General features: G+C 43.3%; 43 protein-coding genes and 3 tRNA genes (1 of these 46 running past the window's edge). 22 read left to right on the top strand and 24 right to left on the bottom strand.

Going from position 1 to position 57,671, the window contains the following annotated elements:
• The 9 genes from DW036_RS21825 to DW036_RS21790 all read right to left on the bottom strand — a co-directional run.
• Positions 1 to 2,288, bottom strand: partial view of a tetratricopeptide repeat protein gene (locus DW036_RS21825; RefSeq protein ID WP_118466174.1) — the 5' portion only. 745 nt of this gene lie to the left of the window's left edge; the window shows 2,288 of its 3,033 coding nt (coding positions 1-2,288); its start codon is at positions 2,286 to 2,288; its stop codon lies beyond the left edge, outside the window.
• Between the two features lie 93 nt (positions 2,289 to 2,381).
• The gene (locus tag DW036_RS21820; RefSeq protein WP_118466173.1) at positions 2,382 to 2,909 is read right to left on the bottom strand and encodes an NUDIX domain-containing protein; all 528 of its coding nucleotides are present in this window, start codon (positions 2,907 to 2,909) and stop codon (positions 2,382 to 2,384) included.
• Between the two features lie 636 nt (positions 2,910 to 3,545).
• On the bottom strand, positions 3,546 to 4,688 hold the full coding sequence (locus DW036_RS25815) for a hypothetical protein (protein ID WP_187374660.1): 1,143 nt from the start codon (positions 4,686 to 4,688) through the stop codon (positions 3,546 to 3,548).
• A 17-nt stretch (positions 4,689 to 4,705) separates the two neighbouring features.
• Positions 4,706 to 5,434 carry a hypothetical protein gene (locus tag DW036_RS21810; protein WP_118466172.1) on the bottom strand — a complete coding sequence of 243 codons (729 nt, stop codon included), beginning with the start codon at positions 5,432 to 5,434 and terminating at the stop codon, positions 4,706 to 4,708.
• Positions 5,431 to 6,309, bottom strand: a complete 879-nt coding sequence (locus tag DW036_RS26095; RefSeq protein ID WP_233560508.1) for an RHS repeat-associated core domain-containing protein — start codon at positions 6,307 to 6,309, stop codon at positions 5,431 to 5,433. The genes DW036_RS21810 and DW036_RS26095 overlap by 4 nt, the downstream gene beginning before the upstream one ends.
• Positions 6,310 to 10,230, bottom strand: a complete 3,921-nt coding sequence (locus DW036_RS26090) for a DUF6443 domain-containing protein (protein WP_233560507.1) — start codon at positions 10,228 to 10,230, stop codon at positions 6,310 to 6,312. It abuts the gene before it with no gap.
• 75 nt (positions 10,231 to 10,305) lie between these two features.
• Entirely contained in the window at positions 10,306 to 11,691 is a 1,386-nt protein-coding gene (locus tag DW036_RS21800; protein WP_147401529.1) for a hypothetical protein, read from the bottom strand.
• Between the two features lie 25 nt (positions 11,692 to 11,716).
• The gene (locus tag DW036_RS21795; RefSeq protein WP_255421324.1) at positions 11,717 to 11,947 is read right to left on the bottom strand and encodes a T9SS type A sorting domain-containing protein; all 231 of its coding nucleotides are present in this window, start codon (positions 11,945 to 11,947) and stop codon (positions 11,717 to 11,719) included.
• A gap of 215 nt (positions 11,948 to 12,162) precedes the next feature.
• The gene (locus DW036_RS21790) at positions 12,163 to 12,888 is read right to left on the bottom strand and encodes a toxin-antitoxin system YwqK family antitoxin (protein WP_004293712.1); all 726 of its coding nucleotides are present in this window, start codon (positions 12,886 to 12,888) and stop codon (positions 12,163 to 12,165) included.
• Positions 12,889 to 13,133: 245 nt separating this feature from the next.
• On the opposite strand from DW036_RS21790, the gene erm(F) reads away from it, so the two are divergent.
• Positions 13,134 to 13,934, top strand: a complete 801-nt coding sequence (gene erm(F) / locus DW036_RS21785; RefSeq protein ID WP_004295323.1) for a 23S rRNA (adenine(2058)-N(6))-methyltransferase Erm(F) — start codon at positions 13,134 to 13,136, stop codon at positions 13,932 to 13,934.
• Positions 13,935 to 14,131: 197 nt separating this feature from the next.
• On the opposite strand, the gene mobV is transcribed toward erm(F), so the two are convergent.
• A complete protein-coding gene (gene mobV / locus DW036_RS21780) occupies positions 14,132 to 15,499 on the bottom strand; it encodes a MobV family relaxase (protein ID WP_008999098.1) in 1,368 nt (455 codons plus the stop codon).
• Between the two features lie 107 nt (positions 15,500 to 15,606).
• Here mobV and DW036_RS25640 point away from each other — a divergent pair, with 107 nt between their 5' ends.
• The gene (locus tag DW036_RS25640) at positions 15,607 to 15,924 is read left to right on the top strand and encodes a hypothetical protein (RefSeq protein WP_155272781.1); all 318 of its coding nucleotides are present in this window, start codon (positions 15,607 to 15,609) and stop codon (positions 15,922 to 15,924) included.
• A 167-nt stretch (positions 15,925 to 16,091) separates the two neighbouring features.
• On the opposite strand, the gene DW036_RS21770 is transcribed toward DW036_RS25640, so the two are convergent.
• The 3 genes from DW036_RS21770 to DW036_RS21760 form a co-directional block, all read right to left on the bottom strand.
• Positions 16,092 to 16,484 carry a hypothetical protein gene (locus tag DW036_RS21770; RefSeq protein ID WP_004293707.1) on the bottom strand — a complete coding sequence of 131 codons (393 nt, stop codon included), beginning with the start codon at positions 16,482 to 16,484 and terminating at the stop codon, positions 16,092 to 16,094.
• A gap of 17 nt (positions 16,485 to 16,501) precedes the next feature.
• On the bottom strand, positions 16,502 to 17,734 hold the full coding sequence (locus DW036_RS21765; protein WP_004293706.1) for a site-specific integrase: 1,233 nt from the start codon (positions 17,732 to 17,734) through the stop codon (positions 16,502 to 16,504).
• 255 nt (positions 17,735 to 17,989) lie between these two features.
• Entirely contained in the window at positions 17,990 to 18,928 is a 939-nt protein-coding gene (locus DW036_RS21760; protein WP_187374659.1) for a T9SS C-terminal target domain-containing protein, read from the bottom strand.
• Between the two features lie 522 nt (positions 18,929 to 19,450).
• On the opposite strand from DW036_RS21760, the gene DW036_RS21755 reads away from it, so the two are divergent.
• From DW036_RS21755 to DW036_RS21740, 4 genes are read left to right on the top strand one after another with little or no spacing between them, the layout of a single operon-like run.
• Positions 19,451 to 19,897: a hypothetical protein gene (locus DW036_RS21755; protein WP_118466169.1), complete on the top strand. Its 447-nt coding sequence runs from the start codon at positions 19,451 to 19,453 to the stop codon at positions 19,895 to 19,897.
• Between the two features lie 14 nt (positions 19,898 to 19,911).
• Positions 19,912 to 20,406, top strand: coding sequence for a 3'-5' exonuclease (locus tag DW036_RS21750; protein WP_118466168.1), 495 nt, complete (start codon positions 19,912 to 19,914; stop codon positions 20,404 to 20,406).
• A 19-nt stretch (positions 20,407 to 20,425) separates the two neighbouring features.
• Entirely contained in the window at positions 20,426 to 21,226 is an 801-nt protein-coding gene (locus tag DW036_RS21745; protein ID WP_118466167.1) for an inositol monophosphatase family protein, read from the top strand.
• A gap of 17 nt (positions 21,227 to 21,243) precedes the next feature.
• Positions 21,244 to 21,948 carry a ComF family protein gene (locus DW036_RS21740; protein WP_118466166.1) on the top strand — a complete coding sequence of 235 codons (705 nt, stop codon included), beginning with the start codon at positions 21,244 to 21,246 and terminating at the stop codon, positions 21,946 to 21,948.
• A gap of 117 nt (positions 21,949 to 22,065) precedes the next feature.
• Here DW036_RS21740 and DW036_RS21735 read toward each other — a convergent pair.
• From DW036_RS21735 to DW036_RS21725, 3 genes are all read right to left on the bottom strand, one after another.
• A tRNA-Asn gene (locus tag DW036_RS21735) sits at positions 22,066 to 22,139 on the bottom strand.
• 24 nt (positions 22,140 to 22,163) lie between these two features.
• A tRNA-Asn gene (locus DW036_RS21730) sits at positions 22,164 to 22,237 on the bottom strand.
• A 24-nt stretch (positions 22,238 to 22,261) separates the two neighbouring features.
• Positions 22,262 to 22,335 (bottom strand) — tRNA-Asn (locus DW036_RS21725).
• A gap of 80 nt (positions 22,336 to 22,415) precedes the next feature.
• On the opposite strand from DW036_RS21725, the gene DW036_RS21720 reads away from it, so the two are divergent.
• The 13 genes from DW036_RS21720 (at position 22,416) to DW036_RS21660 (ending at position 44,169) form a co-directional block, all read left to right on the top strand.
• On the top strand, positions 22,416 to 23,396 hold the full coding sequence (locus DW036_RS21720) for an adenosine kinase (protein WP_021967584.1): 981 nt from the start codon (positions 22,416 to 22,418) through the stop codon (positions 23,394 to 23,396).
• Between the two features lie 10 nt (positions 23,397 to 23,406).
• A complete protein-coding gene (locus DW036_RS21715; protein ID WP_118466251.1) occupies positions 23,407 to 25,164 on the top strand; it encodes a S41 family peptidase in 1,758 nt (585 codons plus the stop codon).
• Positions 25,165 to 25,311: 147 nt separating this feature from the next.
• Positions 25,312 to 28,149: a triple tyrosine motif-containing protein gene (locus DW036_RS21710; RefSeq protein ID WP_187374658.1), complete on the top strand. Its 2,838-nt coding sequence runs from the start codon at positions 25,312 to 25,314 to the stop codon at positions 28,147 to 28,149.
• A 170-nt stretch (positions 28,150 to 28,319) separates the two neighbouring features.
• Entirely contained in the window at positions 28,320 to 30,611 is a 2,292-nt protein-coding gene (bglX, locus tag DW036_RS21705; RefSeq protein ID WP_118466165.1) for a beta-glucosidase BglX, read from the top strand.
• Positions 30,612 to 30,813: 202 nt separating this feature from the next.
• The gene (locus tag DW036_RS21700; RefSeq protein WP_118466164.1) at positions 30,814 to 33,819 is read left to right on the top strand and encodes a TonB-dependent receptor; all 3,006 of its coding nucleotides are present in this window, start codon (positions 30,814 to 30,816) and stop codon (positions 33,817 to 33,819) included.
• 32 nt (positions 33,820 to 33,851) lie between these two features.
• Entirely contained in the window at positions 33,852 to 35,369 is a 1,518-nt protein-coding gene (locus tag DW036_RS21695) for a RagB/SusD family nutrient uptake outer membrane protein (RefSeq protein WP_044154828.1), read from the top strand.
• Positions 35,370 to 35,386: 17 nt separating this feature from the next.
• Entirely contained in the window at positions 35,387 to 36,220 is an 834-nt protein-coding gene (locus DW036_RS21690) for a LamG domain-containing protein (RefSeq protein ID WP_026367155.1), read from the top strand.
• The gene (locus DW036_RS21685) at positions 36,217 to 37,884 is read left to right on the top strand and encodes a glucoamylase family protein (RefSeq protein ID WP_118466163.1); all 1,668 of its coding nucleotides are present in this window, start codon (positions 36,217 to 36,219) and stop codon (positions 37,882 to 37,884) included. Before DW036_RS21690 ends, DW036_RS21685 begins: the two co-directional genes overlap by 4 nt.
• A gap of 12 nt (positions 37,885 to 37,896) precedes the next feature.
• Positions 37,897 to 39,210, top strand: a complete 1,314-nt coding sequence (locus DW036_RS21680; protein ID WP_369906844.1) for a glucoamylase family protein — start codon at positions 37,897 to 37,899, stop codon at positions 39,208 to 39,210.
• Positions 39,211 to 39,225: 15 nt separating this feature from the next.
• Positions 39,226 to 40,080: an endonuclease/exonuclease/phosphatase family protein gene (locus tag DW036_RS21675; protein ID WP_118466162.1), complete on the top strand. Its 855-nt coding sequence runs from the start codon at positions 39,226 to 39,228 to the stop codon at positions 40,078 to 40,080.
• Between the two features lie 4 nt (positions 40,081 to 40,084).
• A complete protein-coding gene (locus tag DW036_RS21670) occupies positions 40,085 to 41,653 on the top strand; it encodes a sulfatase (RefSeq protein ID WP_118466161.1) in 1,569 nt (522 codons plus the stop codon).
• 16 nt (positions 41,654 to 41,669) lie between these two features.
• Positions 41,670 to 43,394 carry a family 43 glycosylhydrolase gene (locus tag DW036_RS21665; RefSeq protein WP_118466248.1) on the top strand — a complete coding sequence of 575 codons (1,725 nt, stop codon included), beginning with the start codon at positions 41,670 to 41,672 and terminating at the stop codon, positions 43,392 to 43,394.
• A gap of 7 nt (positions 43,395 to 43,401) precedes the next feature.
• Positions 43,402 to 44,169: a prolyl oligopeptidase family serine peptidase gene (locus tag DW036_RS21660; protein WP_118466160.1), complete on the top strand. Its 768-nt coding sequence runs from the start codon at positions 43,402 to 43,404 to the stop codon at positions 44,167 to 44,169.
• 51 nt (positions 44,170 to 44,220) lie between these two features.
• Here DW036_RS21660 and DW036_RS21655 read toward each other — a convergent pair whose 3' ends face one another.
• The 5 genes from DW036_RS21655 to rpoN form a co-directional block, all read right to left on the bottom strand.
• Entirely contained in the window at positions 44,221 to 46,062 is a 1,842-nt protein-coding gene (locus DW036_RS21655; RefSeq protein ID WP_118466159.1) for a 4-hydroxy-3-methylbut-2-en-1-yl diphosphate synthase, read from the bottom strand.
• 110 nt (positions 46,063 to 46,172) lie between these two features.
• Complete coding sequence (gene purE / locus DW036_RS21650) at positions 46,173 to 46,682, bottom strand: 5-(carboxyamino)imidazole ribonucleotide mutase (RefSeq protein WP_118216376.1); 510 nt, start codon at positions 46,680 to 46,682, stop codon at positions 46,173 to 46,175.
• A gap of 81 nt (positions 46,683 to 46,763) precedes the next feature.
• Entirely contained in the window at positions 46,764 to 47,144 is a 381-nt protein-coding gene (gene gcvH, locus DW036_RS21645; protein ID WP_118466247.1) for a glycine cleavage system protein GcvH, read from the bottom strand.
• An 85-nt stretch (positions 47,145 to 47,229) separates the two neighbouring features.
• A complete protein-coding gene (locus DW036_RS21640) occupies positions 47,230 to 47,898 on the bottom strand; it encodes a hypothetical protein (RefSeq protein ID WP_118466158.1) in 669 nt (222 codons plus the stop codon).
• 60 nt (positions 47,899 to 47,958) lie between these two features.
• Positions 47,959 to 49,449, bottom strand: coding sequence for an RNA polymerase factor sigma-54 (gene rpoN / locus DW036_RS21635; protein ID WP_118466157.1), 1,491 nt, complete (start codon positions 49,447 to 49,449; stop codon positions 47,959 to 47,961).
• Between the two features lie 312 nt (positions 49,450 to 49,761).
• Between rpoN and DW036_RS21630 the strand changes: the two genes are divergently transcribed.
• Together DW036_RS21630 and DW036_RS21625 are read left to right on the top strand one after the other, a co-directional pair.
• A complete protein-coding gene (locus tag DW036_RS21630) occupies positions 49,762 to 51,135 on the top strand; it encodes an aminopeptidase P family protein (RefSeq protein ID WP_118466156.1) in 1,374 nt (457 codons plus the stop codon).
• Positions 51,136 to 51,157: 22 nt separating this feature from the next.
• Positions 51,158 to 53,236, top strand: coding sequence for a TlpA disulfide reductase family protein (locus DW036_RS21625; protein ID WP_233560506.1), 2,079 nt, complete (start codon positions 51,158 to 51,160; stop codon positions 53,234 to 53,236).
• A 70-nt stretch (positions 53,237 to 53,306) separates the two neighbouring features.
• Here the strand turns inward: DW036_RS21625 and DW036_RS21620 are convergent, their stop codons facing one another.
• Positions 53,307 to 54,185, bottom strand: a complete 879-nt coding sequence (locus DW036_RS21620; RefSeq protein ID WP_118466154.1) for a PepSY-like domain-containing protein — start codon at positions 54,183 to 54,185, stop codon at positions 53,307 to 53,309.
• Positions 54,186 to 54,367: 182 nt separating this feature from the next.
• Between DW036_RS21620 and DW036_RS21615 the strand changes: the two genes are divergently transcribed.
• Positions 54,368 to 55,537 (top strand): DUF418 domain-containing protein, encoded by a 1,170-nt coding sequence (locus tag DW036_RS21615; protein WP_118466153.1) that lies wholly within the window; start codon positions 54,368 to 54,370, stop codon positions 55,535 to 55,537.
• Positions 55,538 to 55,545: 8 nt separating this feature from the next.
• Here the strand turns inward: DW036_RS21615 and DW036_RS21610 are convergent, their stop codons facing one another.
• Complete coding sequence (locus DW036_RS21610) at positions 55,546 to 56,841, bottom strand: HlyD family secretion protein (protein ID WP_118466152.1); 1,296 nt, start codon at positions 56,839 to 56,841, stop codon at positions 55,546 to 55,548.
• On the bottom strand, positions 56,838 to 57,671 hold an 834-nt coding region (locus DW036_RS21605; protein ID WP_118466151.1), incomplete at its 5' end, for a peptidase domain-containing ABC transporter. The genes DW036_RS21610 and DW036_RS21605, both read right to left, overlap by 4 nt.

Genomic DNA, 57,671 nt, shown 5'->3' with positions numbered 1-57,671 from the left:
AAGCTTGACTTGGCTGGTGCAATCTCTCCTTTCATGTATACCTTTTCAGCAGCGATGTAAGTCAGTGAGTCTTGTTCGCTGGCGTCGAAACGAATTTCCCCCGGCACTTTAGCCGCTAACTCGGCAAATTCATCTACGCGGTTGGCGTCCACATAAATGGATTTCAGGTCTCGCATGGCAAGACGTGCTTCCTCGCTACCCGGATATTGTGTTACAACATGTTTGTATGCTTCTATCGCACGATCATAGTCATCGTTCTGATAGTACAGCAAGCCAATCTCAGCGGCAGCTTTACGGCTGACCGGACTTTCCGGATATTTATCCAGTAACTCTTTGAAGGCTGCGATGGCCTGGCGGCTATTGTTGGTCTGTACATACGAACGTCCTTTTTCATAAAGGGCATTTATGGCGTAAGGTGAACTCGGATATTTGCTGGACAGACGGTTGAGTAATGCCACTTTGCCGTCATAATCCTTTTGTAGACCGGCTACTAAAGCCAACTGATAGAATGAGTAGTCTCCTGCGGGAGTTCCCATATTCTCAGCTTTATTATAGTATTGTTTGGCTTCATCGAAACGGCGAACATGCAGGTGGCAGTCGCCTATACGGTTATAGGCGTCGGCAAGCGCGGTGGCATTTTCTCCTTTTTCCAGTTGTGTAAACTTCAGGAAGCGGTTTTGTGCAAGCGTATAATCTTTTTCGTGGAAAGCAATATAAGCCAGATTATAATATGCCAATGCATAAGTCTCCGTATTCCTGTCCGGTGTCAGATTCAGATATTCATTAAAGTTACGGGCAGCTTCCTGCATCCGGTTCAAGCGATAATAAGATTCGCCTCTCCAATAGATGGCATCCGCTTTGGTTTGCAGGTTGTATTGCCCCAAAGCAATAGACTGGTTGAAATAACCGATAGCTTCCTGGAATTGTGTATTTGCAAAAGACTGGGTGCCGAGGTGGAACAGGATTTTCTGTTTAGCCTCCAGAATGGCAGCACCCGGATGAGTGATACGCTCGATGGATTTCAGGGCAGCTTCATAACTGCGGGTATTCATATACACCTCTACCAGATAGCTGCTGACTTTATCTACATACTGAGAATTGGGGAATTCATTGAGGAACTTCTCGAAAACGGTGACAGATTCACCGAAAGCGGAATAAGAAGTTTCGTGAATACAGAGGGCATAGTTGTATGCGGCCTGCTCCTTGATCTGCATGTTTGCATTAGAGGCGGAAGCCTGTTCAAATGCCATACGCGCTTTGTTCTTGTCTCCCATTTGCAGGTACGACAAGCCCATGTGCAGATAGGCATTCTGTGAAAGCGCATCATTTCCAGTAGCTACTTCTCCGAGGGTGTTGGCTGCTTTGGTATATACGCCGGAGTGATAATATGAAAGTCCCAGCATGTAGAGCGCATCCCGGCGGGGAGCTTCCTCTTGGTTGTTTGCCAGGTACTTTTCAAATGCTCCCATTGCTTCGTGGTATTTCCCGAAGTGGTAGTCCGCATCACCCAGAACACGATATATTTCTGCGGTATATTCATTGTTGGGGTAGGTGGACAGGTAATTCTGTGCAACGATTTCCGCCTTATCATAATTCTTCTTTATCAGATAAATTTCTGCTATATAATAGGGTGCCAATGCTTTATACTTTTCATTATCCTGCAAAGACAGGAAACCGGTCAGGGCGTCATCGTAGCGCTGCTGGGTGTAGCGGATGTATGAAAGGTAATAAGTGCAATCCGCAACATATTTCTTGCTGGTGCTACGAAGTGTCTCGAACCAGATGGCGGCTTCTTTCACATTTCCTGTTTTCAGGTAGCAGGTGGCGAGGCGATAGGTCATGTCATCCCGTTCTTCATTTCCAAGCAGGTCGAGGCGGGAAGCATTGAACATAGCCATAGCCGCATCATAGTTTCCTTCGAAGAAGTATACGGAAGCCATGAGTGCATAAATGCGATTGGCGTATGGAGTATCGGGATACTCATCCAGATAGGCACGCAATTTATCTATACTTTTCGTATCTTTCAGTTCATAAGCGGCGCATACCAGCATATATTCGGCTTCCATCCGTTCGCCTTCGGCAGGCAACGGTTTGCCTTCAGCGTCTACCTGGCGCACAAAAGCCTGAAGTGGCGGGATGGCGGCAGCGTAAGCTTTTTGTTGGAACAATGATTGTCCTTCCTGATAAAGTCGTTGGGGGGAAGTGATTTTCTCGCTGGTCTGTGCCGTAGCGAGCAGGGGTGCACAGCAGAGGGCCGTGCACAGTATTCGGGAGAGTTTATTCTTCATAATACAACGCGTTTTTACAAAAGTACGGGTTTTAAGTCGAATTTGTTACACTTATTTGGCTTTTTTAGGATATAGAGTTGTGAACGTGAATCATTATTGGGCCATTTCCTTCAGAAATATTCCTAATCCTTTCCGGATAGATCCCAGTCCGAAATCTTCTGTGCGTATATCTTTCAGTGGAATGAAGAACAGGTCTGCAGCGTCATCCATTGCTTTGTAATGCAGCGTATCAGCTACTGTGCAACGGAAAAACAGATCCAGCGTGTGGACAGGAAAACCGGAATATACATATATGTTAGGCAAGGAAAACAGATATTCCGCCTTATTCACTTCCATGCCTGTTTCTTCTTTCACCTCACGGCGCACTCCTTCTTCTCCGGTTTCAGCCATGTCGATAAAGCCGCCCGGCAAATCCAATGTCCCTTTGGCCGGGTCTTTGGCGCGGCGGCATACCAATAGCTCATTTTGTTCATTCATAATCAAGGCTACGGTGGCGGCGGAGGGGTTGAAGTAATATACAAATCTGCAGTCGGTACAGCGTTTTGATTTTTCGTTGTTGATTTCAAAGTGTATGGAGCCACACTTGGGGCAGTACTTGAATTGGGAAAGAGGATGTTCCATGAGATTTTATGAGTTTATTAAACCTTTTTATTTTCTACCTAATAACAAAAGAACTTGCCTTCCGGTTTTTGAAATGTCTGTTGTCTGAGTTTTTTTTAGTCCCATCATTTCAAAAAGCTCTGTTCGCGGAATTCTCTTTTATAAAAGTGTTAGCATTTCTTTCGCTCTATTGTATATTTCTGCAAATGTACTGAATGTTGTCGGTATAACAATAGGACAGATCAGACTTTTGTAACATAATTAAATAGTTCGCGGTCTCCTTAGATAATTTTTCAGTTGAATGTTTTCCAATGCTGCGGTTCAATGCCCGTGATGCCACACTTCGCGGGTGCCGATGCCGCACTTGGACGAGCGTGAAGTGTGGCGTTTGCCTCGCTTAGGTGTGGCATTTGCCTTGCTCAGGTGTGGCATTTGTTCTGCTTAGCTGTGGCGTTTTGCGCAGCTTGTACTTCTCCTTCGTCACCGTTCTTTTCAACGACGGAGTCGTTGTTTCTATTCTACTCTTATCTACTCTACTCTTCTCTTACGCGCGCGAGGGACGGTTTTCTGTGCTAATTGCTGATACTCCGATTGTTACTATTGTTTTGCTCTTCTTTGTTTTTGCTGAGAGTTTCCAAGTTGTTTGGTAGTTCTCTATCAGTTTCTTGCGAATTGTCCGGCAAATCCGGTACAGTTTCCGTGCCATTTTTTGCGGATGAGTTGTAGTTCTATTGATGATATACAGCTACGTTCCGTTCCGAAAGGATAGTAATGATTCACCTGTTCTGTGTTCCATGACGTTCCGTTCAAACGTACCACCATCCGATTATTTCCCTGATGATCTTTCAGGTAATAGTAAAATGTTGGAGTTGTCCCGCTCAGAGTGACATATCCTTCTTCTGTGAGCACCTTGCTCAGACTTCCGTTTTCATAGATCACATTTCCGCAATAATCTACCGTATGGGTTTGTGAAACCTGATTTTCCGCCAGTTCTTTTATCTGCCCCATGGGGACAGATATATTGGCTATCGCCGTCTTGTGTACGACTTTCAGTTTCTTCCCGTCCGCACTATAGATATAATCCTTCCGGTGCCCATTGGTAAATTGCAGTGTTGCAGGCAAATTTAAAAGATTATATTGGATTTTACTAATTTTCTTATTATAATCCTGCTGCATATTTCCGTTGGAATCATAGATATATTCCGTTCCGCTTCCCTTGTTCTCGTCTACAAAGTTGAACGCACCGTTGTATAAAGGATCTGTTGCGGCATCGGTAACATTTTTCAGTTGGTTTCCATCGTAAGTCAGAGTCAGGTTATCAATCATCCCATAGGCGGAAGACGAACTCTTCCCATTACGTTTCAGTCCTAGAATATTCCCATTCCTGTCATATCCGGTAATGAGTTCGGAGAAGCGTTCTGAGTTAGCCGACAAATCATCCCCTTCGCCATAGCCGGCATTCGTCATGCGGTTCAGATGATCATAGGTGAATTTATATCCTCTTATGGCTTCGGCATCTGCTTTCCAGGTCATACTGCTGATATTACCGTTGTAGCATGGCGTGCTGTTTCCATCCGTATAGTATAACTTCTGAGTGAATTTCGGACTTTCTATCTTCTTCGTCCATCCACGTATGTTGTAGTCATACGTGAGGATATTGGCATTGGAACCGTGATGTGACTTGCTTTTCAATCTCCCAAGTTCGTCATAGGTGTTTGTTGCCAGTGTTATGGTATTGTTGCCTAACGTATAATTTACCGATGTGATGCGCTCGGCGTGGTCATAATTAAAACCGATCAACTTGATTAAAGTTGTTGTTATTGATAGTCAAGACTTGAAAAAATGATTCTTGTAATCTTATTATTACTACAAAATTTGTTACATAAGCTATCTAATGGTTGATAATAGGTCTTGTTTAGATTTTTTTTCTTGTCACAAAAATCACGAAGCCCTTTTCCAAGCTCATATTCTAGAAACAGAAATACAGGTATTGTATCTTTTCCATTCATATAATGGCGAAAAGGAATGCCGTTGATCCTTGTTTGCTGTTCTGTAAATTTGATTAAGTCATTCTGAAAATCAATGTCTTTTTCAGATGGAATAATAGCATGGCCTACTTCGTCGAAGAAACGAGGCTTGGAAAATTTACTATAAAATGCATAGTATTCCTGAACCGAATCTCCAATAAATAAATCTATTTCACAAGGTGAAAAGAGATACTTTTTAAAGTAAAATAACGTATCATTGTTTTGTAGTATCCCAAAATTGTCATTGTTTATTATTTGAATATTACGATTGTTTAGTCTAGGCAATATTTTTGATTGAATTGTTTTTTTTTCGGGAGAAGGGAAATAGTTGGTGTCTACTGTTAGACAATATTCCGTGAATTGGATTATTTCAGATACAGAGTTAGGATATTCATAATAATGGAGGTAATAATTTTCTATAATATCCCTAAAGGGATAATAATCATCTTCGACTGGGGCTTGTATGTTAACACACAACAATCCACATATTATAGCAATAATAATTGGTGTATTTTTCATTTTCTTTTTAGTATTAATGAATATTTCTGGTAAAAAGAATCAGCAGCTTTTTGTGTTGGAAATATGATTTGTGCGGAACGTTGAACAATATTTCCTGGTGTATTTTGCCTTTCAAAATATATAGGTATTCCATCTTTTAAGTTTCCAATGCCTCTATTCCCTTGTCCTCTTACTTGCCCTTTTGTAACATACCCAAATCCTCCAAACTTAGCTTTATTATCAACGCCTTTAGATACTTTAAAGTATGTCACAAGACCGCCTTCTGCCTGAAATGTAAAATAAGTATCCTCACTTAGATTTAAAGAACTGTTTTGTGGATATTCTCCTATGTTAAAGTCTGTTACATTCTCACCTCCTGATATTAGATTTCCATAATAATCATATTGTGGAGAAGCTTGGCTATAATTGATCAAGGCCTCATCTATTTTTTGCATGGTTTTACCCTCCTTTGAATCTATAGAATATTTATTACCAAATAAACTATAATAAGTATCGTCATCAGAATGAATATATCCAATATAAGTAGCATTTTTTCTTATTTTATCCAAGTCTTCTTGGGAACGAATATCTATATTCCATTCATAAATAGTCTTCCCGTCTTGATTATAAGAATACCAACTTCTTCCATCAGGATCAACATGCTTAAGAGGATTATTTGCACAGTACGCATATGGACTCCACTCATAATACTTTTCTGCCATTGGATCCATCACATGCCATCTCCCCAATGCCGCATCCATCATCCTCGCCCCATAATCATACCAATCCAGCCCATGCATCCTGTCCAACTCTTTCCCGTTATACTTATAGGACTGTTTCCCCGAAGTTTCAGTATTCACTTCAAATACTCCTCCGAAAGGATAGTAATGATTCACCTATTCTGTGTTCCACGACGCTCCGTTCAAACGTACCACCATCCGATTATTTCCCTGATGATCTTTCAGGTAATAGTAAAATGTTGGAGTTGTCCCGCTCAGAGTGACATATCCTTCTTCTGTGAGCACCTTGCTCAGACTTCCGTTTTCATAGATCACATTTCCGCAATAATCCACCGTATGGGTTTGTGAAACCTGATTTGCCGCCAGCTCTTTTATCTGCCCCATGGGGACAGATATGTTGGCTATCGCCGTCTTGTGTACGACTTTCAGTTTCTTCCCGTCCGCACTATAGGTATAATCCTTCCGGTTCCCATTGGTAAATTGCAGTGCTGCAGGCAAATTTAAAAGATTATATTGGATTTTACTAATTTTCTTGTTATAATCCTGCTGCATATTTCCGTTGGAATCATAGATATATTCCGTTCCGCTTCCCTTGCTTTCGTCTACAAAGTTGAACACACCGTTGTAGAGAGGATCTGTTGCGGCATCGGTAACGTTTTTCAGTTGGTTTCCATCGTAAGTCAGAGTCAGGTTATCAATCGCATCGTAGGCAGAAGACGAACCCTTCCCATTACGTTTTAGTCCTAGAATATTTCCATTCCTGTCATATCCGGTGATAATCTCAGAGAAGCGTTCTGAGTTAGCCGACAAATCATCCCCTTCGCCATATCCGGCATTCGTCATGCGGTTCAGATGATCATAGGTGAATTTATATCCTCTTATGGCTTCGGCATCTGCTTTCCAGGTCATACTGCTGATATTACCGTTGTAGCATGGCGTGCTGTTTCCATCCGTATAGTATAACTTCTGAGTGAATTTCGGACTTTCTATCTTCTTCGTCCATCCACGTATGTTGTAGTCATACGTGAGGATATTGGCATTGGAACCGTGATGTGACTTGCTTTTCAATCTCCCAAGTTCGTCATAGGTGTTTGTTGCCAGTGTTATGGTATTGTTGCCTAACGTATAATTTACCGATGTGATGCGCTCGGCGTGGTCATAATTATAAGTATAGTTCTCTTCTATTGTATTTTTATTGGCTTTACTCTCATTAGTGGTATGAACATGCTTCACAGTCTTGGGCTTTCCTGTAAAAGTATAAGTGTTCTCCACTGTTTCGTATCCATCCAAGTGATTGCTGGACAGGCTTTGAATAATCTGCCCTTTTATGTCATAGAAATTAACAGAATAAAGTTTGGTACTGCTTCCCGGTACCTTTGTGATGCTACCTGCCGGATATCCCTTGACGTAGTTTGGGTTTACAGTTGAGAAGGCAGTGGTGAACTTGCTGTTATTGAATCCGGGCAGTGTCTTGAATTCGTAGTCATCGTAGTAGTTTACTATGTGTACCTCAGGTGAGATTAGTGAGAAAGTGGAGCTGTATCCGCTGCCTTCCAAGCCTGTGTTGCTGTTGCTACGTTCACAATTGATGATGACTGAAGCTGCCGAGGCGGTATTGGTGTTTTTGCATACGCCTTGTACCGTCGGCCGTTGAAATTTGTCGTAAAGATAGAATGTCCATTCTCCGGCGGTACGCTGGTTTCCATCTTGTGAGAACATGAGACGTCTTGTCTTGTCGTATACGTAATAGACCGGTTCTGCTCCGGAAAGTTTCTTCTCTACGCATAAACGGCGGGCATCGTAACGATAATAGTAAGCGTACTTTTGCAGGATGTCGTTGTTTCGGATGCTCCACGTGCCACTGCTGCCAAGTGAGGCGGAAGCCATTGGCGGAAGCACCAGCAGAGGATTTCCGAGGGCGTCATGTATGGTATAAGTATCATGAAATTCTCCATTGTTGACTTGCCGTATCAAGACAGTGTTTCCCCTGAAGTCGGTGAATGTGTATTGTTTGTGGCCGTCTTCATCCGTTGTTAATATAACTTCCAGTTCTCCTGCCGGGTAAGTGCCGGTACAACGGAATTGCTCATTGTTTATAGCTTCATAATGATTACAGTTTAAGGCTGCTGTCTGTGGGCTGTTAGCCAGATATTCGTAAGTAATCGGGTGGGACCTGAAATCATTTCCGGGGGGAGCTTTTTTTAGCAACTGTTCTATAGGTGCTGCTTCATATGTACTTTCTGTGTAGGCGTATGAGTCGCCGTAATAATTGGCAGAGAGATTGGCATAGTTGGTGGCACGTCCGTTTGTTGCGGTTGGGATAGGTAACCAATTGCGTGTCTCGCATCCCAGGCAATCATATTCAAGAACATGGAGCAAGTTATTCTGGAAGGGGGTAATTTGTTTCTCCAATAGTTGTATAGGTTGTCCTAATCCGTCATAGTATTGGGTTTGTTCCAAGTAATTCACCGTTCCGTATAGATAGTTTCTTGTCGTAATACTATTCTCTGTCGCACCCTCTCCGCGCAGGGTGTAAGTGTATTCTGCAATGGTCTTTTGGGAGTGATCTGTTATTTTATTGAGTTTGCCTCCCAGATATTGATAATTTATTTCTTCTCCATTAGGTTCTGTCACTTTTGTACAGCCAATGAGTGGTTCATAGTCATAGCATGTGGTTAAGGAACCGGCGGGCTTTTTCCATACTTCGACAACTGGCAGCCCTCCGTAAATACCCTTGTCCGGAGTATCTATAGCGGATGGATTTACTGCCACTTGTACCCGTGTGTCCGAATAAGAAGCGCCTCGTACTACTGCAATAGGGTAATTCCAGGATAAATTCCAAATGTAGGCGGTGGGAGAAAGCCGGTTGAGGATTGTCTCCAGTGGATATTCTTTTTCATAGAGAGTGAAGACCTGTGAGGCTGTTTCCTGTCTGTTCCATGAAAGTACTTTGCGGGAAGGCCGTATATTTCCTCTCCCGAAATCAGCGTATTGCCAGTTCAGCAGGATTGTATCTTTGGTATTTATAACCCATTTTTCCATAACCGGAAGACTGATGTTTCCGTTATTGGCAATTCTTTGGAGGAAACCACCCGTTATATTGGATGAATAGCAATAATAATGTTCAAATGTTTGGTTTCCGCAAACTGTTTTAATGGATTGAAGTATGCCATGGTCGGCCAATTGTGTACTGTCTTCCGTAAAACCGGGGAGTATGATCCTTAACGGTGGGGGAAATACATTTGTCAGGCTGGAATACACTTGGGAACGGTTGTAGGTATATGAAGTTACTTCACGGTGTGAAACGGAATTAGGGTAATGTATGATGGTGATTGTTGTATCTTTGAATAAACGTCCGCAAGCGGTTTCTGTTTCAAAAAAATTAAAGTCGGATGTATTCTGAAAATCTTCTTTGCTTATTCCTGACGCGTCTATGGTACGCAGAATACTTTCTACATAGAATCCCGTTCGTACGACTCCTGTGCGGTCAAGAGAATATCTGTTGATTTCTTCTTCTACGGGTTCATAGCCTGAAGGTGTATATTTATAGATGGTACGGTGGATGAGTGGGGCCTTTTCCCAACAGGTTTCTTGAAAATAGCCGCCTACGAACTGCGGGCCATAAATGCGCTTGCATTCTTCGTAGGTTTCCGGACTTAAATTAGGATAATATATTTTGGTGCCCAAATAACGGGCATTGTCAGGGTCGAGCGATGGATTGGAAGATATACCTGCACCCTTGAAAGGATGCAGGCAATTGGATGTGTCATATTCATATACCGTTTTCATTTTTTGCGGGACACCACTCCCGGATACAGTTTCGGTCACTTTCCCATAATATATAATAGCGTTTTCGGCACGATAGCCCGGGATGCGGCAAGAAGTGGTACGGACACTTCCGGTGCTAATGCTGGTAGGAGATCCTATGTAAGAGGCACGGACCCCGGACAGGGAGATGAAGGCTGTTGTTCCGATATCGTCAAAGTTGATGGTACAGGCCTCATTCTCGTATGTGAATTCGGCTGTTTTGCTTTTTCCGGTCACCGGATCGGTCACGGATATACTTTGGATACGCAAACCTATGTTTACCGGAGAACGGAAAAGGTTACAGCGATTAGCCTCATATGTATATGTAGTGATGGCACCTGTTGGTTACTGGATACTCTCTAAGGCAAAGGCACGGGCACTTGCAAAGTGATAGCTCCGGTTGCCGGAAAGTTTTCCGGAATAGTCAAGGATACTGTTGTGCTTTAAAGTTGTGGTAATTCCGGAGTTGCTGTATCCGAAGAAGTCTTTTTTGTCATCGCTGTAGCTGCCATATTCATTGTAATAGGTAAAGGTGCGCTTGTCAAGTAGTTTGGTGCCAGATGTAACGCTGACACTCTCTAAACGTAAGCGTTTGTCTCCGAATAATTTGTCATTATCGAATGTGATGCTACGTACAGTATTGCCAAGCGTGTTTTTTATGTCAATCTTCGCCATACGTATATTGGGAGTTCCGTATTTGCGGGTACCGGAAATGGTAGAAGAGGTAAAGTTTATAGTGGTAGTCCTGCTTTTTATCTGGGATAATACCCGTTGATTAGAAAACGTAGTGCGGTGTATGGCCGAAATTGCATTTGACTGTTGGCTGTTAGTTCCGGTTGCTCCGTTGGTGGTGGTTACAAAAGAGGAAGAGAGGCTATTGGCTGACTCTTCACGTCGCCACGAAGGAATGGCAGTGTAGGTTAGTGAAATACTATCTGTGCGATATGGAGATACTATTTTTGAGAGATGCCAGCATGATACTGTACTATAATTAGGACTACGGTAGAGATTGTCCAGAATGGTTGGAAAATATTCATAACTCATCTGCTCACGCTCTGTGAAATAGTAGGCACAGCCTGAAGGAGTTGTTATCAGAAAATCATAAATGCCATTAGAGGTCTTATTTATGCTTTGTATTTTTAAGTTAGTGGGTGGTAATTGTGTGATTGTTCCGTTGGGATTGCATATAAAACTTCCTGAATAACCCTCGAAATTATAATAATACCGGTCAGGACTGGCTTCTTTCTGCAAGTGAACGATGTCCTTTAAATAATCTAAATCAGCACTACTTTCTATTTGCTGGCGGGTCTTCAACTGATATGGAAGCGACTCGTCCGGTTGTCCGTGAATTACTCTGGAGATGCATCCGCCTGCATTTAGGGTCCATCCCAGTCCAAGCACTCCGGGGATATCGTCTACTTTACATCCGGAAGTATGATATGACATGGATATAGAGAAAGGTATGTCTTTTAGAGATAAATTATATAAAGGGATATGTACGTCGGCAGTTCCGGTATTACGTGACACCGGGTAGTCTACATAACGGTTCATCTGGGCTGCTTCGGGAGACGGGAGTACAGTTTCGTCCGAAATGGTACGGGGTACAATATAAGGGGAATTGTCCAGACTGTTCAGGGAAGGACTGTTTGGAGTTGGTATGCTATCTTGATTTTGAGCATAAACCGACAGGATTGATGCCGACACTAATATAGCAAATAAGATGTTTTTCATAATGATGATAAATAATTCGTTTGACTTATTTCTTAAATAGCTTTTTAGCATAAACTTTTTCCCCGGTTGTTATCCTAAGCAGGTATTCTCCTGTTGGATAGCTGTCCATTGAAATAGTTTCATTGTAGAGTCCGGCCGAAAGGCTTGTATGTTGTATTGTCGCCAGTTGTTGTCCTTGCAGGTTGAAGAGAGAAACTGTGACGTTGCCGGATTGTTTCAGTTCGTAGTTAATGTATAAGTCACTGTTATTTTCTATTTTAGATTTTTCTCGGTTTGACTTAACCGATTGAGAAATAAACTTTTAGCGAATTATTTGAGAAATAGAAGTAACGATTTAGCAACTGTGCGAATTTCAGCGTTTTGCGTTGCTATGCTGTCAAATAACTCTTTCATTTGCAAATATAACATCTTTTTCCGAAAGTACGAACTTTCGGTGGCAATTTTATAAAATCAACTTGCGAAAAAAGAAAATCATTCATCCCATTCATGGGTTGTGTCATCGGTGGCGTTGTACTGTTTCCAACGTCCCGATTTCTCGCCGTCGGTGTATTGCCCCTCGATGGTTATATAGGGTTTTCCGTCCCGTGTCGATTCCACACGATAAAAGCCGTCAAGTTTTCCGTTACGGTAGTGTCGTGTAGTCCTGCTGCGAAGCGTGCGCCCATCCTCGAATATTTCCCATTCCTCACCCTCTTTTTTGCCGTCTATATAATGAGATTCAAAAATCTGCTCACCCGTCTTGCTGTCAAAGCGGCGTTCCCGTCCGCTCTCCACACTCTGCCTATACTCCTTTTCGATTTCTATTTTGCCGTTACGAAAATAGGTCTTTACAGTTCCGTCTATCTTGCCTTGCTGCATGGGTGTTTCTTTTCGGGGAGTAACGCCATCTTGGTAATACTCCGTGAATATGCCGTTGCGCTTTCCTTTGGCATATATGCCCGATTCACGCAGTACCCCATCACGATAGCGGAGATAATCACCGTTTATTATGCCGTCGGAAAGTTTAACACGCTCCTCGTCAAGCCCTCGTATAATGCGATATTCTCCCTGCAACGGCTGTTTACTGCCTTTTTCATAATAGACCGTGCGCCGTGCGTTATCCGTTATAGTCTGTAAATCGTCCCATTTTACTATTTGTTGTGCGGAAGCCGTGCCACACAATAGCAAAAAGAGGTATAGTGTTAATATTCTATTCATTGTATTTTTGCTTTTCGAGGTTGATAACGGTTCTCAGCTATACGCAGGCAGGGATTTTAACCACTGAACTTCCTACGAAGAACTGAACTTTAAATTTACCACTTAACTGTCCTACGAAGCACGAAACCCCTGCTTGCGTATAGGTGATGTTATGCGGTCGGTTTTCATTTTCTCTTCTTTCTCGTTAATTTCTGCTGCAAAGTTACTAAATTTGCAGTCAAGTATTCACCTGTAAGAAGTTACTAATGACAAAAAAGAAATTGCCCGTTCGTTTTACGGGTCAGCACTTTACTATTGATAAAGTGCTAATAAAAGATGCAATAAGACAAGCAAATATAAGTAATCAGGATACGGTTTTAGATATTGGGGCAGGCAAGGGGTTTCTTACTGTTCATTTATTAAAAATCGCCAACAATGTTGTTGCTATTGAAAACGACACAGCTTTGGTTGAACATTTACGAAAATTATTTTCTGATGCCCGAAATGTTCAAGTTGTCGGTTGTGATTTTAGGAATTTTGCAGTTCCGAAATTTCCTTTCAAAGTGGTGTCAAATATTCCTTATGGCATTACTTCCGATATTTTCAAAATCCTGATGTTTGAGAGTCTTGGAAATTTTCTGGGAGGTTCCATTGTCCTTCAGTTAGAACCTACACAAAAGTTATTTTCGAGGAAGCTTTACAATCCATATACCGTTTTCTATCATACTTTTTTTGATTTGAAACTTGTCTATGAGGTAGGTCCTGAAAGTTTCTTTCCACCGCCAACTGTCAAATCAGCCCTGTTAAACATTAAAAGAAAACAGTTATTTTTTGATTTTAAGTTTAAAGCCAAATACTTAGCATTTATTTCCTGTCTGTTAGAGAAACCTGATTTATCTGTAAAAACAGCTTTAAAGTCGATTTTCAGGAAAAGTCAGGTCAGGTCAATTTCGGAAAAATTCGGTTTAAACCTTAATGCTCAAATTGTTTGTTTGTCTCCAAGTCAATGGGTAAACTGTTTTTTGGAAATGCTGGAAGTTGTCCCTGAAAAATTTCATCCTTCGTAGTTCAAAGTCGGGTGGTTGTCAAGATGATTTTTCTGGTTTGGTGTCGTCTTTTAAGCTGCCGCATAACATTGTGCTAACAGCGAAATCGGCTGTTATTTTCTTCAAGTATATCACCTTGCGAACAAATATAAAAAAAGTGCAGTACACCACGAACAGCGTACCGCACTTTTTTCGGCAAATCGGGCAGGATTTAACATTTATAGCTTGAATCCCTTGCCTTTCCTTTGCGGTTGTATAGGTCGGCGTATGTTCTGCCTTAACTTCTCGAACTGTTCCTTGAACCACTCGGCAATGGGCTTTCGGTCGATGGCAAGAACCAATTTAGTCCCGTCCGTGGGGTCTTTCAGCACTTGGAAACCTGCCCTTTCGGTCGTGAATTTCCGTCCGTGTTCCTCCGAGTAGAGTTCCCCTGCATACTCCAACGGCTTTCCCTTGACGAGCGTTGCGGTCTGCCTTTCATCGAACCCGACAAGGCGGCAGAGGTTTTCGATACGGAGCATTTCACGGAAATAGGGAAACCATGCTGCCGCCCTTGCGATTACCGTTTTCAGAAACGATATTTCCTGCTTGTGCCTTGTGTCCTTGTCGGCTATCTCCCTGCCGTGCTTTTGCTGCATTTCCCGTATCTCCCTGCTGTGGTCTGCCTGCATGGTCTGTATCCTATCTTGCAGGGCTTCGATGGTTTCCTCGTGGTCGGCTACCTCCTTATGCAGGGCGGTGTTCTCCCTTTCCAGCGTCTTGACCTTGTTACTGCCGAAAAGAGAACCGACGCTCTCGGCGATGTTGGCGGCTGCGGTGGTTGCCGCCCCTTTCAGCTTCTCGGTCTGTATTTCTTTTTTCGCCCGTCTTAGTTCCTCCTGTGCCGTTTCTTTCTGCTGCTGCAAATCCACCACTTCCGCTTTGAGGTCGTCGGAGAGTTTCTGTATATCCCGATAATACTGCTGCGTGGACTTGTGGCGAGCTTTCGAGCCGTCTATGCCCCTTTGCAGCCCGTATTTCGCCATCGCCACGGCATAGGTATCTTGGTAGGACTTCAATTTCAGCCGTGTCATAATATCGTCTGCGCACAGCCTCACGGTGTCGGTCGGCTTCTTGCGGTATCGCTTCTTCGTCTGTTCCTCCCTTTTCCTGCGCTTGCGCTCTCCCTTGACGATGGGGACGAGTGTAACGTGTATGTGCGGCGTTTCCTCGTCCCTGTGCAGGTGAGCCGCCACGATGTTCTCCTTTCCGAACGTGTCGGCGAAGTATTTCAGATTGTCGGCGCACCACTCGTCCAAACGCCCCTCTTCCTCTATCCGCTTCATGTCCTCGTGCGTTCCCGATACGTTGATGCGGATTGCCCGTACTTGGTTGCTTCCGATTTTGCGTGTCAGCCCCGCTTCTTCTAATCTCTGCTGTATAGCCGCCGAACGGTCTTTTATCCCGTCGGGGTATTCGATAAGCCTGCGGTTTAGGTGCGTGCGTGTGGGGTCGGCGTTCTTCGGTATGATGAAACGCTCGATATGTGCGGTCGTTCCGCTGTCGCTGCCGTGCGCCTTTTCCATGTGTAAAACTACGAAACCCATATATTTTTCCTTTCTTCCTTGACTTGTGAAACAATGATTTTTCGTATCTTCGGGGCGGCAAATGCCGTCCCCGATGGGGTGTGCAGAGGGGCTTACCCCTTGCCTTATTGGGGAATTTTCAGCGATACGTAGTATTGCGGCTCGGAAAATTCCCTAATAAGCTACGGTATTTTCTCCGTAAATACCCTGCGGCGTGCCGTCTGCCTGCCCGTCTGCCTTTCGGCTATGGCTGTCCCTGCCGCCTGCTTGCCCGTAACCCCACCTTATTTTTTTCCTTTCGGTCGGTGGGTGGCGGGGCGGTCGTTTCCGTTTTCAAAGGCTCTTTTGCACGGGGCGGTCGGATACAAGGTTTTCCCGATAAATACGCTCGCAGCGAAGCGAGAGGAAGATTTATTGGGAAACGGCGCAGCCGCCTGACCTTTTAGCCGACGTAAAGCCCCGTGCTTGCTTTGCCTTTGTAAACGAAAACGATTGCTCCGCTTTCCTCTGAAAAGAGAAATAGACCCTGCAATATATATCACCATAGTGATAGGTTTGCATGTTTGCATGCTGGTATGCTGGTACGTTTGCATGTTGGTATGTTGGTATATCATCATGCTTTCCAACGGCTGTTGGGCTTGCCGTCCGAAACAACCGACACGAATACCGTCGTTTTCTCTTTTCGCCCGTGTATAATCCTCTCTAATAATGCCCTGCGGACTTTCGCCGCCCCGAACGATTCGACACGGAAAGCGAGGGCGGCTATCGTTTCGAGGTTGTAAACCTCCGCGCTGTATTTGTCCGATAGGCGGATAATGTGCTTTATGTCATATATAGATAAAACTCCGCTTTTGCAGAGTGCCTTTATCCCTGCCCTAACCGTCGGGGCGATAACCCCGAACAGTTCGCAGATTTCCCGCTCGGTCATGGCGGTTGCGCCTATATCGCTCGGCAGGGAGATATTGCCCTGCCCGTCCATCGTGATAATGTTCCTTTCTTCTTTCATCGGTATTCTGTTCTTAATTAGATGGCTCGGCAGATATTCTTCTCCATATCTTCCAACTTGTGCGACAAGGTTTCCATGTCTTGGCTTATCTTCTGGGCGGTGATTTTGGCGTAAATTTGGGTGGTCTTTATGTTCGTGTGCCCCAAAAGGCGGCTCACCGTTTCGATGGGTACGCCGTGCGACAGAAGTACGGTCGTGGCGTTCGTGTGGCGTGCGACATGGTAGGTCAAGCGTACCTTGAAGCCGCATTGTCTGCCTATATCTTTGAGTATCTTGTTACAACTGCCGTTGTTCGGAACGGGGAAAACATGACCGTCCCTTGCCAGCCCCTTGTACTTCTCGATGATACGCTTGGGAACGTCCAAAAGGCGGATGTTCGATTCGGTGTTGGTCTTCTTTCTTCGGGTGATTATCCACAGGTTGCCGTCGAAGAATGTTTGCAGGCGGTCGGCGGTGAGGTTCTTCACGTCCGAATACGCCAAACCCGTGAAAACAGAAAAGACGAACAAGTCCCGTACAAGCTCGTGGGTGGCGTTCTTCATCGGTGCGTTCATGAGCGTCTGTATCTCCGTTTGGGTGAGGTAGCCCCTGTCCACGCTTTCGGGAGAGTTGATATATCCCGCAAAGGGATTAAAGGGCAAACGCCCGTCGTTCCTCGCTATGGAAACGATGTGTTTCAACACAATCATGTAGCCCCACACGGTATTGGTGCGGCATTTCTTCTCCGTGCGCAGAAAATACTCGAAGTCGTTGATGAACGTGAGGTTGAGTTCCTTTAATGGAATATCCTCACGCTTGTAGGTATGGGGCAGGAACTCCCGAATATGGTTGCAGACCGTCCGATAACGGGTAAATGTACCCTGCGCCCTGCTGTGCCCGACTTTCTTCTCGAACTCGGCGTTGTGCTGCTCGAACAGCTTCAGCAAAGTTTCCTGCTTGACGCCGATACCGAGATAGGCGTCTTTGAGTTTGGCGGCGGTAACATAACCGTCCGTCTGCATTAACTCTTGATAGCGGCGGTTTACTTCCACACGGATTTTATCTACCGCAAGGTTGATTCTCTGCGCTTCGACGCTCTTGCCCGAAGCACGGTTGTTCTTCACGTCCCACAGCCGTGGGGGAACGTCCATCTTGCAACTGAACTGTTTAATCTCGCCGTCCACCGTGATACGGCACATTAAAGGCAGGTTGCCGTTCGGCTTCTCGCTGCCTTTCTTCACGTAAAATAATACCTTGAATGTACTACGCATAACTCACTCCTTTTTTTGGTTACAAAATTAGTTATTAGTGAGTTACCGACTGCTATGCAAAATTACGCAAATCGCAGAAACAGAACCATTTAGCAAGAAATTCACACCCGTTACGGGGGTAATGAGGTGGTAACTGAACTTCTGCGCTGTTTGGCTTCGAGGTGGTATTTCGTTGGCTCTGTCCCATAGAAAAACAAAGCGTAACGAACGCTGTATCAGCTAATTCGCTACGTTTTACCCAAATTTACTTTTTCGCTATGTGTTTATTTTATAATTGTAGTTGATAGTGTCGTCATTTGTCCCTTTTTCCGGAGATTTATCCATATTTTTCCATTTGCGTTCGAGTTGTTCTTCTGTTGCCATATCGCGTTTTTTTTGATTGTTGGTGTCATAAGGTAAATCGTAATATTGTTCTTCGGGTAAATAGATAAAAGAAGTGGAGAAATGCTCGTATGGTTTGCCGTATTGATAAACCGTACTTTTGATAGTTTCTACTACTGGATAGCGGTAGCCGTAGGCATACCAACGCCATATCTCTATTTCCTGATGAATAGAGTCGTTGGTTAGTAGATATTCTATGCTATCGCAATTTAGGGTATATGGGAGAGTATCCACTTTTAATAAGGCTGATACATTATCTTTCAGAATTATACTCTGATGAATCTGTTTATGAGTGTGGATGCGAAGGACTTTATGTAAGGTATCTCCCTCAGGTAATATTAAATCACCGGAGGCATCGGCTGTGATGATACTTTTACCACGTTGCCGGATATACATATGTTCGCAATAGCGCCCCTCTCCATCGAAGTAATCACTGATTTTCTGGTTTTGTAAAATAGGGAAGGTTAGAAGTAGTTCAGGCTTCTGATAAGTGATAAGAGTTGTAGGATTTTCATATCCCAGGCAAAAAAGGCTGTCTCCGGATATAGAATGATAATACATCGTACGATGTTCAATGGCAACAAGACTGTCAGAACCTTGCATTGTGTACTTCAGCTGATAGCTCGCATTCTTGAGTTTCAGGTTGCTGAAATCCCAAATTTGTTCGGAACCCATATCTCCGGGTTCACAAGTAGTAACTACATGTTTTATGAGTTGGTCACCACTTCTGGGCATATTGGAAGTAGTGCTTAATGTCTGTGCATGGAGAGACAGAGTAAGAATACTGCCTGCCAAGAATAAGAGAGCTCTCATGTTTTTTCGTATTATTGGGTTAACATTAATCTTTTGCCTAATAAATATAGTGCTTGTGTGTTGGTAAATTTGCGAGTCAGAATATGCACTGACTATTTATTTGATGATAATATGATGGATGTTATTATGTAACTGCAATATTATAGAAAAAGAATGAAATATCCAATAGTTTGTTTGTATTTAAGTATATAAAATTCGGCATATTACTCTGACTGATATTAAAAGTTATTCAGACTTCCGGAGATAGTGATGTTATCGTTGTTCGATACCAAGTCCATACCTGCTCCACACCAACTCCACACCTGCTCCACTCTTCCAATCTCCGTATAGAAGTGGAGAAAACGCGGAGTTGGTAAGGAGCAGAAGTGTTTCTGACCAGAATCAGGTCTGTCTTTTTAGCTTTTTGATGTTATTAATTTGTTCTTATTGAGCTATTCTTTCAGAAATAGATTTTGGTTTATCTTATCCCTTGCATCATATTTATTTGTATTTTTGACCCGTAAAACTTTAACTGGAAATTTTATGAAAACTGGAAAAATCTATTTCATGCTCCTTATAGGTGTGGGCATGGCATTGGCGGGTTGTGGTAACTCTCAAAACAAGAAAAATGAATCTCCTGCAGTAGGTAGCGATAAAGATGAACATGGCTGTATTGCTTCCGCCGGATATATATGGAGTGAGGTGCAGAAAGACTGTATCCGTCTTTGGGAAAAAGGTGTCCGCATGGAAAGTGTGGCAGATAAGGAAAATACAGCGTATATTGTTTTTGCTCCCGACTCATTGCAAGTAGAATTATTCTTCTCCGGTGACCAATCCAATGAAATATTGGATCGTCGTTCGCTGCCGGGCGGAGACTATGCCTGGAATGTAGAAGACGATGATACAAAGAATGTCCGCCAGGAGAATGGAAAATGGACAATCAGCCAACGAGGAAACCTGATCTATCAGCAGGCGGATGAGGCTAAGTGATTGTTTGAGCTGTTATGGATAACTTTGCTGCCATAGACTTTGAAACTGCCAATGAACAACGCACCAGTGTGTGCAGTGTCGGGGTAGTGATTGTACGGGATGGGGAGATTGTAGATAATTACTATAGTCTTATTCGTCCTGAACCGGAGTATTACTCCTATTGGAATACCCGGGTACATGGGCTGACATTGGCAGATACAGCGGAAGCACCGGTATTTCCGGTAGTATGGCAAGAGATTGCACCGCTTATAGAGGGGCTTCCGCTTGTGGCGCATAACAAAGGTTTTGATGAAAGTTGTTTGAAAGCGGTTTTCAAGACTTACTGTTTGGATTATCCCGATTATGAATTTCATTGTACCTTGAGTACGGCACGAAGGCGAATCAAAGGTTTGCCCAATTATCAGTTGCATACGGTAGCGGCCTATGTTGGATACGAGTTGGAACAGCATCACCATGCATTGGCTGATGCCGAGGCTTGTGCTTGGATTGCCCGGGAAATAATAGAATAACGAAGAAAAAAGTACGAATATGGATTTAGCATTACTTACTGCGGAAGTTTGCCGCATTGCTATGGATGCAGGAAGTTTTTTGAAAGAAGAAAGAAAAACATTCCGTAGCGAGAGCGTGGAAAAGAAACATGCGCATGACTACGTGTCCTACGTAGATAAAGAATCGGAGAAGCAGATTGTTGCTGAACTCTCCGCATTGTTGCCTGAAGCCGGTTTTATTACGGAAGAAGGTTCGGCTGTGTATCAGGATGAACCCTATTGCTGGGTTGTAGACCCGCTGGACGGAACTACGAATTATATCCATGATAATGCACCTTACTGTGTATGTATAGCCCTTCGCTCCAGGGAGGAACTCTTGTTGGGTGTGGTGTATGATCCTTGCCGGGATGAGTGTTTCTATGGTTGGAAAGACGGTGGTGCTTACGTAGATGGCCAGCGGATACAGGTTTCCAATGTACAACAGATGGAAGATGCCTTTCTGGTAGTCGAACTGCCTTATAACTCATGCCAATATGCCCGTACGGGAGAACATCTGATACATAACCTGTATGGTAAAGTAGGTGGCATTCGTATGACCGGTTCTGCTGCCTTAGCGATATGTTATGTTGCTGCCGGACGTTTTGATGCCTGGGCGGAGGCGTTCATTGGCAAATGGGATTATTCGGCGGCTGCATTGCTTGTATTGGAGGCAGGTGGCCGGGTGACCGACTTCTATGGCAATGAAAGTTTTATAGAAGGGCATCATATTATTGCTACGAACGGACATCTGCATTCTACGTTGCAACAACTGATACAAGAAGTCCCTCCATTGGGGATGTAACATAAATAAACTACTTAATGAAAAATACTGTGAAAATCTGGTTAGGCCCTCTGTTTCATCTCTTTTTCCCACGTTGTTGTGTGGTTTGTGGAGCTCCGCTTGTAGAAGGTGAAGAGGCTATTTGCACACATTGTAACATTAACATGCCCCGTACCAATTACCATAAGGTAAAAGACAACCTTGTGGAGCGTATGTTCTGGGGAAAGATTCCTTTGGAACGTGCCACTTCTTATTTTTTCTATCGCAAAGGGAGTGACTTTCGCAAGGTACTGCATCAGTTCAAGTATGGGGGACGAAAAGAACTGGGTGCAATAATGGGGCGTTTTATGGCTGCAGAGTTGGCTACAACAGATTTCTTTGAAGGTATAGATGTCATTATCCCTGTGCCTCTGCATCCCCGTAAAAGGAGGGCGCGCGGGTACAATCAAAGTGAATGGATTGCCCGTGGTGTGTCTCAGGTAATAGGATTATCTGTGGATGTATCTTCGGTGATACGTGAGAAGCATACGGATACGCAAACCCGTAAATCGACTTATGAACGTTGGGAGAATGTGGATGGCATCTTTCGGCTTCGTCATCCGGAGAATTTTGTGGGAAAGCATGTGCTGATCATTGATGATGTGTTGACTACCGGCTCTACTACTACGGCTTGTGCCGATGTTTTTCATGAAGTAGAAGGAGTACGCATTAGTGTGCTGACATTGGCGGTAGCCGAAGGATAGTATAAATAATGTTAATATAAAAAATAAAGCTCTGTATTCAGCAGATTCTGTATCATTGATGCAGTTGTTTGCAGGACAGGAAACAAAAAAGGTTCGCCGTAATGACGAACCTTTTTGCTCTTCCTCTTGGACTTGAACCAAGGACCCTCTGATTAACAGTCAGATGCTCTAACCGACTGAGCTAAGGAAGAATATGCATTCAAGTTTCTCTTTCGCTCTTCCTCTTGGACTTGAACCAAGGACCCTCTGATTAACAGTCAGATGCTCTAACCGACTGAGCTAAGGAAGAATATGCATTCAAGTTTCTCTTTCGCTCTTCCTCTTGGACTTGAACCAAGGACCCTCTGATTAACAGTCAGATGCTCTAACCGACTGAGCTAAGGAAGAATGTTGTTTTTTCTCAAATGCGGTGCAAAAGTAATAGGATATTTTGAAATATGCAATATCTTTGCAAAAAAAATATCGAAATGGACAAAATAATTGGAATGGGCAACGCCCTTGTTGATGTTCTTGCTACTCTCAACGACGACCAAATTCTAAACGAAATGGAATTGCCCAAGGGGAGCATGACTCTGATTGATGAAACGAAACTGCTGATAATCAATGAGTGTTTCAGTGAAATGGAAACAGAACTGGCCACCGGGGGCTCTGCAGGAAATGCAATTCGTGGTATGGCATGCCTCGGAGCAGGAACAGGATTCATTGGCAAGGTTGGCAATGATGCATATGGAAAGTTTTATCGGCAAAGTTTGTTGGAACGGGGAACGGAAGCAAATTTATTGGTATCTTCCGAGCTACCTTCGGGGGTAGCTTCCACTTTTATATCACCTGACGGGGAACGTACTTTCGGTACTTACTTGGGTGCTGCTGCTACATTAAAGGCAGAAGATCTTTCACGGGAGATGTTTAAGGGCTATACTTATTTGTTCATTGAAGGTTATCTGGTACAGGATCACGATATGATACTTCGCGCCATTGAACTGGCAAAAGAAGCTGGATTGCAAATCTGCCTGGATATGGCAAGCTATAATATTGTAGAGCAAGACCATGATTTCTTCTCTTTATTGATAAACAAGTATGTGGATATTGTGTTTGCCAATGAGGAGGAGGCCAAGGCATTTACGGGTAAGGAGCCTGAAGAGGCACTGGATGTGATTGCCAAAATGTGCAGCATCGCTATTGTGAAGTTGGGTGCCAGAGGATCACTCATCCGTAAAGGTACGGAAGAAGTGCATGTGCATGCTGTCACTGTGGACAGGGTAATAGATACGACCGGTGCAGGTGATTATTTCGCTGCCGGTTTCTTATATGGACTGACTTGCGGATATTCGCTGGAGAAATGTGGTAAGATAGGTTCTATCCTTTCAGGAAGCATCATCCGGGTGATTGGTGCAGAAATGCCTGCCGAATGGTGGGAAGATATCAAAACGAGAATCAGTGAACTATAATAAACAGGATATGAAGAAAATACTGAAAGTACGCTGGATAACTACCTTACTGTTAGTAGTAGGTGCAGTTGTCTTTTTTAGTTTCAAGAGTGGTGATAGCCGCACTTTCCAGATTGCAAAGAACTTGGATATATTCAATTCCATCGTGAAGGAACTGGATATGTTCTATGTAGATACGTTGGATCCGAATAAGACGATACGTGAGGGTATCGATGCGATGCTGTATTCGCTGGACCCCTATACGGAATTTTATCCGGAGGAGGATCGTAGTGAACTGGAACAAATGCTTAAGGCTTCTTATGGAGGTATAGGTTCTATCATTCGATATGAGCCGAAACTGAAGCGTACGGTGATTGTAGAACCTTACGAAAATATGCCTGCTGCGGAAGTGGGATTGAAAGCTGGTGATATCTTGCTTGAAATAGATGGAAAGGATTTGACCGGAAATACGGATGTGAGCAAAATGCTTCGTGGGCAGGTGGGGACAAGTTTCCAACTGAAGGTTGAGCGTCCCGGTGAGGCAAAGCCATTGGATTTTACAATTGTCCGTAAGAACATCCAGTTGCCGTTTATTCCTTATTACAGCAAACTGGACAACAATATCGGTTATATCAACCTGAGTACTTTCTCCGGAAATCCTTCCAAAGAGTTTAAGAAAGCTTTCCTTGATTTAAAGAAACAAGGTATCACTTCATTGGTAATTGATTTGCGTAACAATGGGGGTGGTTTGTTGGAAGAAGCTGTAGAGATAGCCAATTACTTTTTGCCCCGTGGCAAGACGATTGTCACCACGAAAGGTAAGATAAAACAAGCCAGCAATACGTATAAGACCTTGCGCGAACCGTTGGATACGGACATTCCTATTGCTGTATTGGTAAATAGCGGTACGGCTTCCGCTTCGGAAATTCTGGCGGGTGCATTGCAGGATTATGACCGTGCAGTAATTGTAGGTAATCGCACGTTTGGAAAAGGTTTGGTGCAGGTTCCGCGTACTCTGCCTTATGGCGGTACGATGAAGGTGACTACTTCCAAGTATTATATTCCCAGCGGCCGTTGCGTACAGGCGATTGATTACAAGCATCGTAATCCGGATGGCAGTGTAGGACGTATTCCTGATAGTTTGACTACCGTATTCCATACGGCTATCGGACGTGAAGTGCGTGATGGCGGTGGTGTGACACCGGACGTTGCAGTGGAACAGGAAAAATTGCCTAATATTTTGTTCTATCTGGTGAATGATAATCTGATCTTTAATTATGCTACGCAATACTGCCTGAAGCATCCTACAATCGCTTCTCCCGAGAATTTCGAAGTGACGGATGCTGATTATGCAGAGTTTAAGGAAATGGTGAAGAAAGCGGACTTTAAATATGACCAGCAGAGTGAGAAGATTCTGAAGAATCTGAAAGAAATGGCAGAATTTGAAGGCTATATGAAGGATGCTTCCGAAGAATTTAAGGCACTTGAACAGAAACTTAGCCATAATCTGGACCGTGACCTGGATTACTTTGCAAAAGATATCAAGAACATGATAGCACAAGATATCATCAAACGATATTATTTCCAGCGTGGTGGCATCATCCAGCAACTGAAGGATGACAATGACCTGAACGAAGCAACGAAGGTGTTGGGTAACTCGGAGGAGTATAAGAAAATGTTGAGCGTACCGGAAACTACGGTCATAAAAGAGAAGGGGAAAGAAACAAGCTTGGTGAATTTTAATTCATACCGAAAAAACAGTCTGATGATTTTTGACTATGTAGTGTAGGCTATAGCTTGTAGCTTCTTAAAATAAGTAACCGGATAATTTTACGGCCTATCTTCACCTTCCCGGAAAAGATAATCCATAAAGTTATCCGGTTTTTTGGTGGAAAACAATTACCTTTGCTGGCAGGTTACTTGTAAATCAATATATATGAGAATATCTCTGTTGCTATTTTGTATATTTTCTCTTTTTAGTAGCTTATCACGTGGTTCCTCTATTCCTTTCTCTCCCATCGTGAGGAGCTATTCCGTATCAGATTATAATGCAGGTATTCAGAACTGGTCTATCGCTCAAGATGATAGGGGAGTTATGTATATTGGCAATAACAAAGGTCTGCTGGAGTTTGATGGAAATAGCTGGGAACTTCATGAATTACCTTCCAGGAACATAGTACGATCTGTATATATCGGTAAAGACGGCAAGATATTTGTGGGCTCTTTCGAAGAGTTCGGATATTTCGAACGTAATTCATTGGATAGCCTTGTGTACCACTCTTTAAAAGATGAAGCGAAAGATTTCCGGTTTCATAATGATGAAATCTGGACGATTACGTCGGCACATGGGGAGATTGTATTTCAATCTTTCGGTTCTCTGTTCTTTTATGACGGGCATACCGTGAAGGGGATTCGTACAAAAACTCTTCCTTTGAATTTATTTCGGGTAGGTGATACGGTTTATTCTCAACAGATAAACGGAGGGCTTTTTATTCTTGCAAAGAATAGACTGGAAAATTTGATTGAACGAAAATCATTGGGCAACAGTGATGTGGTGGCAGGACTTCCGTATAATGATGGCGTTTTATTCCTGACACAAAAGAGTGGCGGTTTTGTTTACCAGAGTGGAAAGATACTGAAGTGGCATACAGAATGTGATGCTGAACTTGAAAAGTACTCTGTGAACCGGGCTGTAATGACAAAAGACAGTTGCTATATTATCGGTACGCTTTCTAATGGGATTTATGCAATAGATAAAGAAGGACGTTTACTTTGGAAGGAGAATACGGACAGTCGCTTACAGAATAATACCGTATTAGGGCTGTATTGTGATGCCGATAACAATGTCTGGGCAGCTTTGGATGAAGGTATAGCCTATATACAAAATAACTCCCTGGTGTATTATTATGAGCCTCCTTATCGGAAAATAGGAATGGTCTATGATGTGCTGGTGAAAGAAGATGAGGCTTATATCGCTTCCAATCAAGGACTTTACAGGGTTAAGAACAGAGTTCCCGAACTGGTTCCGGGACTGGAAGAGCAGGCATGGTTTGTTGGTGAATGGGGAAAGCAGGTTTTATGCGGACATAATAAAGGAACTTTTCTGATATCGGGCTCGCAGGCATCGCTGATTTCGGATGTGAGAGGAGCGATGTGCATGAAAGAAATAAATCTGGAAGGACGTTCGTTTTTATTGCAAGGTACCTATACGTTTCTGAATTTATACAATGAGGAGTCTTCGGGCATCTGGAGGTTTCTGCGGTCGTTAGGCGGGTTCACCCACATGGTGCGGGAGATCGAGATGGATCCCCAGGGGAATATCTGGGTGAAGCATTTGCGGAAAGGATTATTCCGTTTCCGGATTAATCCGGATTTGAAACGGGTAGAAGATGTCAGAACCTATATGGAACTGGGTGATGTGAAAGATGGTGACTTCTCTTTGTTTAAGATCAACGGACGGGTTGTTTTTTCAAATGGGGAAACGTTTTACACTTACGAAGATATGAATGATTCTATTATTCCTTATGAATCGATGAATGAGCAATTGGCGGATTTGAAAGGAATACATAGTGTGAGTCATGCAAAAGGCAATCTGTACTGGTTTGTCAGCAGTAAGATGGCATATTTGGTGAAATGTGAAATGAATGTTTTCCGGATTGAACATAGAATTCCGTTTTCTTTGTTTGATGGTTTGTCTATAGAGGAGAGAGCGGCGATGGTTTATGACAAGGCGAGTGGCAGTTCTTATCTCTGTTTGAATAATGCTGTTGCCCGGATTGATTCAGATAGTTCTCTTTTGTACAAGTCCTCTATTAGGCGCTCTTTGTGGATTTCGGCTATAACGACTGAGTCGGAGTGGACGGGAAAGATAAAACGATTGTCGGTGCAAGAAGAGAATAAGATTGATGCAGATTTGAATACTGTATGTTTCTCTTTATGTTATCCGGTTTATAATGACTATACTTACAAAGTAAGGTATAAATTGGAAGGACTATCCGATCAGTGGGTGGAAGGTGACCGCAGCCTGCAGAAGAAATATACCCGTTTGCCATTTGGAGCGTATGTTTTCAAGGCTGAGATTTATAATGAGAATGAAGTATTAGCATCGGTAACGCTACCTTTTGAAGTCCTGAGACCTTGGTATTTATCATATTGGGCTATCACCGGTTATGTTCTGATGGGTCTGTTGTTGTTATTGTTGTTGCAATACATCGTTTATCAGTCTGTGAAGAAGAAGAAAGACCGGGTGATTGAACAGCAACGCATTGCCCATCAAGCTGAGATAGAAATACAGGAAAAGAAGATTATCGAATTGGAGAAAGAGCAACTGGAAGCTGATTTACGCTTTAAGAGTAAAGAGCTGTCCGGAGTTGTGATGACCAATATTGCCCATCAGGAGTTTTTGAATTCGTTGAAAGAAGAAATACAACAGCAGAAGTTATCAGGGCAGTATACGCGGAAGAATTTGGATAAGCTCTTAGTATTGATTAATCAAAGTATCGTTTCAGATGAGGAAAACTGGAATATGTTCCAAGCTAATTTTGACCGGATACATGAGAACTTCTTCCGAAACCTGAAACAACAATATCCGGATCTGACGGCAGGTGATTTACGTTTCTGTGCTTTACTCCGCCTGAATATGCCGACAAAAGAGATTGCCAAGCTGCTGAATATATCGGTGAGAGGCGTAGATGCAGCAAGGTATCGCTTGCGTAAGAAATTTAATCTATCTCAAGAAGATAGTCTGACGGATTTTATGATTAATTTTAAATAACTGATTCTTAACGTAATAATGTGAAAGGAAGTACTAAAATAGTACCTCCTTTTTTTGTGTTTTGCACCAAAGGTACTTTTGTTGTAGCTCTGTATTGTGGCGGTTTAAGGTGCTTTCTCTTTATTTGCATCGAAATCATTTTTCTCCAAAAATAATAAAGAATGAAAAGCATGAGACAATTAATCCTTAAGGTACAATCGTTTTTAATTTTATTGGTGCTGGTATCTGCCAATGTGCAAGCACAAAAATCTCCTGTCGATATGGATCGTTTTATTGATGATCTGATGAAGAAGATGACTCTGGAAGAGAAAATCGGCCAGTTGAACTTACCTGTTACAGGTGAAATAACCACCGGACAAGCCAAGAGTAGTAATGTGGCTAAGCGTATCCGTGCCGGTGAAGTGGGCGGACTCTTTAACTTGAAAGGCGTGGAACGTATTCGTGACGTTCAGAAGCAGGCAGTAGAAGAAAGTCGTCTGGGGATTCCTCTTTTATTTGGTATGGATGTAATTCATGGATACGAAACGGTATTCCCTATTCCTCTGGGATTATCCTGTACCTGGAATATGAAAGCTATTGAAGAATCTGCACGTATTGCTGCTATCGAAGCCAGTGCTGATGGTATTTGCTGGACATTCAGTCCGATGGTGGATGTTTCCCGTGATCCCCGTTGGGGACGTGTGTCCGAAGGGAATGGTGAAGATCCCTTCTTGGGAGCGGAGATTGCGCGTGCTATGGTACGTGGTTATCAAGGGAAAGATATGAGTAGTAATGATGAGATTATGGCTTGCGTGAAGCACTTTGCGTTATATGGGGCATCAGAAGCCGGACGCGACTATAATACAGTGGATATGAGCCATCAACGTATGTTCAACGAATATATGTTACCTTATCAGGCTGCCGTGGAAGAAGGTGTGGGTAGTGTGATGGCTTCATTCAATGAAGTGGATGGTGTACCGGCTACCGGAAATAAGTGGCTGATGACCGATGTACTTCGTAAGCAGTGGAACTTTGATGGGTTTGTTGTGACGGACTATACCGGTATCACTGAAATGACCGATCATGGTATGGGGGATACACAAACAGTTGCAGCCCTGGCTCTGAATGCAGGTGTCGATATGGATATGGTGAGCGATGCTTTTACAAGCACACTTAAGAAATCTCTGGAAGAAGGAAAAGTTTCAGTAAAGGCTGTTGATGCTGCCTGCCGCCGTATTCTGGAAGCTAAGTATAAGCTGGGTCTTTTTGATAACCCCTATAAATATTGTGATATAACCCGTCCTAAAAAACAAATCTTTACGAAAGAACACCGTGCCATAGCCCGTAAGACAGCTTCGGAAAGCTTTGTTCTCTTGAAGAATGAGAATGGTGTACTTCCTCTGGTAAAGAAAGGTACTATTGCCGTAGTAGGTCCTTTGGCTGATAGCCGTAGCAATATGCCGGGCACGTGGAGTGTGGCTGCTGTGATGAACAAATATCCTTCTTTGATTGAAGGTCTGAAAGAAGTAGTGGGAGGCAAGGCTAAAATCCTTACGGCTAAAGGAAGTAATCTGATGAGTGATGCCGAATACGAAGAACGTGCTACTATGTTTGGCCGTACCCTGCATCGTGACAACCGTACAGATAAGGAACTGCTGGATGAGGCACTTGCTGTAGCTGCCAAGTCTGACGTGATTGTTGCTGCTTTGGGTGAGTCTTCCGAGATGAGCGGTGAAAGTAGTTGCCGTACAGACCTCGAAATGCCGGATACGCAACGTGCACTTTTGCAGGAATTGTTGAAAATCGGCAAGCCGGTGGTATTGGTGTTGTTTACCGGTCGTCCGTTAGTATTGAATTGGGAGCAGGAAAATGTACCTGCTATTCTGAATGTGTGGTTTGGTGGTAGTGAAGCTGCTCTTGCCATTGGTGATGTACTGTTTGGAAATGTAAATCCGAGTGGTAAACTTACTGCTACTTTCCCGAAGAGTGTAGGACAGATTCCTTTGTTCTATAACCATAAGAATACCGGTCGTCCTTTGCCTCAAGGGGCCTGGTTCCAGAAGTTCCGTAGCAATTATCTGGATGTAGATAACGAACCGCTTTATCCGTTTGGATATGGCTTGAGCTATACTACTTTCTCTTATAGTGATATTACATTGGATAAATCGTCCATGAATATCAATGGAGAGATTACGGCAACTGTAACGGTGACCAATACAGGTAAGTATGACGGTTCGGAAGTGGTGCAGCTATATATCCGCGATCTTATAGGCAGTGTAACACGTCCGGTGAAAGAACTGAAAGGCTTTGAAAAAATCTTCCTGAAAGCCGGTGAATCTAAACAAGTGTCTTTCAAGCTAACAGCTGATATGTTGAAGTTCTACAATTACAATCTGGATTTTGTGTGCGAACCGGGCGACTTTGAAGTAATGATAGGTGGTGATAGCCGTGATGTGAATAAGGCCTTATTTTCGCTTCAATAAGTACCTGTTTGGTAGTAGATAGATAAAGAACGAATACAGAAACTTTATTGAAAATAAATATCTGATAACTAATTAGTTCTGCGAGTATGTAGTAGTTATAAAGTAGTGCCATGTTTAGGCATGGTACTCTTGTGGTAGCCTGTTTTTTGACTTAAATCAATTATTGCTATACGTTTGCAGAGTAATTTTAAATCAATACAAAATGAAAAGAAATCTATTAATTACATGTGTGATGTTGCTGTTTGCTGTCGTTTCGATGGCGCAGAACAAGATTACAGTTTCGGGTGTCGTTACAGATAAGACAGGCGAAACTGTTATAGGTGCTTCTGTTCGGGTAAAAGGACAGGAGAATATGGGAACTATTACGGATATCGACGGAAAATACCAGATTTCTGGCGTACCGGCGAATGCCACTTTGATATTCAGCTATATTGGTATGAAGGAACAGGAAGTGGCGCTTAATGGACGTTCTACAGTGAATCTTATGATGGAAGAGGATAGTCAGCTCATTGAAGAAGTTGTAGTAGTAGGTTATGGTAGCGCCAAAAAGCGTGATTTGACCGGTTCTATTGTAACAGTGAAAGCTGCCGAGATTGCTTCAAAACCATCTACCAATCCTTTGGCTTCTATTCAAGGTAAGGTTGCCGGTGTGCAGGTTATCAATACAGGACGTGCCGGGCAGGATCCGGAAATTCGTGTTCGCGGTACAAACTCTATCAATGGTTATACTCCGTTATATGTAGTGGACGGACTGTTTACGGATAACATCAACTATCTGAATACAGCAGATATTGAATCTATGGAAATCCTGAAAGACCCTTCTTCCTTGGCTATTTTTGGTGTGCGTGGTGCTAATGGTGTTATTATCATTACTACTAAGAAGGCAAAAGAAGGTAAGACTCAGGTCAGTATTAATGGTTCGGTGGGTTGGAAAAAGGTTACAGACCGCGTTAGCCTGACTAATGCAGAGCAGTTCAAAATGCTTTATAATGAGCAACGCATGAATCAGGGTGGCGATCCGTACGATTATACCGTATGGAATGCAGATACTGACTGGCAGGATGAGATGTTCCAAACAGGTTTCCTAACTAACAATACGGTTAGCATTACAGCTTCGGGAGATAGAAGTAAGTTTTATCTGGGCTTGGGATATGTAATGGAAGAGGGTTCCATCAAGAGTGAAAAGCTGAATAAGTTTACTGTGAATTTGCATAGTGAACATAAAGTAACCGACTTCTTACGTTTTGGTTTCCAGGTGAACGGTGTACGTGCATTATATCCTGATGCAAAAGGTGTAGGCTCTGCTTTGAAAGCAGCTCCGATTGCTCCTGTTTATGATGCAGAAAGCGGTCTTTTACATACTCTTCCTGATTTTCAGCGTGCTCAGGTCTGGAATCCTATGATTGAACCTGTGTTGAGAGGTGCTCATAATAAATCTGCAAACTATCGTATGGCAGGAAATATCTACGGAGAACTTGATTTGATGAAGAATCTAACCTTTAAGGCTACTTTCTCCCTGGATTATGCCTCCAGTCAGTCACGTTCTTATTCTCCGCTTATTTATGTGTATAACCCGGATGTAGAAGGTGGTAAAGAAAGATTAACGGATAAAGAAAGTATCAGTCAGTCGAAGTCTACATCAATGGCTGCACAGTCCGATTATGTATTGACTTATATTAATCAGTTTGGTGATCATGGTTTAACTCTGACTGCCGGTCTTACTACGAATTATAATGAATATTCTGATTTATCGGGTGGCCGCAGTCAATTGCCGGGCTATGGTGTTCCCATTGGCGAAGATATAGATAAGTGGTGGATTACTATGATTGATGATGCTACATCAGCTACTAATGGCGGATCCCAATACAAACGTTTTACAATGTCCTATCTGTTCCGTGCATTGTATAACTATAAAAATCGTTATTTGCTGAATGCTTCTTATCGTCGTGACGGTTCTTCCGTATTTAAGAGAACAGGAAATACATGGGATAATTTCTATTCATTCGGTGCCGGTTGGGTTATGAGTGAAGAAGCATTCATGAAGAAACAGAATGTAATTGATTATCTGAAGCTGAAAGGCTCATGGGGTGTTTTGGGAAGCCAGAATACAGGAGGTTCCCGCTATCCGGCCTATCCTAATATTACAAGTTCGGGTTCTGCAGTCTTTGGTGATAATGTTATTGCAGGTAAGGGACCGGATAAACTGATTTCACAGACATTGGGTTGGGAGCGTAACTATTCATGGGAAGTTGGTTTTGATATGCATCTGTTGGATGGTCGCATGCAGATTTCTCCTGTTTATTACAATAAGACAACCAAAGACTTGCTGACGAGCGTTCCCGGTCTTTCAGGTACGGTTCCTGCATTGCAGAATACAGGAGAAATTCGTAACCGTGGTTTTGAGTTGGCAGCATCCTATAGCGATAAAATCGGTGAAAACTGGCGTTATGGTGTTTCAGCCAATCTAACGACTATTGATAATGAAGTTGTATCATTGATAAGCAAGGATTATTCAATAATCAATGGCGTTTCCCGTGTATCTGAAGGATATCCTATCGGCTACTTCTATGGCTACAAAGTGGCAGGTGTTTATCAGAATGAGACCGACATCGAAACTTCAGCACCTAATCAGGTAGCTTCTGTGAAGCCGGGCGATTTGAAGTTTGCTGATGTAAATGGTGACGGTATTATCTCAGAGAAAGACCGTACTATGATTGGTAATCCTACTCCGGATTTTACTTATGGTTTTAGCGTAAATCTGGGTTACAAGAATTTTGATTTGAGTGTAGATATGATGGGAGTTTATGGAAATGAGGTTTATCGTAACTGGGATAGTAGTGCTTATGCACAATTCAACTATCGCACAGGGCATTTGAACCGTTGGCATGGTGAAGGAACATCCAACTGGGATCCGATTCTTGATCCATCCCGTTCTGTAAATCTGGAAGCTTCTTCTTACTATGTAGAAGACGGAAGTTTCTTCCGTATCCGTAACATCGAGCTGGGATATACCTTTAATCCCCGTTTGTTGAACCGCATCAAACTGCAATCTTTACGTATCTATGGTAATGTGCAGAATCCTAAAACATGGAGCCGCAATACCGGATATACTCCTGAAGTTGGTGGTAGTGCAACAGCGTTTGGTGTAGATGGTGGAGGTTATCCAATGCCTGTAGTTTATACATTAGGCTTTAACTTATCATTCTAAACATGAAATCTAATAAAAGAAAAACGATCAGTATGAAAAAGATATTTTATTATGTGATGGCTTTGGCACTGGGATGTTCCCAGATGTCATGCAGTGACCTGTTAGATCAGAAACCGCAAGGAGTATTGACTGAAGATGACCTGACTGGTGGTACTTACGAAACACAGATTTTTAATATGTATGCCTTGCTTCGCGGTTATCATATTGTTTCCGGAAATACGGCATTGGCTATTCACGGTATGCGTTCGGAAGATGCGGAAAAGGGTAGTACACTGTCTGACGGATCTGCAACAGGAAAAATGTTCGATGATTTTGAATATGCTGCAAGTAATGGCATGGTAAAAAGTTACTGGAATGCCAATTATACCTTGATTCATAAAGCAAATGATGTATTGGAGGAGATGAAGTCGAATCCTTCATTGACAGGCGGTGACTTAGTCAATAAGGGAGAAGCTTTATTGATGCGTGCTTTCTGTTATTTCAATTTGGTACGTGCTTTTGGCGAAGTGCCCTTGATTGATTTTAAAGTAGGGAGTGTAGCAGATGCCAATATTCCTAAATCTTCTGTAGCTCAGATATATACTTTGATTGATGAAGATTTGACGAATGCAGAATCTTACCTGCCGAGGACTTGGGAAGCACAATATGTCGGTCGTCTTAGCTGGGGAGCGGCTCGTGCCTTACATGCCCGTACTTATATGATGCGTAATGATTGGAACAATATGCGTGCGGCAGCAGAGGACGTTATTTCTTCCGGTTTATATAATTTGAATACACCTTATGAAGATATTTTCCGTGAGAAAGGTGAAAACTGCGGTGAGTCTGTTCTGGAACTTCAATGTACTGCTACTGCTGCTCTTCCGGGGTCCAACGAAATTGGTAGCCAGTATGCTCAGGTACAGGGTTGTCGTGGCGCCGGTGAGTGGAATTTAGGTTGGGGGCAACATACGCCTACTCAATTATTGGCTGACGCATTCGAAGAAGGTGACCCGAGAAAGGATGAGACTTTATTGTATTTTATTAGAACGGGAGAAGATCCTTCGACCATTCCTGCAAATAAGCCTTATGGAGAAAAACCGGTTGCCAATGCCGATGTGATAGCAAAGTACTTTAATAAGAAAGTGTATACAGATCCGGCTTTGCGCGAAAAGTATACGAAGAGTGGGTATTGGGTGAATATTCGTCTGATCCGTTATTCGGATGTCGTACTGATGGCTGCGGAAGCTGCTTGCGAACTGGGTGATAATACAAGTGCAAGAAGATATCTTGAGATGGTACGTGCCCGTGCCCGTGGTACGAATGCTAATATCTTGCCGGAGGTTACCACTGATAATCAGAGTGAATTGCGGGAAGCTATTCGTCATGAACGTCGTGTTGAGTTGGGTATGGAATTCGACCGTTTCTATGATCTTGTACGTTGGGGGATAGCGAAGGAAGTGCTACATGCAGCCGGAAAGACCGGTTACCAGGATAAGCATGCATTGTTACCTTTGCCTCAAGACGAAATTGACAAATCAAATGGCGTGTTAGTTCAAAACCCTAATTATTAATTCATATAGTAATGACCATGAAAAGATATATTAATTTATTGTTGGCATTTTGTGTGTCAGCACTCACTTTGCAATCTTGTTTCCAGGATATGGATCACCCGGCTTTTGATTATCCGGATAGTTCTGCCCCCAAAGTGTTTTCACCTATGAAATTGTTCTTGCCTTTTGAGAATGATATGCGTGATAAGGGTAATTACACCTTCCTCATGAGTGCCGGAGGGGATATTACTTATACTGATGGAATCAACGGACAAGCTTATCAAGGCACAAAAGATACGTATCTGTTAGCCCGTGTTCCTTCTTATCTGACCGATTCTATACCCGATTTAGGAAGTTGTACGGTGGCTTTCTGGATGAAAACAACGAGAAATACTTCCGCATATGGTGTCTTCAGTATTCCTAATACCAAGACTTTCTGGGGTAATTTTGATATCTATCTGGAAAATACAAGTAGTGAGACTCAGGCTTTCTTCAAGATGCATCTGTATAACTGTACATCAGTGAAGGATAATGATGAGAGATGGGTAGAAGCTAAGATAGACAATGTCTTTGGTACCGAATGGGTTCATATGGCATTTGTTTATGATGGTAGTAATTCGACAGTAACAGTTTACCGGAATGGTGAAAGTGCATTTACAAAAGAGCTGCCCGGTTATGGAAAGCTTAAATTTAAAGATTTGGGTACATTTGCTATCGGAGCATTTCAGTTTAGCACAAAACCCAGTTTGACAGAAGGTGCAGGAGCACAGAGTTGGGCGTCCAATTTTCCGGGACAGTTAGACCAGTTCCGCTTCTATGACAGGGCTATATCTGCCTCTGATATCAAGCAACTTTATTCAGGTAAAGAATGATGACCGTTAGAAATAGAGTGAATATGAGAGCAGTTTATTTCATACTGTCCTTATTACTGATTTCTTGCAGTAAAGATGATGCTTCGGAAACACTTGGAAAATTTGAACTGCAAAGTATATCCATTGGTGAGAAACAGGATCAGAGTTCCTTTGAAAATGTAGCTCCCAATGCCAGTATTGTGCTTACATTCACAGATGCAGTGGATGAAGCTACGATTCAGAGTAATATCATATTGAAACTGAATGATCAGGCGGTGGCATATGATTCAAAATTACAGGGAAAGGATAAACTCTCGTTGACTCCAATAGGTGGCTTTAAAAGTTTTTCCTCATATAAACTGGTGATCAATCCGGGGGTGAAATCCACCTCCGGAGTATCTCTTACCAATGGTAAAGTCTATGAAATCCGTACAGGGATGGATGATTCGGATAAGTTTGACCGCATTCCTGACGAGGATTTATTAACTTTGGTGCAGAAACAAACTTTTAAGTATTTCTGGAACTTCGGTCATGCACATTCCGGTATGGCACGCGAAAGAACAACTTCCGGTGATGTTGTTACTACCGGAGGAACAGGATTTGGAGTGATGGCGATGCTGGTAGCGGCCGAAAGGGGATTTGTAACCCGACAGGAAGCTCTTGAAAGAGTGCAGAAGATTGTTACTTTCTTGGATAAGGAGTGTACGAGTTACCATGGAGCCTATGCACACTGGATTAATGGTGCAACCGGTGAGACAAAGCCATTCGGTGATAAAGATGATGGTGCGGATCTGGTAGAAACTTCTTTACTTTTCCAGGGACTGCTTGCAGCACGTGCATACTTTAAGGACGGTTCGGAAGCTGAGAGCAAGTTGCGTTCTGATATAACCCGCCTGTGGGAAGCTATTGAATGGACTTGGTTTCAGAAAGGTGGAGAGTCTGTTCTGTATTGGCATTGGAGTCCGAACTATGGATTTGAGAAGAATCTTCCGATCAGAGGTTGGAATGAGTGCCTGATAACTTATGTGCTTGCAGCTTCTTCACCTACTTATCCTATCGATAAGGCGGTTTATGAAGCTGGATGGGCAAGGAATGGCGGTTTGAAGAATGGTAATACCTATTATGGATACAAGCTTCCGCTGGGAGCTGATAAGGGTGGACCGTTATTCTTATCTCAATATTCCTTCTTGGGCATTAATCCGAAAGGACTGAAAGATCAATATGCTGATTATTGGGAACAGAATCAAAACCATACTCTGATCAATTATAATTATTGTAAGGAGAATCCTAAGGGATATGCTGGTTATGGAGCTTCTTGTTGGGGGCTGACAGCTAGTGATGGTGATAATGGCTATTCGGCACATTCACCTACAAATGATAAAGGAGTGATTGCTCCTACGGCTGCATTGTCTGCATTTCCTTATACTCCGGAAGAGTCGATGTCTGCATTGCACTTCTACTATTATAAGATGGGTGATAAACTTTGGAGAGATTATGGTTTTGTAGATGCTTTCAACCTGACAGCTAATTGGTATGATAACCAGTGTATAGCTATTGACCAGGGACCGATTATTTGTATGATAGAAAATTATAGGACAGGAATGCTTTGGAATTTATTCATGGCTATTCCGGAAATTCAGCAGGGAATGAAAAAGTTAGGCTTTGAGAGCCCTGCACTAAACTGATAAATAGAATATATGATGAGACTTATAATATATGTGATGCTTCTGCTTTACCCGTTTAGCCTGCTGTCGGCAGCTTCCGGTGGTAAGAAGGGGAAGAACTTGTCTGATGAAGAACTGATGACCCTCGTGCAGAAACAGACTTTCCGTTATTTCTGGGATTACGGACATCCGGTTTCGGGTTTGGCACGCGAACGTAGTAATGGTAATGACGATATTGTTACCATTGGTGGCTCCGGTTTTGGGGTAATGGCTATTATTGTCGGTGCAGAACGTGGATTTGTAACGCGTGAACAAGCGGCAGAGCGTATGCTGAAAATTGTCAGTTTTCTGAATGATAAGAATACGGACAGTTACCATGGCATTTGGGCGCACTGGATAAATGGGCAGAGCGGAGAAACCATTTCTTTCAGTCGGAAAGATGATGGTGCCGATCTGGTAGAGTCGGCTTTCATGTTCGAAGGGCTGCTGGCTGCACATCAGTATTTCAACAAAGATAATCAGGTAGAAAGGCGTATCCGTGGTCTTATTAATGGCCTGTGGCGTCAGGCTGAATGGAATTGGTTTACTAAAGGTGGTGAGGATGTACTCTATTGGCATTGGTCGCCCAATAACGGTTGGGCGATGAACCATCAGATAAAAGGGCATAATGAGTGTCATATTACGTATATCCTTGCTGCTTCTTCACCCACTTATCCCATTGCAGAGTCGGTATATCACAAAGGATGGGCTAATTCTATCGTTTTCAAGAATGGTAAGAAGTATTATGATATAACCTTGCCATTGGGAAGTGATTATGGCGGACCTTTGTTCTTTACCCATTATTCTTATATGGGACTTGACCCGCGTGGCTTGAAAGATTATTATGCTGATTATGAAGAACAGATGAAAGCACATACTCTGATTAATCGTGCTTATTGCATAGATAATCCGAAGGGGTATAAAGGGTATGGAGAACACTGCTGGGGACTGACAGCCAGTGATGGTGATAAAGGCTACTCTGCGCATTGTCCTGGTAATGACCGTGGTGTTATTACTCCAACAGCCGCCTTGTCGTCTATTCCTTATGCGCCGGAATATTCATTGCAGGCCATGCGCTATTTCTATGAGGAGCTTGGCGATAAGCTTTGGGGAGAATATGGTTTCAAGGATGCATTTAACTTGACTGCTGATTGGTTTGCACCATCTTATTTGGCTATAGATCAGGGACCTATTGTTGTTATGATAGAAAATTATCGTACGGGTTTGATATGGAAATTGTTTATGAGTCATCCGGATGTGCAAAAAGGATTGAAGAAATTAGGATTTAAAACACCATACTTAAATTAAAAAGGTTACATAATTATGAAAAACATGGTTTTTAATAGTGTATTAGTTGCTTTCGTTCTGCTTGTTGCTTCGTGCAGCAAGCAGCCGGAAGCTAAGGTTAATGTGATGTCATTCAATATTCGTCTGGACCATGTAGCGGATAGTTTGAACAACTGGAAATATCGTAAAGATGTTGCGGCACAAATGATCACTTATTATGCTCCGGATGTAGTAGGTATGCAGGAAGTATTAAAGAACCAGTTGGACGACCTGAAGAACCGCCTTCCGGAATATACGGTTTTAGGTGTGGGGCGTGCCGATGGGAAAGAAAAAGGGGAATACTGTTCCCTGTTCTATAAAACCGATCGTTTCGATCTTGTGAAGAGTGGAAATTTCGGTTTGAGTGAAATGCCCGATTCTATTGGAATAAAAGGCTGGGATGCTGCTTGCGAACGCATTGTGACGTGGGCTGTTCTTAAAGATAAAGTCAGTGGTAAAGAATTGGCTGCCTTTAATACACATTTCGACCATATTGGTAAGGTTGCCCGTCGTGAAAGTGCTGTTTTGTTGCTTGCAAAGATACGTGAGATAGCTTCGGATTTACCGGTAGTTATTACGGGAGATTTTAATGGTACTGTTGATTCAGACCCGATTTCTGTTCTTACGGAAGGGGGAATGCAGAATACTTATTCCGCATCTGACGTAGTTTATGGTCCTGCGTGGAGTTTCCATGATTTTGGGCGCATCCCGGTTGAAGAACGTCAGTTGATCGACTTTATTTTTGTCAATGGACAGGTGGTAGCCAATAAATTCAGAGTGATAGCAGACAAGCCGGACAATGTCTATTTATCCGACCATGCGCCTATTCTGGCTAATCTGACAATTCGATAGTGTCATGACTTCTAAATTATCCTTGGGGCTTGTCGTCTTACCTTTTGTGCCTTCCTCCATTGTGCAAGGTCAAGCGCAGGAAGTCCGTAACGAACGCCCCAATATTCTTTTTATTATGAGTGATGACCACGCCCGTCAGGCTATGAGTATTTATGGTCATCCTATAGGGAAAGTGGCACCGACTCCGAATATTGACCGTATCGGGCATGAAGGAGCGGTTTTCCAGAATAACTATTGTTGCAATTCTATTTCCGGGCCAAGTCGTGCTGCCATACTTACCGGTAAACATAGCCATAAAAATGGTTTCATGAAGAACTGGGCGAAAGGTTTTGACGGTACGCAACAGACCCTTCCGAAGATATTGCAGGCAAATGGTTACGAGACAGCTGTTATTGGTAAGTGGCATCTTATTTCTAAGCCTACAGGTTTCGATCATTGGATGATTCTGGATGACCAGGGAGAATATTGTAATCCGCATTTTATTACTGAAGATGATACCACACGTCATTGGGGGTATGTGACGGATTTGATTACTAAATACACGGAAGAATGGCTCGACAGACGGAAAGACAAGAACAAGCCTTTCTTTCTGATGATGCATCACAAAGCTGTTCATAGAAACTGGGTACCTGCAGAAAGACATTACCATCTGTATGAGCATACTACTTTTCCACTTCCTGATAATTATTTTGATGTTTATGAGGGTCGTTATGCGGCACAGATGCAAAAGATGAATATCTATTGTGACATGTACGAAGGACATGATCTGAAGATGGTTACCGGTATGGATAGTGACAGTTTACTATTCGACCCTTGGCCGCATGCTTTTCTGGGGACAATGGAACCGGATGAACGCCGTCGCTTTCTTGATGCATACCGTGATAGAAATAATGAATTTCACTCCAGAAAACGTTCATTCAAAGAAATCGCGGAATGGAAATACCAGCGTTACCTGCAAGATTATATGGGAGTTGTAGCGAGTGTTGACGAAAGCGTGGGAGAGATTCTTGATTATCTGAAACGTACCGGACTGGATAAAAATACGATTGTAGTCTATACTACCGATCAAGGCTTCTACTTGGGAGAACATGGTTGGTTTGATAAGCGTTTCATGTACGAAGAATCTTTCGGCATGCCGATGGTTATGCGCTGGCCCGGACATATCAAGCCGGAAACTCAGGTAACAGGACTGACGCAGAACATAGACTTTGCTCCTACTTTTCTGGATATGTGCGGTATCGAAGTGCCACGGGATATGCAGGGCGTATCGTTCCGGGAGTTGGTAGAGACGGGAAAGAAACCGCATGATTGGCGTAAATCGCTCTATTATCATTATTATGAATTTCCCGGATTTCATAGTGTCCGTGCCCATTATGGTGTAAAGATGGAACGCTACAAATTAATGCACTTCTATGTGGAAGACAAATGGGAACTGTATGATCTGAAAACTGATCCGGCAGAAATGCACAATCTGTATGGAAAGCAAGGAATGGAGAAAGTAACTGCTGAACTAATGGCAGAGCTTGCACGTTTACAAAAACAATATGAAGTTCCTCAGAATTTGTGCAAGTAATATAAAGAACGAAAGAATGAAACATCTGTTATTGACTGTAGTTTGCCTGATTGCGTGGACTATTCTTCCGGCGCAAGATATGCGTCAGGATACATATTGTAATCCCTTGAATATAGATTATACCTATATGATTTATAATTCCGACCGGGATATTTCTTATCGTTCGGGGGCCGATCCGGCAGTAGTGGAATTTCGCGGAGAATATTATATGTTCGTAACGCGCTCGCACGGCTATTGGCGCTCCAAGGATTTATTGAATTGGGAGTTTGTACGTCCCGGTAAGAATTGGTATCCTCAGGGATGCAATGCTCCGGCTGCACACAATTATAAGGACTCTGTGCTTTATGTTGCAGGCGATCCCTCAGGTTCTATGAGCATCCTTTATACCGATGATCCTGCTTCCGGTGATTGGGAAGCTACGCCTGCCATTCTGCATAATCTGCAAGATCCTGATTTGTTTATTGATGACGATGGGAAAGCTTATATGTTCTGGGGATCTTCCAATGTTTATCCTATCCGGGGTATGGAACTGGATAAAAATCACCGTTTCACAAAGAAAGGGGAGACGAAAGAACTTTTCAATCTGGATATGCCTAAACATGGTTGGGAGCGTTTTGGTGAGAATCATACGGATACAGTATTGGGCGGTTACATTGAAGGTCCCTGGTTGACAAAACATAATGGTAAATACTATATGCAATATGGTGCGCCGGGTACGGAATTCAATGTTTATGCGGACGGAGTATACGTAGCAGATCATCCGCTGGGACCTTATACCTACCAGAAACATAATCCGGTATCTTATAAACCGGGTGGTTATATGAATGGTGCCGGGCATGGAAGCACTGTGCTTGGTCCTGGCGGACAGTATTGGCATTTTGCTTCGATGTCTCTTTCCATCAATGTGAACTGGGAACGTCGTCTCTGTATGTTTCCTGCCGGATTTGATAAAGATGGTGTTATGCATGTGGATACCCGTTTTGGAGATTATCCCCGTTATGCTCCTGCTGTGCCGGGTAAGGCAGGACAGTTCAGGGGATGGATGTTACTCTCTTACGGAAAGCCGGTTACTGCCTCTACTGTAAAAGGAGAGTTTCAACCTTCTGCATTGACTGATGAACTGACTAAGACATTTTGGTTGGCTGAGGCTAACGATGAACGCCAATGGGTAATGATCGATCTGGAAAAACCGGCTGTTGTATCTGCTATTCAGATCAACTATCATGATTACCAAAGTGATATGTATGGTCGTTATGAAGGGCTTCGTCACTGCTATGTGATTGAGGGTTCACTGGATGGACAGAATTGGGAAATATTGGTTGACCGCAAAGAAAGTTATAAAGATACCCCGAATGATTATGTTGAACTCGGACAACCTCGATCTGCCCGTTATATCCGCTATAAGAACATAGATGTACCGACCCCGAACCTGGCAATTTCTGAACTTCGGGTATTCGGATTGGGGATGGGGAAAACACCGCAACAGCCGAAGAAATTAACCCTTGAACGCCACGCGGACCGTCGTGATATTACTATCAGTTGGGAATCGGTCAAAGGTGCACAGGGATATAATGTGTTATGGGGTATTGCTCCCGATAAACTTTATAGCTCCTGGATGGTATATGGCAATAATGAATTACTTATGAAATCTCTTACCGCTGATCAGGATTATTATTTCTGTGTGGAAGCATTTAATGAGAATGGCGTATCTTTACGCTCAGAAGTGAAACATGTAAAATAACAATGCTATGAAACGATTAATCAGTGCTATTTGTGTTCTTTTCTTCCTGTTACCTTTGCCTGCTCAGGAAACGTACCAGAAAGAAATCTTTATCTCTTCCCGGGGAGATACCTTGCAGTATCGCTTACTGCAACCGGAAAATATGAAAAAGAGTGAGAAGTATCCTTTGGTGCTCTTTCTGCATGGTGCAGGGGAGCGTGGCAATGATAATGAGAGGCAATTGACCCATGGTGGACAGATGTTTTTGAATCCGGTGAACCGGGAGAAATACCCGGCATTCGTGCTCGCACCACAGTGTCCCGAAATGGGCTATTGGGCATACTCGACACGTCCTGAATCATTTTTGCCGAATGAGATGCCGTTAAACGAACCGATAACTCCGATTTTTCAGACGGTGAAGGATTTGCTGGATACTTATCTGGCAATGCCTCAGGTTGATAAATCGCGTATCTATATCGTTGGACTTTCTATGGGAGGAATGGGAACCTTTGACATGGCGGTCCGTTTCCCGGAGATATTTGCTGCTGCTGTGCCTATTTGCGGTACAGTAAATGTGGCGCGCCTGAAAGCTGCCAAGTCTGTAAAGTTTCGTATTTTCCATGGTGATGCTGACAATGTGGTTACGCCTGAAGGTTCGCGTGCGGCATACAGGACTTTGAAGAAAGCAGGTGCTGATGTGGAATACATCGAATTTCCGGGATGTAATCATGGTAGCTGGAATCCGGCTTTCAATTATCCCGACTTTATGAGTTGGCTGTTCAGTCAGAAGAAATAGTTTAAAGAAAAATGGCAAGTAAGATAAATCTGCTTGCCATTTTTCTTTAAACTATTTCTCTTCATAATCCCCGTTAGCTTTAATCAGCTCAATCAGCTTTTCTACAGCTTCTTCTTCGGGAATATTCTTTTCAATGCATTCTTTCTTCTTATACAGACTGATTTTCCCACGTCCGGCACCTACGTAGCCATAGTCAGCATCAGCCATTTCTCCGGGGCCATTGACGATGCAGCCCATAATACCTATTTTCAATCCTTTCAGGTGTGAAGTAGCAGCTTTTACACGTGCTATGGTGCTTTGAAGATCGAACAGGGTACGTCCGCATCCGGGGCAGGAGATATATTCCGTTTTGCTGGTGCGTATACGTCCTGCTTGCAGAATACCAAAGGCTGTGGCATCTACTACGGCATGGCTGAGATCTCCCTGGTTGAACAGGAAAATACCATCGCAAAGACCGTCGAAGATAAGTGCTCCCATGTCGGCAGCAGATTTTATCTGCAAGTCCTCTGCTTCATTTTCAGCATAGTGCTGGAAGAATACAACCGGATTTTTCAGTCCTTCTTGCATCAACTGGTGAACTAAGGCGCGATGTTCCCCAAGTCGGTTAGGATGGTTACTCTGTGATATAATGACTACTTCCGGATGATATTTCAGACAAGCAATCACTTCTTCCGTTTGTGCCATGTAAGGCATAAACATGAATTTCAAATCGGCTTGGCAATTGCCCATAAGTGGCATCTGCTGGTAATTGAAAGCCGGATAGGTTCCGGGCTCTTCTTCCCATACATCCGCATCCAGGATGTATTCCACTCCTTCTTCACGAACTTCCGGTAAGGCACGTCCGGCATAGATGTAATCCGGAATGAATTGCGGGTTCGTATCGAACTTTCCGTCCATGCGTTCGGCAATGACTACAGGCAGGTGATTCCCGCCTATGTTGCGTACGGCAGTTGTCTCACGCCGTACCGGAGAAAGATAGTTGAAACCTTCTGCTTCTGCTCCGGGTATGTAAGGATGATCCCGGTGCTGCATGATGTAATCCACCAGTTTGCGTGCTACAGGTATTTCTGCTTCCGGAGCTTCGCTTAGAGAAACGCGGATAGTGTCACCCAGACCATCTGCCAGCAATGCGCCAATGCCCAGAGCGGATTTGATACGTCCGTCCTCACCATCTCCGGCCTCTGTAACGCCAAGGTGCAGAGGAAATTGCATTCCTTCCTTTTCCATTACAGCAGCTAACAGGCGAACCGTTTTCACCATTACTACTGTATTGGAGGCCTTGATGGAGATTACAACATCTGTAAAATCTTCTTTTACACAGATGCGCAGGAACTCCATGCACGATTCCACCATACCTTCCGGTGTATCGCCGTAGCGAGACATAATGCGGTCGGACAGTGAACCATGATTTACACCGATGCGGATAGCGGTATGATTCTCCTTGCAGATATTCAGGAAAGGAACGAACCGGTCATGTATCTTCTGCAACTCTTGTGCATATTCTTCATCTGTATATTCCAGATGCTTGAAGGTGCGTGCGGCATCTACATAGTTTCCCGGATTGATACGTACTTTCTCAACATACTGTGCTGCTACATCTGCTACCTTTGGGTTGAAGTGGATGTCGGCAACCAGTGGAACCATATATCCGTCCCGGCGCAAACCGGCATTGATGTTCATCAGGTTTTCCGCTTCTTTAATGCCTTGTGCTGTCAGACGTACATATTCACCTCCGGCATCTACAATACGTTTGGCCTGTGCCACGCTGGCTTCTGTATCCTGCGTGGCGGTGTTTGTCATACTCTGTATGCGTATAGGATTGGAGCCGCCCATAGGGGTGGCTCCAATATTTACTTCTGATGTTTCCCGACGGGAATAGTTGAATAAATCCACGATATTTAGTGATTAGTGGTTAGTGATTAGTGATTAACGATTGGTGATATCTAAAACTACCATAGCATAGCCTGCTTATCACTAATCACTAACCATTAATCACTCCTTATTTAATTCGTTTTATACTCGTACTTTACTTCTTTCAGTTCTTCGTTCGCCTTTACGATTTTCTTTTTCAGTCCTTCTTTGTAGGCTGCAAAGGTTTCAGCGAGATCGGCATCGCTCAAAGCTAGCATTTGTATAGCAAGAATGGCAGCATTCATGGCACCATTGATAGCAACCGTGGCTACAGGGATTCCGGGAGGCATTTGAATGATAGAGTAGAGAGCATCTACGCCATCCAGCACCGAACCTTTAACGGGAACTCCGATGACAGGCAGTGTAGTGTTGGCAGCGATGACTCCGGGCAGAGCGGCGGCCATGCCGGCAGCTGCGATTATCACTTTAACGCCGCGTCCGCGGGCGTTCTTTGCAAAATTCTCTACTGCTTCCGGAGTGCGGTGTGCAGAAAGAGCGTTCATTTCAAACGGTACATGTAAATCATTCAGCAGTTGAGCGGCCTTTTCCATAACAGGAAGGTCGGAGGTGCTGCCCATGATGATGCTTACTAATGGAGACATAATTATTTAGTTATTAGTGTTTAGTGATTAGTGATTAGCAAACTTCTCAATATCAATTTGCTAATCACTAATCACTAATAGTTAATCATTAATCAACGCTTTGTAGGCAGCAGCATCCAGCAATGAATCGAAGTCTGCATCCGCATCCGGTTTCATTTTGATGAGCCAGCCTTCGCCGTACGGATCTTTGTTTACCAGTTCCGGTTGGTCGGCAAGAGCCTCGTTTTGCTCCAGGATTTCTCCACCTACGGGCAAGAAAAGATCCGAAATGGTTTTTACTACTTCAATGGTTCCGAATACTTCGTCGGCTGCCAATGTTTCACCCTCTGTCTGGATATCTACGAATACGATATCGCCCAATTGTGCCTGAGCGTAATCGGTGATACCTACATAAGCTACATCGCCTTCAAGGCGTATCCACTCGTGTTCTTTGGTGTACTTTACATTTTCTGGGAAATTCATGATCATTATTTTTAAAGGTTAATACTTCTATTAATTACAAATTATAACTGTGCTCCTTTCAACTCTCCACTTTTCTAAACTTCTTTTAGAAGAGGAAGACACGGAACAGGATATTGCTTAACGGATGAAGCACCAATAAGGAACAAACCAATCCTACGGCAAAACCTACCAGTACCTCTCCCAATGTATGATGCTGTAAAATAATACGTGCTGTGCCCAGGACACCTGCAATCAGGATGAACAGACATAGCCACCATACCGGATTGTATCCGAACAGGGCACTGAAAGATACCAGTCCCCCTACGATTGCCCCTACGCCTGCCATGTGCTCGCTTAACTTCCATTTCAGATTGACAACAATGCAGATAACCATCATGATCAATGCGGCAAGAATAATCCCCGTCATGTACCAAGGAATATTCAGGCGATGCATCATCACCAGACAGAATACGTATGAAGTAATAGTAAGCAGGAATGGCATAAAACGTCGTTTACGTTCTCCCAGGTCTTCGGGACTGAAACCGTTGATCTTACGGAACAGGAAGATGGTGAGTGTAGGCATAAGAATGGTGAAGCAGTACACTACTCCCAGCACAATCAACTTATATTGTATAGGCATGATGCGCAGGTATGAGAAAAGGAACAGAATCAGAAACGCCAGGAACGGGATGGAAAACGGCGTGAATATAGCCGATATCACCCGGGCTGTCCGGATTAAGGTCCTGTCTGCTACAATATGTTGTTCTTCAACCATTTTAATCTATAATTTTACAATTGGATTCATTAATCATCTTACCACCTTATCATTTTATAATTATTTTCTCAGCCTTGCCACCGGTATGTTCAACTGTTGCCTGTACTTGGCTACCGTGCGGCGGGCTATAGGATATCCTTTTTCTTTCAGTATATCCGTCAGTTCATCATCCGTATAAGGTTTCTTTTTATCTTCATTGTCAATGCATTCTTTCAATATCTTACGAATCTCGCGTACAGACATTTCTTCACCGTCCTCGGTGACATATCCGTCATTGAAGAAAAATTTCAGTGAATAGATTCCGTAGTTGGTTTGCACATATTTGCTGTTGCTGACGCGGGAAATGGTTGAAATGTCCAGTCCGGTACGTTCGGCAACATCTTTCAATATCATAGGGCGCAACAATGACTCGTCTCCTTCGAGGAAGAACGGGCGTTGCAAGTCGATAATGGCTTGCATGGTAGTCATTAATGTGTTCTGACGTTGCTTCACGGCATCGATAAAACCTTGTGCTGCGTCCATCTTCTGCTTCAGGAACATCATAGCCTCTTTCGACTCTTTCGACTGGTTCGCTCTGTTTTTGGTATGTTCTTCCACCATTTCGGTAAAGTCGCGGCTCATACGCAGTTCCGGTACGTTCCGGTTGTTCAGAGCCAGGTTGATGGTGCCGTCGTCATACGTATCTACGATGAAGTCGGGGATAATCTGTTGCATATTCCGACCGATGGCTTCACCCAGAGAGGCACCCGGACGCGGATTGAGTTTGCAAATCTCTTTGATAGCCTGTTCAAAAGCGTCTTCTTCCAGTCCGAGCTTCTGCTGTATCTTGTCCCAATGCTTGCGGGTGAACTCTTCGTAACATTCGGAGATGATTGCTTCTTCTATATAAAGTAAGGGGTTCGGGGTGAAGTGCTGCTGCTCTATCTTGCGATGAATCTGAATGAGCAGGCATTCTTGCAGGTTGCGTGCGCCAAGTCCGGCGGGGTCAAAATCCTGGATGATCTTCAGTGCTTCTTCCAATTCTTCCTGGCTGCATTCGATACCGGCGTAGATGGCGAGTTCATCACAGATGCTATCCAGAGACTTACGTAACAGGCCATCGTCATCCAATGATCCGATAAGATATTCCGCCAGTTCACGTTGGTGCTCGGTCAGGTCACGCTCGCTTAGTTGCTCCTTCAGGGTTTCGTAAAAAGAAGTAGCGTCGGAGAAAGGTATTTCTTCGGCCTGTTCACCTTTGCTGCGGTTGTTTTCCTGCAATTTATAGTCGGGGATATCGTCTTCGCTCAGATAGTCGCTTAATGAATCATACTCATTGGCTCCGTTGTCTTCTGCGGAACCTTCTGTATCGGAATTTTCAGAAAAGTCGTCACTTGCCGTATCTTCCTTTCCTTCTTCCAGAGCCGGATTTTCCAGAAGTTCCGCATGTATACGGTCTTCCAGTTCTACAGCGGGCAATTCCAGTAGCTTCACTACCAGAATCTGCTGGGGCGACAGTGTCTGTACCTGTTGCTGCGCTTGAGTTTGTACTTGTCTGGAACCTTGTGCCATACTTATTCTTTTCTTTTACTCGCCACAAAGATAATGCAAACCGAGACAGAATAAAATGAACGAGTTCATTTTTTATGCCGAGGCGCAGCTTATCTTCGCACTTTTTGCAAAAATAGTGAATAGTTCGGGAACGCGAAATGTTCTCGGCATAAGTTTTTCATGCAAGCATGAAAGTTTGGTGCCTAATTTACATTATCTTTGCTAAAATCGAAGATAAGCTGCATATCAGCATTAAAAAATAAGTAAGCTTGTTTTGTGCTGCTTGGGGTTTACATTATCTTTGTGCGTATCAACTTAAAAAATTGCAATGTTATGTTTGATAAAGAAACTTATGTGCAGCGCAGAGCCCTGCTGAAAAAAAATATTGGCTCCGGAGTGTTACTATTCTTAGGAAATGACGAACAAGGACTGAATTATGAAGATAATGCTTTCCGTTATCGTCAGGATTCTACTTTTCTTTATTATTTCGGCTTGTCGTTTGCCGGACTTTCCGCTATCATTGACATCGATGAGGATAAAGAAATCATTTTCGGAGACGAACTGACTATCGATCATGTTGTGTGGATGGGCACACAGCCAACTCTGAAAGAGAAGAGTGAACGGGTAGGCATTCAGGAAACACTTCCTTCCGCCGGGATTGTCAGCTATCTGCACAAAGCCGTACAAAAAGGCCAGACGGTGCATTATCTTCCGCCTTACCGTCCTGAACATAAGTTGAAACTCATGGATTGGCTGGGTATTCCGCCTGCACGTCAGGAAGGTTCCGTGCCGTTTATCCGTGCGGTGGTGGCGCAGCGTAATTATAAATCTGCCGAAGAGATTGCAGAAATAGAAAAAGCATGTGATGTGACTGCTGACATGCATATCAAAGCGATGGAAGTGATTCGTCCGGGTATGTACGAATACGAAGTTGTGGCAGAGATGAACCGTGTAGCCGAAATGAATAATTGCGAACTTTCTTTCCCTACGATTGCCACAATCAACGGACAGACTTTGCATAATCATTATCATGGTAATAAAATTAAATCGGGTGACTTGTTCCTGATTGATGCCGGTGCGGAACTTCCATCAGGCTATTGTGGTGATATGTCGTCTACTGTACCTGCCGATAAAACGTTTACTTCGAAGCAACGTGCCGTTTACGAAATTCAGAATGCTATGCATCTGGAATCAGTAAAGGCTCTCCGTCCCGGTATTCCTTATATGGAAGTGTACGACTTATCTGCCTGCGTAATGGTAGAAGGTTTGAAAGGGCTGGGTCTGATGAAAGGAAATGCGGATGATGCCGTGCGCGAAGGTGCTCATGCATTGTTCTATCCCCACGGTCTGGGACACATGATGGGGCTGGATGTGCATGATATGGAAAATCTGGGCGAAGTGTGGGTAGGCTATGACGGTCAGTCCAAGAGCACACAGTTCGGACGTAAGTCCCAACGCCTTGCTATTCCTTTGGAACCGGGCTTTGTACATACCGTTGAGCCGGGCATCTACTTCATTCCCGAATTGATTGACATGTGGAAAGAAGGTAAGAAATTCACTGACTTTATCAATTATGACAAAGTGGAAGAGTATCGTGACTTCGGTGGTATCCGCAATGAAGAAGATTATCTTATTACAGAAACCGGTGCCCGCCGTTTAGGTAAGAAGATACCGTTGACTCCGGAAGAGGTGGAAGCTTTGCGATAGTATCAATTTAAGAATGAGTCTAATGAAAAAAATACTATTCTTATTTTGTCTTTTATCTTGGAGTGCATTGAATGCACAGAAGACGATTAATAGGCCTCCGTTCATAGCAAAGGCAACGGAAACTATCGAGATAGCTGCTGTTCATTTATCAGATACAGCTACTGTGATTGATGTGGATGCAAAATTTACTCCAAAGTACTGGATACGTATTGCCCCTGCTACCTGTCTGGTGGCAGATAATGGTGAACGTTATCAGGTGCGGCAGGGAGTAGGTATTGAGTTGGGACAGGAATTTTGGATGCCAGAATCCGGAGAGGCTACTTTCTCTTTGATATTTCCACCTTTGCCGCCATCTGTAAAATCATTCGATTTTGTGGAAGGGGAAGGTGAGAGAGACTTTAACCTTTTCGGTATCAGCCTGACCGGAAAGTTGCCTAAGCTCCAATTGCCTAAAGGTCTGGAAAAAGCTGGAAAAATGACTGCTGTAGCTTTGCCGGCTCCTGAAATCAAAGAGGGAACAGCTATCATCAGTGGTCGTATTTTGGATTATAAGCCTTCATTCCGGATGAAAGTTGAATTACATTCTGCTGATTTCTTATCTGCCTATGGACAAAAGAATACAGAGTTAGAGTTGGATGAAGCGGGAAATTTCTATACGGAAATATCAGTTTCACACCCTTCTGTCGCCTATTTAAGTGTGGGTGGATCTGTTGTTTCTTTTTTGTTGTCTCCGGGTGGAGAAACCAAGGTTACCGTAAATCTTCGTGAAATGACGCGTGCTTCCAGTCGTTTGCAGAAAGATACGAAGGCTGAAGGGAAGAAGGTTTATTTTGAAGGACTGAATGCAGGATTGAATACGGAAATGAATTCCGGACTGGAAGTTCCTCTTTGTTCTGTTGAGTTGAAAGACTTATATGACATGGCTCCGGATCAGTATAAAGCATATTGCATGCGGAAATATGAAGAAGCGGACAATGTGATCCGTGCCAATAAGAAAATAAGTGCAGCTTATGCGGAATTGTTGACGGTGCTGAATAAAGATGCATTGTATGGACTGTTATGTGGATATGATTATCAGTTATTGCAGGCTTATGCTCAGCAAAAAGGTGTGTCTGTGCGCGACGCAAGTAAAGAGTATCGTTCTCCTGAACCATCGAATGACTATTTCGATTTTCTAAGTGAACTTGGCTATATTAATTCGCCCAAGTCTGTGTATTGTTTTAAGTATCCTTCCAGGGTAGTCAATACTGGGTATATAAACTTGCCATCTGTAAAGCATGGTGATATCTTTGATTATTTACTCAATTCCCCTAAAGTAACCCCTGAAGATAAGGAGACGATGAAGAAATATCGCGATAATCCGTCATCGTATGATTCTTCGGTAATGAGAGAACTGAGGAATAGATATGATGTCCTCTTTCAGGAGTTTGGCAGGCAGGGAACGGAAGCTAACCGAAAAGCGGTTGAAGAACTGATTGGTAGCCAAGGTATCTATTATGATGTGCAGAAAGCCATGCAATGTGCTTCGAAATTGGAAGATTTTGCACCTTTGTCTGAAGATGATTTCGCTGCGTTGCATGCAATTGAAAATTCCTATTTTCTGAACCGGTTGACCGTAATGAATACGGAACTGCTTCGGAGGATAGAAGAGAATAAGAGTAAACGTGGTTTCACGGTTCGCACTTTGGATGCAGACGTTAAGGATGATGAGCTGTTTGAAGCTATGGTCGCTCCGTTCAAAGGTAAAGTGGTGCTTGTTGATTTCTGGGCTACTTGGTGTGGTCCTTGTAAAATGGCAATGAAGATGATGAAGCCCATGAAAGAAGAATTGATTGATAAAGATATCGTATATGTTTTTATTGCCGGTGAGAATTCTCCGGAGGCAACATGGAACAATATGATACCTGATATTCATGGTGAACATTATCGACTTACCAATGCACAATGGGCGGCTATCTGCAATAAATTTGAGGTTCGTGGTGTGCCTACTTATCTGGTACTCGACCGCGGAGGAAAACAAACTTATCGGTCGGTAGGTTTCCCGGGAACGGATGCGGTGAAGGATGAATTACTGAAAGCATTAAATTCTTCCGCTGATTGATCATATACTCTAATAAACGAAAAAGGCAGCCATAGCTGCCTTTTTTTCGTTTATAATCTGATCGGTGTTATCAGATAAACTCCCCGTTTTCGTTGATCTTTACTTTCACTTCCTTTTCGCCTTGCTCCAATTCTATCCAGTAGTAGTTTCCGGTAGGGGTTTCAACATATTCGGCATCATCCACTACATAACCGCTATATTGTGAGGCATTAATGGCTTCTGTCACTTTAATCGGGAGTACATATACATCCCATGAGGTTGAAATCCATTCATAGTCTGTGTTGAACAATACTTCTTTGCTTTGGTTTTCATGTATGATGTCCACTTCGATCATACCTTTTTCCTGTTCAATCTCGATAATGCGGGCATTGGGATAATTCTTCTGTATGAATTCCGTTACGGCAGTAACCGTACCTGACGGGGCATCCGGTAGCAATGATTCGTTATCGCCATCACCGTCATCATTCACGGCTTTAATGAGAATACCGTCTGCTGAATAGTGCAGATCCATATCTACATCCTGTGCCGATTCCACTTCTATGATGTAGATGATCTCTTTCTCAGTTCCGGCACGTTCAATACGCTCCACTTCATTATCTCTCTTCCAGGAGGCGTATTCGCTGCTTTCAAAAGAAGTCTTTATTGCTTGCGGAATATCGCTATATGGCATTTCTGTTTCAGTCATGTACCATGAGCCATCTGCCGTATACCAGGCTTCCGTTTTATACCCGTTGTCGTTCTTGTTGTTGAATTCCGCTTTGTAGTATTGCCCTTGTGAGACAGTTTTTGTTTCCCAACTCAGATTAGCGGTGTTGGAGAAACTGCTGTCGAATGCATTGCGTACGGCTTCAGGAACTTTAGAGTTTGGAAGATCGTCATCATCATCGTTGCAACCTTGCAGGCTTAACATGCCCATCGCCAATAGGACTAAATACATTTTCAGTTTCATAGTTACTTGTTTTTTTAGAGTTTACTAATATTATTGTTTTCTTTGACTATTGCTGATTATATTGCAAAGATGGCGGGCAATTCTGGAAGAAATTGGGAATTTGACTCCAAAAGTGGATAATAAATTCTATATTTGCGATTTTAGCATTAAAAAGAGCAGATTACTAATGAACTTATACTAATATGGTACAGGAATTGGAAAAACGCACCCGTATTGACGTAGCCGATGTGCTGCGCGGACTCGCCGTTATGGGCATCATTGTATTACATTCCATTGAACACTTTAATTTCTATTCATTTCCCGATACGAGCACTCAGAGCGCGTGGCTTAACTTTTCAGATAAGGCCATTTGGGACGGACTCTTTTTCATGTTCGGAGGAAAGGCTTATGCTGTGTTTGCCCTGCTTTTTGGTTTTAGTTTCTTTATTCAGGATAATAACCAGCGTATGCGTGGCAATGATTTTCGTTTGCGTTTCTGCTGGCGATTGATCTTATTATTCATTCTTGGTAATATAAATGCGGCCTTTTTCACGGCTGAAGTATTGGTGCTCTATTCGTTAGTCGGATTCATTTTACCACTTACCTGCCGACTGAAAGATAAATGGCTGTTTATTCTGGCATGTGTGCTTCTGATACAGCCATTGCCACTTTATTATGTGATACATGCCTGTGTAGACCCTTCTTTTGTGACTCCTTCTATTCCGACAGGTAGTTACTGGGGAGCGGCTTTCCAGGTGCAGAGTCACGGTACATTTCTTGAAACCCTGCGTGTGAATTTGTGGGAAGGGCAGATTGCCAGTCTTGCATGGGCTTGGGACCATGGACGTGTGTTTCAGACTGCTGCTCTTTTCCTGTTCGGTTTGTTGATAGGACGTCGGGGACTTTTCCTGAAGGAGAATCTGAAGTTCTGGAATAAGGTACTTTGTGGTGCTCTTATCGCTTTCTTCCCTCTGTATGGATTGGGCAATATGTTACCGGATTTCATTGCTAATAAGTCTATTCTCACCCCCTTGTTACTTATCATAACTTCCCTGTCCAAGTTTGCATTTATGCTGATATTGGTGTCGGGTGTTATCTTTGCTTTCTATCGGACAAACCTGCACGACTGGTTGATGAAGATTACTCCTTACGGTAAGATGAGCCTTACAAATTATATTACCCAGAGTATTATCGGTTCGTTGTTGTTCTATAATTGGGGTCTTGCACTTCACTCTCAGTTGGGTATAACAGCCAGCTTCTTGGTAGGTGTAGCGCTCTTTATTATACAGCTCGCTTTCTGTCGTTGGTGGATGAGCCGTCATGCACACGGTCCGCTGGAATACTTGTGGAAACGGGCGACTTGGTTGAAATAAAAGATATTTTATAGATATTTTTCCCACAGATAGCGGAGCGGACTGAGTAGACGTGCAGTTACGCTCCGTTCGTCTGTCATGACCTCTGCTGTGCCGGAAAGCTCTCCTTTAAAGTCCAGTTGCTTGCCATATGAGGTGCATAAGTTCTGTGGCAGACCTACCGTGACAGTGTACATATTGTCCTCGCTTGCTAATAGTGAAACAGACAGCACTTCCCCGGTGAGGAAGCCGAATTCCATGTATGGATACCCTGTCACACTGATATTCACTCTTTGTCCGGGGCATACTTTGCCTGATCCGCTGACGGGTAATTTTATTTTTCCTATAATGTCACCGGGAGTAGAGGCTACAATAGAGAATACTTTATCTCCCGCATTGACATTCTGGTTCTTCTGCCAGATATTATTGTAAGATAATATACCACTGGCAGGGCTGGTAAAGAGATACCCCAACTCCCAATCGCTGATGCTTACCTGTAAATCATTGAGGGCTGATTTTAACGAAGTGCTTATTGTATTGGCTTCCCGATTACGTTCCATACGGATTTCTACAATATTCTGTTGTAATTGCGCCTCTTGTATTCTGGCAGATGAAAGTGAAGTCATTAGTTGCTCTCGCCCTTGCCTGCGATTCAGATAGGTTTGTTGTGCTTCTTCATAATCAGCTTTCGATATTAATCCTTTGTCGAAGAGCTTCTTTTCCCGGCTATGTGTAGCGGAGGCTATCTGTACTTGTTCTTCATCAAGTTCTGCTTGTTTATTCAGATGCCGGATGTACTTCTGATACTCTTGCAGTTCTTTGCAGGCGGCCTGTTCTTTCTGTGCGTAGAGGTCTATCGACAGAAAATTACGATAATCTGTCAGGCATTTGATGAAAGCGGCATAAGCATTCTGAATGTTTCCGAGTTCCGGTTTCTCTGGAAACACGGCTTGGCAGATACAACTATCCGTCAGTATGAAGGAAGTAATCCTTTCTTTCAGTTCCAATACATGGGCAGTGGCGGCAGGATTCTCCAGTACAGCTATGATATCTCCCGCTTTTACGGTTTCACGGTCTTTTCGATATACCTCCTGAATTTTTCCACTTCCTCTTGCCACGATCCATACGGGCGGATGCTCTGTAGTAATGGTGATTTCTGCACTTACGATATCCGGATATTTGAAGAAGCAACCCCCAATGAAGAGCAATGCCAGCACTCCGAAGAATACTGTTATTCCCCATCTGACTAATGCGTGTGGCGGGCGTGTCAATATCTCCTGTACCTCCTCACACCTTAATTCTATGTCTTTTTCTTCATCTTTCATAGTTCCAGTTGATTCTTTACCAACCTGTAATATCTTCCTTCCAAAGCTATCAGTTCCTCATGTGTTCCGGTTTCTGCTATTCTTCCCTGTTCTATTACAATAATTTGGTTTGCATTTCTCACTGTACTCAATCGATGCGCTACTACTACGGATGTTCTGCCTTTGAAGAACGTCTCCAGGTTATTCATTATGGTGCGTTCATTATTGGCATCCAATGCATTGGTTGCTTCATCAAAGAAGATAAATTCCGGGTCTTTATATACGGCGCGGGCTATGAGAATACGCTGTTTCTGTCCTTGGCTCAATCCATGACCTTCTTGTCCTATCTTGGTATTGTACCCCAAGGGTAATTCCTCGATAAAGCTATGTATATTTGCTACTTCTGCGGCATGGCGCAATCGCTGCTTATCGATATGCTCTACTCCTGGAGCTATATTTCCGGCTATGCTGTCGGAGAAGATAAAACCGTCTTGCATTACTACACCGCACCGCTTGCGCCATTCGCGGATACTGTAATTCTCCAGTGGAGTATCCCCGACAAAGATATCGCCGCTTGCGGGCGGGTAGAATCCTAACAGTAATTTAACGAGTGTTGTTTTTCCGCTTCCGCTCATACCTACGATGGCCGTCTGCTTACCCGGTGGAATCACCAGGCTTACATTGTCCAACGTAGGGTACTCGCTGAGCGGGTCATATTTGAAGTTAAGGTTTTGGAGTCTTATTTCTTTTCCTTCCGGAATATCACGTATCAGTTCGCGTGTGGGATCTTCTTCATCCGGTTTGTCACGCACTTCGCTGAGGCGATTCATACTAAGGCGTGCATCCTGCAT

The sequence above is a fragment of the Bacteroides sp. AF39-11AC genome (genome assembly GCF_003474285.1).
Lineage (GTDB): Bacteria > Bacteroidota > Bacteroidia > Bacteroidales > Bacteroidaceae > Bacteroides.
Note: the sequence above shows the minus strand (reverse complement) of the source record. Positions and strands in the feature narration are given on the sequence as shown.

Bases quoted from the DNA above. Each gene is read 5' to 3' on its own strand.
- DW036_RS21675 (WP_118466162.1), top strand. From the start codon at position 39,226: ATGAAAAACATGGTTTTTAATAGTGTATTAGTTGCTTTCGTTCTGCTT.
- DW036_RS21800 (WP_147401529.1), bottom strand. From the start codon at position 11,691: ATGAAAAACATCTTATTTGCTATATTAGTGTCGGCATCAATCCTGTCG.
- DW036_RS21810 (WP_118466172.1), bottom strand. From the start codon at position 5,434: ATGAAAAATACACCAATTATTATTGCTATAATATGTGGATTGTTGTGT.
- DW036_RS21720 (WP_021967584.1), top strand. From the start codon at position 22,416: ATGGACAAAATAATTGGAATGGGCAACGCCCTTGTTGATGTTCTTGCT.
- DW036_RS21660 (WP_118466160.1), top strand. From the start codon at position 43,402: ATGAAACGATTAATCAGTGCTATTTGTGTTCTTTTCTTCCTGTTACCT.
- DW036_RS21610 (WP_118466152.1), bottom strand. From the start codon at position 56,841: ATGAAAGATGAAGAAAAAGACATAGAATTAAGGTGTGAGGAGGTACAG.
- DW036_RS21790 (WP_004293712.1), bottom strand. From the start codon at position 12,888: ATGAATAGAATATTAACACTATACCTCTTTTTGCTATTGTGTGGCACG.
- purE (WP_118216376.1), bottom strand. From the start codon at position 46,682: ATGTCTCCATTAGTAAGCATCATCATGGGCAGCACCTCCGACCTTCCT.
- DW036_RS21630 (WP_118466156.1), top strand. From the start codon at position 49,762: ATGTTTGATAAAGAAACTTATGTGCAGCGCAGAGCCCTGCTGAAAAAA.
- DW036_RS21640 (WP_118466158.1), bottom strand. From the start codon at position 47,898: ATGGTTGAAGAACAACATATTGTAGCAGACAGGACCTTAATCCGGACA.
- DW036_RS21750 (WP_118466168.1), top strand. From the start codon at position 19,912: ATGGATAACTTTGCTGCCATAGACTTTGAAACTGCCAATGAACAACGC.
- DW036_RS21665 (WP_118466248.1), top strand. From the start codon at position 41,670: ATGAAACATCTGTTATTGACTGTAGTTTGCCTGATTGCGTGGACTATT.
- DW036_RS21680 (WP_369906844.1), top strand. From the start codon at position 37,897: ATGATGAGACTTATAATATATGTGATGCTTCTGCTTTACCCGTTTAGC.
- DW036_RS21755 (WP_118466169.1), top strand. From the start codon at position 19,451: ATGAAAACTGGAAAAATCTATTTCATGCTCCTTATAGGTGTGGGCATG.
- DW036_RS21770 (WP_004293707.1), bottom strand. From the start codon at position 16,484: ATGAAAGAAGAAAGGAACATTATCACGATGGACGGGCAGGGCAATATC.
- DW036_RS21715 (WP_118466251.1), top strand. From the start codon at position 23,407: ATGAAGAAAATACTGAAAGTACGCTGGATAACTACCTTACTGTTAGTA.
- DW036_RS21710 (WP_187374658.1), top strand. From the start codon at position 25,312: ATGAGAATATCTCTGTTGCTATTTTGTATATTTTCTCTTTTTAGTAGC.
- DW036_RS21615 (WP_118466153.1), top strand. From the start codon at position 54,368: ATGGTACAGGAATTGGAAAAACGCACCCGTATTGACGTAGCCGATGTG.
- DW036_RS21740 (WP_118466166.1), top strand. From the start codon at position 21,244: ATGAAAAATACTGTGAAAATCTGGTTAGGCCCTCTGTTTCATCTCTTT.
- DW036_RS21700 (WP_118466164.1), top strand. From the start codon at position 30,814: ATGAAAAGAAATCTATTAATTACATGTGTGATGTTGCTGTTTGCTGTC.
- DW036_RS21820 (WP_118466173.1), bottom strand. From the start codon at position 2,909: ATGGAACATCCTCTTTCCCAATTCAAGTACTGCCCCAAGTGTGGCTCC.
- DW036_RS21765 (WP_004293706.1), bottom strand. From the start codon at position 17,734: ATGCGTAGTACATTCAAGGTATTATTTTACGTGAAGAAAGGCAGCGAG.
- bglX (WP_118466165.1), top strand. From the start codon at position 28,320: ATGAGACAATTAATCCTTAAGGTACAATCGTTTTTAATTTTATTGGTG.
- DW036_RS21745 (WP_118466167.1), top strand. From the start codon at position 20,426: ATGGATTTAGCATTACTTACTGCGGAAGTTTGCCGCATTGCTATGGAT.
- DW036_RS21625 (WP_233560506.1), top strand. From the start codon at position 51,158: ATGAAAAAAATACTATTCTTATTTTGTCTTTTATCTTGGAGTGCATTG.
- DW036_RS21620 (WP_118466154.1), bottom strand. From the start codon at position 54,185: ATGAAACTGAAAATGTATTTAGTCCTATTGGCGATGGGCATGTTAAGC.
- DW036_RS21685 (WP_118466163.1), top strand. From the start codon at position 36,217: ATGATGACCGTTAGAAATAGAGTGAATATGAGAGCAGTTTATTTCATA.
- mobV (WP_008999098.1), bottom strand. From the start codon at position 15,499: ATGGGTTTCGTAGTTTTACACATGGAAAAGGCGCACGGCAGCGACAGC.
- rpoN (WP_118466157.1), bottom strand. From the start codon at position 49,449: ATGGCACAAGGTTCCAGACAAGTACAAACTCAAGCGCAGCAACAGGTA.
- DW036_RS21760 (WP_187374659.1), bottom strand. From the start codon at position 18,928: ATGAGAGCTCTCTTATTCTTGGCAGGCAGTATTCTTACTCTGTCTCTC.
- DW036_RS21670 (WP_118466161.1), top strand. From the start codon at position 40,085: ATGACTTCTAAATTATCCTTGGGGCTTGTCGTCTTACCTTTTGTGCCT.
- gcvH (WP_118466247.1), bottom strand. From the start codon at position 47,144: ATGAATTTCCCAGAAAATGTAAAGTACACCAAAGAACACGAGTGGATA.
- DW036_RS21690 (WP_026367155.1), top strand. From the start codon at position 35,387: ATGAAAAGATATATTAATTTATTGTTGGCATTTTGTGTGTCAGCACTC.
- DW036_RS21695 (WP_044154828.1), top strand. From the start codon at position 33,852: ATGAAAAAGATATTTTATTATGTGATGGCTTTGGCACTGGGATGTTCC.